The organism is Flindersiella endophytica (assembly GCF_054779015.1).
Genome location: NZ_BAAGYY010000041.1, coordinates 436 through 58,106, shown reverse-complemented (window position 1 = coordinate 58,106; position 57,671 = coordinate 436). Strand labels below are relative to the sequence as shown.

Sequence of the window (57,671 nt, the reverse complement as noted above, 5' to 3'; positions counted from 1 at the left end):
GTGCGGTGCGAGCCTGGTTCGCAGCCGGCTGGTCTGGACCTGGTCGGCGTCGTGCTGCTGGTCCAGTTCGTCGAGCATCGCGTGTGCCAGCTGCCAGGTTCTGTGGGCGGCTTCGTCGCGTCCCGCGGCTCGCTGGGTGGTGGCGAGGTGGTTGAGCGTTTCGGCTTCGTAGTAACGATGTCCGAGCTCGTGCAGCAGGTCGATCGTCTTCTCGTAGCACGCGATCGCGAGTGTGTAGCTCCCCAGGTCGTGCTGGACGCGGGCGAGACTGTTCAGGGTCGCGGCCCCGCCCGTACGGTCGCCGAGCGTTCGGAACAGATCGAGCGCTTCCAGGCAGCACTCGATTCCTTCTCGATGATTTCCCAGCTGGACGTGGAACCAGCCGAGCCCGTTGAGGGCCTGGGCCTGCCTGGCTTGCCGGCCGGCGGACTTGAAGAGGTCGAGCGCTTGCCGGCAATGTCCGAGTGCGGCTTCGTGGTCGTCTCGGGCGCCGAGGGCCCACGCGACGACGAAGTGAACATAGGCGCTTCCTGTGCTGTCACCAAGGTCGTCGAAAAGCTCCAGCGCACGGCCGAGGTGACGATCGGCGTCATCTGGCCGGCCTTGGTGCGTGTACGAAACCGCCAAGCCGGCGTGGGCATGTGCTTGCCCGGCCGAGCTGCCGATTCGCCGGGCGGCCGCGAGAGCGACCTGATGGACGGCGCCCGCGTCGAGGCAACGCCAGTACCCACGGATATCCACGAGGTTCGACAAAGTCCAGGCAAGCTGCCAGGCGTGGGTGTCGAAGCCGTGTCGTGCGGCAAGACCCACGCACTCGCCGAGCATGCGATATTCGGCGACGAACCACCCCAGCGCCTGCTGGCGAGTGGTGAGTTCTTCTCGGGTAACGCCGGACAGCGGTGGCGGAAGGACAATCGGGTCACGGTACGGATCGAGCAGTAGGGCGGCCGCACAGGCCGTCTGGAGGTAGTGGTCGAGCAGCCGACGTGTCGCTGTGATCCGTACACGGTCGTTGTCGCGGGCACGAACGAGCTCGCCCGCATAGCCGTGCAGCAGATCGTGGAACGCGTACCTGCCAGGGACGCGCTCGGCGAGCAGATGGGTGTCGGCGAGCGCCGCGAGCAGTGGTCGTAGCCGGCGAACGGAAAGGCCCGCCAGGCTGGCGGCGGCGGACAGAGAGATGTCGAGCCCGGGGTGCAGGCCCAGCATCCGGAACACCCGCCGAGTCCGTTCCGACTGTGCGCGGTAGGACAGTGCGAAGGTCGCGCGGATGCTCGTAGCAGGATCGCCGGTCTCCAAGGTATCCAGTCGTTCCGGGTCACCGGCCAGCCCAGCGGTGAGGTCGGCCAACAGCGACTTCGGCCGAACGGTCGCCTGCGCGGCCGCGATCGCCAACGCCAGCGGCAGTCGACCACAGCGTCCGATCAGGATCGAAGCCGCCCCGGGCTCGGCCAGCACCCGCTCCCGACCGAGATAGCCGCCGAGCAGTTGAAGTGCTTCGGCATGAGTGAGAACGTCAAGCGTCAGCGGTTCAGCGCCGTGGCCGGCGACCAAGCCGGTGAGCTGGTTCCTGCTGGTTACCACAACCACGCAGTCAGAGCCGCCCGGTAACAGCGGAAGCAGCTGGTCGACGCCCGCGGCGTTGTCCAAGATGACAAGCATCCTCCGGCCCGTGAGCATGGTGCGATACAACGCGGCCTGACCGTCGAGGGTGGCCGGTATCCGCTCCGGGCTCACCTGGAACGCGTCGAGGACGTACCGGAGGGCCTCCTCGGCCGACATCGACGCGGCCGGATGAAAACCACGCAGATCGACGTATAGCTGCCCATCGGGGAACTGGTCGATGTTCCGGTATGCCCAGTGCACGACCATCGCGGTCTTTCCGATCCCGGCCGCGCCAGTGACAGCGACCATCTTGCTCCCGCTGTCCCGCGAGCGGAGCAGTTCGTCGAGCCGATTCAGTTCCGGCTCTCGCCCGACGAAATGCCGTACGGGGGTTGGCAACTGCCGTAGCACCACGTGACTTTCCAGTCGAGGCGGCTCGTCGGTTCGCCCGCCGTGGGCCTCGGCGGTGAGCGCCCGCACCTTCTGCCACGAATGCGCCCAATCGGCTACTTCGTCGTCGGTACATCCACACGCGCGGACGAACCGCAACACCCGATCAAGAGGAGGCAGGCGAGTCCGCCGCGGGCTGAGCGCGGCCGAAAGCGTGCTGCGCGAAAGCCCAGCCAGCTGACCCAGCCGCGCCAGCGAAGGATCCCCGGCCGACGCCTTGAGCGATCGAAGCTGCTGGACGAACCCCTCGACCGTCTCGGCCGCCGACGGATCCGGCGAGCCATCTCCACGTGCGTTTGATCGGGCAGTCATCTCGACCGCTCCCCTATCGGTGCGAGTAGTCTGGGACGGCGCGCGAGGATACGGCCACTCTAGCTGGCATCGTCCTTCGCGGACTGAGAAGAACGTGGCAGCCGTCGAGCGGCCCGATCCGACGGCTGCTGACACCTGGCAGAAGGCCAAGCCTATGACGACACGGGGGGCAGACCGGCAGATCGACCCGCCGGCGAACGTACCGCGCCAACTGCCTGCGGCGGTGCGGCTTTTCGTCGGCCGGGAGGCCGAGCTGAAGAATCTCGACGAGCTGGCCGGCTCCGGTGATGGCGCCGGGCCGGCGGCAATCATCACGATCGTCGGGACCGCCGGGATCGGCAAGACCGCGACGGCCGTGCAGTGGGCGACGCATGCGGCAGATCGCTTTCCGGACGGTCAGCTGTATGTCAATCTGCGCGGGTTCGATCCGAGTGCTGAGCCGATACCGGTTGGTGAGGCACTTCGCCACTTCCTGGATGCGCTCGAGGTTCCGCCCGAGCGGATACCAAGCGGCCTCGACGCTCAGGCCGCCTTGTATCGCAGCCTCATCGCGAATCGGCGGATGTTGGTGGTGCTGGACAACGCCGCGGACGCCTCTCAGGTACGCCCGTTGTTGCCCGGAAGCCCGAGCTGTCTGACACTCGTGACCAGCCGGAGCCAGCTGACCGGCCTGATCGCCCAGCACGGCGCATACTCGCTCGTCCTCGACCCGCTCAGTGACAGTGAGGCACACCATCTGCTGCGCCGCTATGCCGGCACACAGCCAACGACTGCCGAACCCGAAGCCACAGCCGAGCTGATCAGGCTTTGTGCTGGACTCCCCCTGGCACTGGTCGTCGCGGCCGCCCGTGCCACCGGTTCCCGAACCCTTCCGTTGGATGCCCTGGTCGCCGACCTCACGAAGGATCCGGGTCGTCTGAATGCCCTGGACGCCGGGCACCCGGCCACGAACGTTCGGGCGGTGTTCTCGTCGTCGTTCCGGGCACTGCCGGGCGAGGCTCAACGGATGCTCTGGCTGCTGGCCCTGCATCCCGGTCACGGCATTTCGACCCGGGCCGCCGCCAGTCTCGCCGCCGTCTCCGTACGACGAGCACGAGCGCAGCTCGCGGAGTTGGCCGATCTGCATCTCGTTGCTCAGGAGGAGGCCGGGCGATTCGCCTTCCACGACTTGCTCCACAGCTACGCCATCGAGCTGCTCCATGAGCACGTAGCAGACCCGGCGCGGAGCAAGGCGATGCATCGGTTGCTCGATTACTACCTGCACACGGCGCATGCCGCTGCCCTGGCCCTCGATCCCTATCGCGAACCGTTAGTCCTTCCGCCACCGGTGCACGGCGTCACCCGCGAACAGTTCGCCGATCGTGAGCAGGCGTTGGCGTGGTTCGTCACGGAGTATCGCGCGCTTCGTGCCGTCGTCGTCCACGCCGCCGACAACGGGTTCGGTTCACACGCCTGGCAACTGGCCTGGGCCCTCGAGAACTTCATCGATCTCCGCGGGCATTGGCGCGACCACGACGCACTCGACCTCAACGAAGTCGCGCTGGTGGGCGCGCAGCGGGCCGGCAGCGTGCGTGGACAGGCGCACGCCCACGTCGGCCTGGCAGTCGCCCATGCTCATCAACGCAGGCCGGAGGCGGCTGAGGGCCACCTCCATGCCGCTCTCACCCTGTTCGACGAGGTTGGTGACGACACCGCCAAGGCCTACGCTTTCATGATCCTGAGCTGGGTCGTGGAAATGCGAGAGGACTACGAAGCGGGCCTTGGCCACGCTCGGAAGGCGCTCGAACTGTTCGAGGCTACGGGCAAGCCCGCCATGCAGGCCCAGGTCCTCAACGGAATCGGTTGGGGCGAAGCGCAGCTCGGGAACTATCAGCGCGCCCTGAGCACCTGCCAGCACGCGCTCGAGCTGCTCCAAACGCTCGGTGACCGCAAGGGCGAGGCAGCAACCTGGGACAGTCTCGCCTACGTTCACCACCACCTCGGGAACGACCGGCAAGCCATTGTCTGCTACGAGCAGGCGCTCAGGCTGCTACACGACCTGGGAGATCGTCACCGCGAGGCCGAGACGCTCAGATGCCTCGCCGACACCCAGGAATCCGCTGGCGCCCACCGAACGGCCGGCTTCACCTTGCGGCAGGCGCTGGCCATTCTCGACGAGCTGGATCACCCCAACGCCGATCAGGTCCGAACGAAGCTCAACTCGACGCAGGACGGACCGTAGAGCCAGCAACGGGCGGCCGCCGGCCGGGCCAAATCCGTTGCCACGAAGCCGGCATGCGGTCATGCGATGCGAGCGACGGAGAAGCTCGGGTTGCCATCCTGCTGACGCAGGCGCGCACGCAGACCTGCCGACTCGGTTCGGTTGCCTCGCGCCGCCTCACGTTGCCCCAACACGTCACAGATGTCGGCGAGGGTCTCGATGCCGGTTGCCAGCCAGTACGGCGATCCGAGACGTCGCCAGATCGCGACCGCCTGCTCGGCGCGCCGAAGTGCGAGCTCTGCCCGTCCCGCGGCCAGTTGGGCCGTGGCAAGTGCCCAGAGCGCCGCTGCTTCGCCCCAGGCGTTGTCGAACTCGCGTTGCGTCCAAAGGCATCGTGCGAGCAGGCGACGCCCTTCGGCCGGCCGCCCCTGACGTACGCGCATCTCACCGAGCCAGCAGGCGGCGTGCGCCGCACCCAGCCGGTCGCCAATTCCTTCGCTGATCCGTTGCGCGGCGAGAAAGTGCTGGGCGGCTTGGTCATATCTCCCGTGTCGACGTTGGAGATGTCCGAGGCCGCGCTGGGCCGTTGCTTCTCCGGGCAGATATCCAGCCTGCCGACTGAGCCGCAGGCACGTCTCGAAGCAGTCGGCCGCCTCGGTGAGCTGCCCCCGCTCCAGCCGGATGACGCCGATCCCGCTGATGGCGTGCGCCAGTCCGTTGAGGTTGCCGGACCTGTTGGAGAGGTCCTTCGCCTGGGTGAAAGCGTGGAGAGCCGGGCCGTACTCGCCGCGCAGACGGTACAGGTTTCCCAGTCCGGACGCGATTGCCGCCGCATGGTTGGGATCGCCGTCGGTCTCGAACTCCTGCGCGGCCTCGAAGTGTCTGATCGCCTCGGGGTAGCGATCCTGGATCGTGTTCAGCTCGCCGAGACCACGGTGCAGCTTGGCCGCGGTGTGCCGGTCGTCTGTCAGCTTGGCCGCCACCAGTGCCCGACCTTGCACACTCCACCAGTCGGCGAGGTGGTTGCCGATCCTGAAGTACGCCGTCAGTGCCGCCGCCAGCGAGCCGGCCAGACCGGTGTTCCGGTGGTCCAGGCCGTCGTCGACGGCGGCGAGCAGAAAGGCGTACTCCTGCTGGAACCACAGTTTCGGATCGGCGGTGAGTTTCTCCATGGTCGCTCGAGGGAGACTCCAACGCCTCGGCGAGTGTTTGGCCGTACCCAGGAAGTCCGCGGACAGGTTGTGTTCAGCCTGTTCCGCCAGGCTCAGGCACGCGCCGAGCAGGCGGCGAGCAGCAGCGGATCGTACCCACGGCGGATCGGTCGCGGCCTGCTCCTGCGCGTACAGCCGGATGAGGTCATGCAGGTGATAGCGGAGCTCGCCCGCGCCTGAGGTCTCGACGAGATGCACCGCGAGCAGATCCTCCAAGAGCCGTTCAGTGTCGGCGGCCGGAAGGTCCAGCAACGGGGCCAGAGCCCACGACGGGAAGTCGGCCGAGCGCAGGAGACCGAGTCTGCGGAACGCCGTCCGGCTCGGCTCGGAAAGCCTTTGATAGGTGGGCTCGAGGCTGGAGCGGATGGCCAGATCGCCGACCACGAGCTCGTCGAGACGACGCGGCGCGGCGTCCAACCGGTCGGCCAGCGTCGCGATCGACCAGCCCGGCTGAGCGGCCAGCCGGGCGCCGGCGACATGCAGAGCCAGCGGCAGCTGACCGCACAGGGCGGCGAGCCGTTCGGCCGAACTGGGATCGGCGGCCACCCGTTCAGGACCGCAGAGTTGGCCGAGCACAGCTGTCGAGTCGGCCGGCGCGAGCAGACCAAGGGGTACGCGCACGGCGCCGCCGAGACCGGCCGGCAACTCGCGGCTGGTGAGGAGTACAGCGCAGTCCGGTCCGCCGGGCAACAACGGGCGTACCTGCCCGATCGAACCGGCATTGTCCAGCAGCACGAGGATCCGGCGGCGCGCCATGAGCGAACGGAACAGTGCGGCGGCTTCGGCTTCGTGGCCGGGCACGTCGCACGGGCGAACGCCAAGCGTGTGCAGCAGGCGCCCGAGGGCTTGAATCGGTTGCAGCGGTGCGACGTCGGCACTCGCCCCCTGCAAGTCGACATAGAGCTGCCCGTCCGGAAAGTGCGATGCGGACAGACGTGCGGCTTCGAGCGCCAGCGCGGATTTGCCCACTCCCGCAACGCCGTCGACAGCGACGACGACCGGTCCGCGCCTGCCATCCGTGAGCAGATCCCGCAGCCTGGCCAGTTCGCCGGCGCGACCGCAAAGTGTGCTCGTGCTCGCCGGCAGCTGGTGCGACTGCATGAGGACGTCGGGAAACGCCGGTGCGGGACCGGTCAGGTGAGCGTTCGTACGGGCCCTGGCGTCCTCGCCGGCTCTGCTGCTGTCCGCGCCGACGGCGGCTGGGTCGAGGGTGGCTGGGTCGAGGGTGAGCTGGCTGGTATCGCCTCGAAGGATGCGCTCGTGGAGGCGTTGCAGCTTCGGGCTGGGGTCGGTTCCCAGCTCCTCGACCAGGATCGTACGCAGCTTGGCGTACGCGGCCAGCGCCTCGCCTGGCTGGCCGGAGCAGCACTGGGCCAGCATGAGCTGGGCCCACAGCCGCTCGCGCATAGGATGTTCGCTCACCAGAGCGCGTAGCGGCCCGACAGTCTTCTCCGGCTCTCCCAACTCGAACCGGAGTCGTGCCCAGCGTTCGGTGGCTGCGATCCGTCGCTCTTCGATGAGCATGACTGTGGGCTCCAGCGCGGGGCCGAAGGACACGCCGTCGAGTACGTGACCGCGCCAGAGGTTCAGCGCCTGCTCGAGGCTGTCCGCCGCGGAGGCTCTGCGTCCCGCTCGCAGCGCGTCGTCACTCGCTTCGGTCAACGCGTCGAAGGTGTCCAGATCGAGCTCGCCGGGTTCGACTCGGAGCCGGTAGCCGGACGCGCGCACGGTTTGCAGGCGAGAGTCGGCTTCGCCGCGATGTCTCAGGATGCGACGGATGCCGGCGAGATACAACCGCAGATTGGCCGCGGCAGCCGTGGACGGTCGCCACCAGACCGACTCGATAAGACGTTCGGCGGACACGGTCTGGTTCGCGTTCAGCAGCAACGCGCCCATCGCGGCTCGCTGCTTGGGCGCACCCAAGTCGACGAAGTCCCTATCGTGGCAGAAAACCTCCAACTGTCCCAGGATCCGGAACTTCAAAGCCCACCACCCCCGGCATGTCTTTCCAGCACCATAACCAGTTGAGACGATACCCTCGAGTGACACCTGACGACCTGAGCGTGACCTGCCGATCTGGGCGGATGCACATCGCGCCGGCACCCGGAACCAAGCCGGAGTGTGCGCGAAATGTACACACGACTTGGCAGCCTGGGTTTAGGTGCGCGGTTGTTTCGCCCCCACTGTGAGCACCGCCGGAGGCAGGGGCGTCCATGCCGACCGCATGCACCATCCCGGCGCCCCTGCCTCCGTTCAAGATTGACCCGGGACGTGGTGAGATGCCGACGTTTGTGACCCAGGATGGGGTGTCGATCGCCTTCAGCGATGAGGGTGCGGGGGCTCCAGTCGTTCTGGTTCCAGGGATCTGTTGTAGCCGCAACTGGTGGAGCCGCCAGGCGGCGCTGACCGAGCGCTTCCGGGTGGTTTCGCCCGATCTCCGTGGAGTCGGCCGCTCCGAACGGGTGCGGCACGGCCACCGGATCTCCCGCTACGGCGCGGATCTGGCCGAGTTGCTCGAGCAGCTCGACTTGCGCGAGGTCGTCCTTGTTGGTTGGTCGATGGGATGCTCCGTCGCCCTCGCGATGGTCGAGCTCGTCGGCCAGGAACGGCTTGCCGGACTCGTGCTGGTGGAGGGCTCGCCTCGGCTGCTCAACGATCTGGTCTGGGCCTACGGTGTCGCCGACCTCGACGAGGGCTTACGCATGCGGGCCGCCCTGCGGGACGATTGGGACGCCGTGAGCGAGGCACTGATCCGCGACATGTTCAGCCTGCCCGGAAGGGATCCGAACGCGGATGACCTACTGGCCGACCTGCGCGACGTCGACCCGGACTCCGTGGCCCGGTTGTTCTGGGATCACCTGAACCAGGATTGGCGAGACGTGCTGCCGACGATCGCCGTGCCCACGCTGGTCCTCGCCGGCGGCGCCAGCAAGATCGGCGACAGCGTCGGCGCGGCGACCTACCTGAAAACCGCGATTCCCGACGCTCGGCTCAGCGTGTTCGAGATCGCCGGCCACGCCCTGTTCCGGGAACAACCCGATCGGTTCAACTCGATGCTCGCCGACTTCGCGCACGTGTGCGTGGGCCACCACCGTTGAACCGGGCCGCGAACCCATCGAACACGCAGTCCAAGCCGAACGCGAAGCTCTCCCGGCCGACCAACCCGAAGCGCGCCTCCATCTGCGCGGCGAGACCATCACCTTGCTCGTCCGCCGCGTCCAGGTAGCTACGCAAGCGGGCCGGCCGCTCCTTCTCGTCTCGTAGCTGGCCACGGCGATGACCAGCAGGCAAACCTTGGAGCGGCAGCTGCATCACCTCGCATGGCTGCGCCGGGTCCGCGACCGGATCGACCGGGAGTACGCGCAGCCCTTGGATGTGGAGTCGCCGTCGGCTGGTCCTCACTGGGCACGTTCAGCACTTGCTTCACCGAGGTCGTGGGAATGAGACCTGGGAACGCCAGCACCGAGGCCAGGACGTGTCCTAGGCAGGACCGGATGTGCGAGATCTGTGCGAAAGATCACTGAGAATCGCAGGCAACCCCTGTAATTGCGTTACAACACAGAGGAATCGGGTGGGCCATGGAGAGGATCGAGGTCTCCGGTTGCCGGCTGGGTATCCAAACCCATGGCGACGGCGATCCGCCGGTGGTGTTCGTACCAGCGCTCGGCCTCGACCACACCCAATGGGATCCGGTTCTCGCCGAGCTCACCACAAGCACGACAGTGGTTCTGTACGACCGTCCAACCCTTGGCGTCAGCGATCCTCTCCCACCAGAAGACGCCAGGCAACCGCGAACCGCCGGTTGGGCGGCCGATCAGCTGAACAGCCTCCTGAACAAGGCAGGTGTCCCCTCGCCGAGGGTCCTGGTCGGCCACTCGGTCGGCGGGATGATCGTCGAACGGTATGGCGTGTTGTTCCCAGCTGACACCGCCGGGCTCGTCATGCTCGACGCGAGCCAGCCGCACCTGCTCCAGCGCGACAGCGATCAGGCCAACGGCTGTCTGCTGGACGGCTACGACGAGCAGGCGATCAACTTCGATCCGGTGGGGAGCTCGGCCGAGTACGACGCCGAAGGCCCGGCGGCGCCGTTCCCCGTTTGCGTGGTCATCTCCCGCGCGTTGGGCAGCTGGAACGTCAACGATCCGGAACGCTACGCGCCGTTGTCCCCACGGGAGGTCGACGACAGCTGGCAGAACTTCCAACGCCAACTGGCCGCTCGGTACGACGGCCACCTGATCGTGACGCACTTCTCCGACCACATGCTGCCCGCCAACGTTCCGGGACTGGTCGCCCAGGTCATCGACGCCGTTGTCATCGCGGTGCGGCGGCAGGACCGGCGCGTCGCTCTCGACCGGGACGCCATCTACAACGCGGGCGGTCGAGTCATCCCGGCCGACGGGCAATAGCGGGCAGCACCACCCATCCGTCGGAGACACAACCGCGTGCGTCAGGGCGGGCGCGATCGAGTAGGTGGTGGGCGTCTTCGGCACCTGGGCGATGTCCGGTCTCGAGGTGGATCGTCAAGGCTGCCTTGGCATCGCGGGCGGCTTCGTCGTATCGCCGCTGGGCCAGCCGGGTCGCGGCGAGGGCGGCCAGTGCCTGGCCTTCGAGCCTGCGACAGCCGGCCCGGCGGGCGATGCCGAGCGCGGCGAGCGCAGCCTCGGCGACGCGTGCGGCTGCGAGGATACGAGTCGAAGCCGACGGCGAGAGGATCCGCGTCTCGCGGACCATCAGCAGACGGAGATCGCGGATGAGATGTTCGGCGAGCTCCTCGTCGGAGATGTCCGCGCCTTCGATGTCGAGGCGGAATCCCTGGCCCTGGATGCCGCCGCCGTTGGCGAAGTCGATTTCGAAGTCGAACCGCACGCGATGATCGCCCGTATCGGTCGTGGTCACACTCGCCGTCCTTTCTTTGAAGGCGTGCCGGACGTATCCATGAGTAGCGCGCGATGCGCCGCACCCGCGAATCGGCAACGCCGACAACCGCTGGGTGCCGGCTCGGTGTACGCCACCCCGGCCGGCACTCAGCGGCATGTCAGGTCTCCAACCGCTGATGCTCCGGCAGGCCTCCCAGCCGTGGGATCGGGGAGGCGAGGACGGGGATGATCGAGGTGGCGTAGCCAACTGCCGCGAGCCAGAGCGACGCGTGGAGTCCGATCGTCTCGCCGAGAATCCCGCCGGCGAGGCTTCCCAGCGGAAGCGCCCCGTACACCACGGTTCGGCAGCTGGCGTTCATCCGGCCACGGATGTGTGCGGGCGTGACCGCTTGACGAAGGCTGGAGACCAGGACGTTGGATGTCGACATTCCGCCGTGGACGATGAAGAAGCTCGCGATACATACGGCGACGACGAGGACGGTCGGACCCGCCGCGACGGGCAGCAGGACGGCGCCGACCGCGCAGGCGATCCGTGTGCTGACCATGACCGTGCCGAGTGGCCATCGCTTGGTGGCCGCGTGGGAAAGGCCGGCGCCGAGCAGCCCGCCGGCACCGGTAGCGGTGAGGATCAGGCCGATCAGGCCGGCGCTCAGCCGGAGGTCGCGTACCGCGTAAACAAGAAAGACCGTCTCGGCGACCAGGAGAAAGAAGTTCCCGATCGCCGCCATCAGGACGGTGGGACGAATGTAAGGCTGCCCGAAGGCGAACCGCAGGCCTTCGTAGAGCTCGCGCCACACGTGACGGCCGGTGCTCGCGACAGTGGGTTCGGGCTCGCGGTACCTGGTCCGAGCCAGGGAGGCGACACCGATCACGTACGACACCCCGTCCACCAGCAGTGCGACGGGGGCGGTGACGAGCTGGACGAGAACCCCACCGATGCCCGGGCCACTGACTTCGGCGGCGGACTGGCTCGTGGCGCACTTGGCCATGGCGTCCACCAGACGATCGTCGGGTACGAGTCCTGGAACGTAGGACAACCAGCACACTTCGAACAAGGCGGCGCCGGCACCGACGACGAACACGATCACGAGCAGGAGAGGCATCCGCAGCAGGCCGAGGGCGATGAGCGCGGGAATCGAGAAGACCAGGATCGCCCGGACGGCGTACGACCCCAGCATCAACGGACGGCGGCGACTCCGGTCGGCCCACACACCGAACAGGGGCGTGAGAATCAGGTACGGCAAATACTCCGCGAATCGCAGCATGCCGACCTGCCCGACAGACGCGTGCAACGTCAGCACCGCCAGCAACGGCAGCGCGACGAACGTCACCTGCGTACCGAACTCCGATGCGGTTTGCCCAACCCAGTAAGCCGCGAAGTCCCGGTTCCGCCACAACGAAGCTTGCCTCCGCGGAGGCGGTGGCTCGGCGTCAGACAACGGCACACACCTTTCACGCGATCGCTTCACACGCCTTGTGTCTCGGATCGCGCGCGGTGCGCCAAGGCGTCGGAGCACGGGCGTACGTCGGGTTCCCGACGTGGCAGCGTCAGGAACCCGACGTACTGAGCCAGCACTTACAGGTCCCGGTCACGCATGCTCATGTGACGACTCCTTCCGGCCTCTGGCTAGCGGAAAGCACTCTAAACATCGCATCTGGCGCCGCGCTGGCGCCGAACCGATGAGTGGCGCCAGCGAGGGCGGAGGCGAGTTGGCAGGCGTGTCGATCCACGCCGCGTGGACCATGTGGCGTCAATGCTTGCTTGCGCGGCAGCTCGCGCGGTTCCGCGGGTGCTTCTCAGGCCGTGACCGAACGCAGGAAGGGCACTTCGTCGAAGCCGACGACCTACCAGACGAGTCCATCTAGATAGTTGTGGCCGGAAAGCAGGCGAGCCATGCGGTCCTGCGCCGCTTCGCGTTCGTCAGGCTGGGGGTGGTGTACGTATAGCGCGAGCTCCCCGTACATGTCATAGAAGTTCAACCGCTCGCGCAGATGCTCGCGCTCGAACAGCTCCGGATACGCGCCGCGCAGCCATCCGGGGACCTCGGTGAGGGTGGTCTCGTCGAGCCCTCGTTCGTCGGGTACGGGTGGGAACTCTCGCGCCTTCGCGCACCAGCGCAGGATGGTATCGAGCTCGACATCCGCTGGCTGAGCCAACGCCTCCGCGAAGTCGACAATACCGGTGACGCGTCCTTGGTCGACGATCACGTTGGATCCATGTAAATCACCATGGACGAGGACGGGTTCGTCGGCGGCGAACAACGCGAGCCGCTCCTGGATCCAATCGGCGACGTCCGCGAGCAGGCGCGAGTCATGACCGTGCAGTCGCCGGGCCTCCTCGACCAGCTGGAGCGCCGCACTCACCACGGGTGGATGGAACGCAGCCCACGGCTTCTTCCCGGCGAGCGCGTCGGCCAGCCAAGGCGGCAGCAGGCCCGCCGGGACAGGAATCCGATGCAGGGCGCGCAACGCAGCGCCGAGACTTTCTATCATTGCTTGGCGCGTATGCGAGTCCGCCGCCGGCCATACGTCGTACAGGGTTCGGCCGGGCAGGCGTTCGGAGACGTACCACGGCCCGTCCGCGCTATCGCCGTGGGCGAGGTGCCGGGCGTGCGGGACCTCGCTGCCGGCGAGCAGGGCAACGACCGCAGCCTCGTGGCGATACGCGTCGCGGTGCCGCTCGTCGCGGTTCAGTCGGACGACGTAGTCGTCGCCGACCCACGCACGGCTCACCCAGCCGGCCTTTGGAAGAAAGCGCCCGGTTGCTGGCAGACCAGCGGCCGCCAGCGTCCTCAGCAGCGCCGGATCGGTAGCCGGCTCGTCGACGAACGGTGTTGATTGGGTGATCGCGGCGCTCCTCAGGACAGGCTGGCAAGGAATCAACGTAGCGACCTCAACCGCACAGAACAATCGATTTTCTTGGCCAACCAAAACTTGCCTGGCGTGGCAGCAAGCTACCCGTAGGAGGTTCGACAACCGGACGTCGTCGGCGACGTGCAGCGTCCAACCGTGGATGGTGAGCGATCCGGCCGCTGCGGTCAGGTGGGTGATCTGCGACCAGTCCGCGACGCGGACGGAGCGGTCGCCGTAGGTGTCGATCGGGTTGGCTGCAATGCCGTTGCTCATGATGGCCACGCGTCTACTGTGGACAGAGCGACCTGGAGGTTGTTCCACTCGTGGCGGGTATCCGCGTTGTCGGCATGCGGAGACCGGAAGAGTGCCGTGTCTGCGCAGATGGCCCAAAGAAGTCCGATGTGCCGGTAGAGCTCAATGGCCACGGGGTCCACGCAATCCCAATCGACCAGGAGCAGTGTGTCGTCTCTTGTGTCAACGATGTTGGCCGCGTGCATCTGGCCGTGCGTGATCACCCACGGCTTGCCGGCTGCTCGAACTGAGTCGGCGAGCTGGTCGCGGCGACGGAACAGGTGCCAGTTAGCCGGCACCCGTCAACGTCACAACGCGCTCGACCTACCATGCCATCAGGCCGACGTACTCACCCTCCATCTACCGAGAGCGGGCCAGGAGCCTCCGACGTTGGTGGATGTGTCGTCGACATGTCCGGGCCCCACATGATCTACCCGCTTGTGGTGGCGATGTGTTCCACGCCGAGGAATCTGGGTGTGGAGCCCCTACTCCAGTTGGACACGCTGCAGCACCCGCTCGACGACCCGCTCGGCCGACTCGCGGTGGCGAGCCGGGCGGGAGGCCAGCACTCGTTCTCGGCGCCCCGTGGCCCCGTGATCTCACGGGCCAGGGTCGGCGGGATGGCGAGTCTCGCCGGTCACCGGGCGCAGTCCGTCAAGCATGAACGCCAGCAGACGGTCGCCCTGCTCGGCGGGGACCTGCTCGCGGACCCAGGCAGCCGCGTTGATGAGCGCGAACATGTCCGCGGCGTCGACCTCGGCCCGCACGAGACCCGTCGTGCGCGCTCGTTCGAGCAGCCGCTCGCCAGCGGCGGTCATCTGCTGGCACGCCCGGTACAGCGCAGAATTCTCGTCCTTCAGGCCACTCAGTAGCGAGGTGGCCAGGCCTCGATAGGGGGACATGTGCGCCACGATCGCGCGGGCCCACCGGGCAAGGGCCTCGCCGGGCGAGGGGTGCGTGAGCAACTCCTCCGCGGTGGCGACGAGCCGGTCGATGCGCTCGTGGAGCATCGCTTCGAGCAGCGCCTGCCGGGTCGGAAAATGCCCGTACAGTGTGCCGATCGACACCCCGGCACGGCGCGCGATCTCCTCCAGCGACGCCTCCGTGCCCCGCTCCCGGAAGGCGACCTCCGCCTCCGCGAGCAGCCGTTCGTAGTTGCGGCGGGCGTCGGCACGCATCCGGCGTTGGGGCGTGTTCGCAGCGTTCACGGTAACCCTCTTGATAAGTCGAGGTGGCCTCGATATAGTTCCGAGGCAGCCTCAGCTTAGCCGACCACGAGGGGCCTCTCTGTCGACCAGGGCGGCCGCGCCTATCAGTACGGCACCCGCGCTGGCGTCCCGCCGGGGTGGTGGTGCAGCGGCGCGCACGACCGAAGCCCGGGACCAGCGCTGTCCGGTCCGAAATTGAGCGGAGGGGCCTCGACAGTGCGGTTGGATCACCACCTGCGGCCACCGCACAGTCCGCGGACATGAATGAGAAGGAGTCGACGATGCCGATCGCCACGTTGCGAGGCGTGACTATGGACTGCGCCGATCCTCGGGCTCTGGCCGGGTTCTATGAAGAGCTGACAGGCATGGAGTTCGGGTACAACGCTGACGGGTTCGTCGCCCTGACCGCTGGTTCGGGCTGCGACCTGGGCTTCCAGCGAGTCAACGGATACCGGCCTCCGCAGTGGCCCGGTCAGGAGGTACCGCAGCAGTTCCACCTGGACCTCCAGGTGGAGGACCTTGACGCCGCAGAGAAGCTGGCGCTGGGGCTCGGCGCGGTCAGGCCGGATCACCAGCCGGGTGGCGACGGGTGGCGGGTGCTGCTGGACCCGGCCGGTCACCCGTTCTGCCTGAGCGCCGGCTGACCGCCGGACCGCGACCACCACAGGCCGGGGTGATCGCAGCGTGGGCATGCGCGACGGTGTGCGGCGTTGACGAGCTTCAGCCGGCCGCCATGGTCACCGGACGGAGCGTAAGGTGGTAGTCGAATGTTTGTGGGTCATTATGCCGCTGGTCTGGCAATAAAATCAGCATATCCTAAGTTCAATCTTGGTTGGGTGCTCCTCAGTGTGCAGGCGCTCGATTTCCTGAACGCTGGTTTGAGTATTGCTGGAATTGAAAGTGCAGAGGTCGTTGAAGGTGCTCCGGCGACCGACCCCTACGTTCTACATTATCCCATCAGTCACAGCCTGGCGGGGGCCGCGGTGTTTTCCGCGGTTTCCGCCGGCCTATATTGGGCACTGACCAAACGCCGCGTGCCGGATGCAAAGACGGGAGCGCTGATCGTCGGTGTCGCCGTCTTTTCCCATTTTTTTCTGGACGTATTCACCCACCATGCTCTGCCGTTGACTCCCGGCTCCTCGGTGACGCTGGGCTTGGGCATTGGCCAATACGTGTTGCCCACGATCGCACTCGAACTGAGCCTTCTCCTCGCTGCGGCCATTCTTTATTGGCGCCGCGTGAGGAGCACGCTGCTGGGTGATTTGACCCTGTTGGCGTTCATCGCGATCATCGCCGCTCCGTTTCTCTCGTTGCTCAGCAATCCGCCTCCGGCTGAGCCGTCAATTGGTGCTTCGATGACCGTGCTCTCAATCCTCACGGTGTTTGCGGCGTTGGGTGCGCTGATGGACTGGTTTCGAAACCGACAGCGGGCGCAGACGAAGGCGTAACCCGGCATCGTTTCGGTGGCCCGGATTGCGACACGACCAACGGTCTGCGACACCCGTCAACGTCGCCTGAGGCGCTCTCTCGACAGCACAGCCGGATACGTCCTAGCCGAGCGATGCACCGTATCCACGGCGCCGCGCGGCTCGGAGTTCGCCCTGGAGATGAGCAATCTGATCTCGGAGGACGCCGACCTCGTCGGCGAGCTCGCGGTTTCGTTGGAGGGCGACCTCGAGACGACGCAGCAGGCTTGCGTCGCCGGCGCGCTGATTCGCGGGCACTGATGTGGCGTTGCCGGACCGTAGCGTGCCGTCTCGGAGTTGTTCGATGGCAGTTCGGATGTCGGGTTCGGCGTAGAGCCAGGCCCGGGAGACGCGGGCTTCGCGGGTGACGGTGTTGAAGGTGACCGGTTCGCCGGTCTTGGCGAGGCGGCGGATCGCGGCGCAGGCTCTGGTGAGGGTGTCGTGGCGGCGTTGTTCGGCGGCCCGGCGGAGTGCGCCGGTGTTGTCAGCCCGCATCGGCGACTCCGGTGCTGTCGCTGTCGTCGGTCTCGCTCAAGCGGCTCGACGAGATCACGCGTATCGGCTGGCCGACCGCTCACGCCTGGCTCGCCACGATCGCCGAGAGCGGTGATCAGGATGCGTGAACCGACCACCCACCAACTCACCGTCGACGGCCTCGGCGACCTGCTCCCGGACTGGCAAATCCACCTCCGCGCCAAAGGGACTCTCCAAGAACACCATCAAGTCCTACCTCGGCCTCGGCGAAGCACTCGTCACCTACCTCCGCGAGAAAGGCATGCCAACCTCAGCGAGCGCGGTCAAGCGCGAGCACATCGAGAACTACCTCGCCGACATGCGAGACCGCACCATCCCGCGGTTCGGTGACAAGCCCATGTCACCAGCCAACGTCGCCAAGCACTACCGCTCGACGAACCGCTCGTTGAGCGGCTGCATCAGCGCGGAGATCTCGTCCGGCCATAAGGTGCTGCCCGACTTCGCCGCGAACCGCCAAGCCGGATCACCCATGGCGTATTTTGACGAACTGCACCATATCCAACGATGCCGCTTCGATCGAGCGTTTGGCCATCGTCGCGACGATCGGCACCTTGACTCACCCGCCGAGATCGCGAGGACGTCGAACAGCGCCGACGGAACCAGAACGCCCGGCAGACGCCGCGATCATGCACACGTTCATCGAGTCTTCGGATCCGGGGTGCTTGGTGAAGGTCCCGTTTCGAAGAGCTCCGGAACCTTGAGCGCCAGCATCATGTCGCCCTCGACCTTCAGCTTGCCGGTCATGAAGGCCCTCATCGCGTCCTGGCGGCCCTCGGCGATCGCGATCCAGATTTCGCTGCTCACCGTGAAGGTCGTGTCCGGCTCGGCGACACCGCCGGGAATGAGGCGTCCTTGGCCGTCGTCGATCTCGAAGGCCCACACGCCTGGATCCTCGTCGGTGATGCACCACTGGAGGGTTCGCTTGAGGCCGGCCGCGGCCTTGGTGTTGAGGCGGTCCGGCAGCGCGTCGAAGAGCTCGCCTACGGTCATGGTCATCGCGCTCACCCTCTGCTCTCGCACGGCGATGCCGCGGGAAGTCACCCGGCCTGTCCGCCATGACCGTAGGAAACCCGACTTCCCTGCCCGTTACGACCTGTGTAAGTAGCGACCGTGCGCACGGGACCGCGACATGGGAGATGCTTGCCGAGCAGCTGCCGCCGCAGCTCGACGAACTCGTGCGGTGGCGGCAGGCCGAGATCCCGCTGGACGGCATCACAGAACGCCTGCAGCCGGTGCTCGGCCCGGCGCCGGTTGCCGCTACGCAGTGAGGTCTCGATGATCACCCGTGTGGCCAGCTGGTTACATCGGTCCACGTGCAACATCTGGTACGCCGACTCCAGTAGCTCCTCGTCGAGGCCCAGGGCGAGGTCGATCTGTATCAGGCGCGTGAGCGCCTGCGAGAACAACAGAGCGTGCCTGTGCCGGTACGGCTCGAGCCACGAGCCGGCCTCGCAGTCGACCAGCCGACCCTGCGACACGTAAGCCGAAACGCGCCGGTAGTAGTAGCGTGCCCGGTCGATGTCGCCGGCGAGGTCGCACTCGTTCCCGCGCTGGTAGAGCAGCTCGAGGTCGGCCACATCGGTCCACCACTGATCGGCCCGCTCGAACGTGTAGACCCGGTTGGTGTGACGCCGGACGAACGAGGACTCTTCCCTGGGTCCCAGTTCGGGCTCCAGCAGCCGCCGCAGCGCGTGCATGTTGACGTCGAAGCCGCTGACCGCCTTGTCCGGTTCGGCCTCCGGCCACAGTGTCTCGACGAACTGGTCGGCTGAACAGGGCTTGCCAGGGTTCAGCAGGAACCACAGCAGGATGTGCAGGCCCTTCTTACGGCTCTCCCCCAACGGCAACCGGTGGTCGCCCCGAAAAATCCGGAGGTACCCGAACAGATACGCGCGGAAGGTTGCGTCTCGTTCGAGCTCCCTTGGGTGGACGACGCTCTGACAGCCCCAGTCCTCGATCGCGCCCGCGTCCATTGCCCCTCCCCCTCAGGTCGATTTGAGGCGCATAACCAACAAGCACGAGGTGCGCCTCAGGGACCATTTTGCGGAGCTTATCTGACAGATCGGCAATGACCCAGTAATGCTTTGGTAAGAGATTGGCCTTTCTTACATCATGACATGGCGAATCACGTGTCGTGAGTACGTACAAGCAGGTAGTTGGACGCGTTCCGCCAGGTGGTTCCACGGTCGCGTTCTTACAATGACATCGGTCAACGGTCAGGTTCGAAGTACTCCTTGTTGATCGCTATCCAGGATTTCCATTTCTCGGGAACCTCGTCGTCACTGAAAATCGCTTCGACCGGACAGACCGCAACGCACGCTCCGCACTCGATGCAGTCGATCGGATCGATATAGAGCTGCTCGTGCGCTTCGAAATCAGAGCTGTCAGGAGTCGGATGGATCGCATCGACGGGACATACGTCATAGCAGGACGTGTCCTTGCTGCCGATGCATGGCTGGGTTATGACGTACGGCATACGTTCCTCCTTCGGGTCCGGAAGCGGCGGCTAGCCAGCACCGACGGGCCGATGACGCAACTCCTCCGCGGTGATCCGCTCGAGTTGCTTGTGCCTTGTCTCCGGCCCGAAGACGACAAGAGCGATGACGGCCAGCGCCATGGGGATGACACCGAGCGCGGCGGTCACGCGTACGGAAGGCACGGCGACGGCCGCAACCACCAGCGCGAGAATCAGCACGCCGCCGGCCTTGGTCGCTCCGGCCGACACACCGCTGCCTCGTGCCCGGACCGCTGTCGGAAACACCTCCGCCGTGTACGCCGCGAGGACCGAGTTGAGGATGCTGATTCCCCAGACCGGAACCACCAGGAGGACGTAGAGCAAGGCATGGTTGTCGGCAGCCTGATCTCCGAGGACGGCGAACGCCGCCAGCGCCCCGCCCATGAGCGTGACGATGAGCAGGACCGTCCTTTTGCTGCTCCAGAAGCCATACAGCAAGGCCACCGGGAGGCTCAAAGGAAACCCGATGATGGCGGCGTTGCGGAGGATCTCGCTGGCCTTCTTCTCAGAGAAACCGAGCTGCTGCAGGTTCGAGGGCATCCACTGCTGAAAGCCGTACTGCGTCATGCCGATGCTCAACGCCAGCAGGATGATCGCGGCGGACAGGCCGAGAAACGGTCCCGACAGCAGTTGCCGGAAACCATGGCTCAGGTCCTGCTCGACGGCGAGCTCCGACTCCGGCTTCACCACGATCGTGGCGCCGTAGCGGCGCAGGACCGCACGCGCTTCCTCGTCCCTGCCCTGCTTGAGCAGGAACCGTGGCGACTCCGGGATCCAGTGGTTCAGCAGCAGGAGGAACAGGCCGGTCGGCAACCCGACCAGCCAGAGCATCCGCCAGCCGAAGTGGTCGGGCGACGCCCACGTCGATGCCAGCCAGCTCACCAGGATGTAGGCGCCGGCGATGTCGCTTCCGATCAACACCATCAGCCAACCGCGGTGCCGTTTCGGCACGGTCTCCGACAGCAGCGCGAACGCGATCGGCAGCATGCCGCCGGCTCCGAGCCCCATGATGAAACAGGTGATCAGGTTCATCCAGTACTCCGGCATCGTCCCGCAGGTCGACGTGGCGATGAAGATGATCGCGGCCAGCAGGATGGCCGCCCGCCGGCCGATCCGGTCGCCGAACCAGCCCCAGATGAACGAGCCGAGCATCGTACCGGTGATACCTGACAGTGGATAGAGTCCAATCGGGAGCGCGTCCGCGTCGGGGTTCAGTGGCCCGCTCAGCCCGTACTCCGCCGCGGCACCCGGTGCGATGAACGCCAGTGAGACCGGCTTCATCACATCGATCGTGATCGCCGCCGCCATCACCAGGAGCAGGCCGACATGAGCCGGCCGGATCCTGGCGTCGTCGAGCGGAGTCACGCTGACTCGACTCAGGCGAGGCGCCTCGGTCCGTGCTGGGAACAGGCTGTAGGTGGTGACACCGATACCGATCAGCATGAGCATCATGCCGATCGACATCTCCGGCGTGACCGGCATCCCGGCCAGCATGTAGTCCGTGTCGCGCGCCATCACGAAGCCGGGCAACTGGAGCAGCACCCCGACCGTCGTGACGACGACGCCGACCCAGAACGCCAGCGGGTGCTCGTACGACACGCCGTTGAGGCGCTTGCCTCGCATCCTCCACCCCCCGCCGCCGCCGATGTCTGGGACCGTGGTCTCGGCCTTCAATTCCGGATTCCTTTCAGACTGGCGACAACGTCCTGGGAGTTGCCGGCCCACATGTCATGCGTGGCCTTACGCAGCACTTCCGCCTCACTGTGCGCGACCCTGCGCATCGCCGAGCGCAGCAGCGGTGGAGCCATCACCGACGTGACGACGGCCACCAGCACGATCACCGTGTACGTAGCGGTGTTCAGCACGCCCAGCCGCAGCCCGGTCATGGCCACGATCACTTCGATGACGCCGCGGGAGTTCATCCCCGCACCGAGTGCGACTCCTTCCCAGTGGCCGAGCCGGGCGATGCGCGCGCCCAGATAGACGCCGGCGAACTTGCCGGCGATGGCGATCGCGAGTACGGCAACGGCCGCCAGCGCCACCGTCAGCTGGGTCAGAGCGCTCAAGTCCATTCGGAGGCCGGCCGTGGCCAGGAAGATCGGAGCGAGGACCGACAGCACGATCGTCCGAAGCGGTGCGAGCTTCACCTGATCCGTGGCGCCGGGGCTGCCGAGCAGGATGCCGGCGACGAGCGCACCGAAGACCGGTTCCATGCCCAGCGCATGCGAGGTCGTGGCGCCGAGCAGGACGATGACGACGGCGGCCGCGATCGTGGCACCAGGGTCGGCGGCACGGGCGGCGAGCCGCATGATCCGGCGAACCAGCGGTCGCGCCACGACAACCGCCAGGAGAACGAAGCCGATCAGGTATGCCACGGAGAGCCAGATCCGCACGGTCACGCCGACCGTCGCCGCGGCCGCGGCGACCGACAGCAGAAACCAGCCGACCATGTCGTCCACCGTGCCGGCGGCGAGCGTCAACTGGCCGACGTCCCGGTGCAGAAGCCCCATGTCGGAAAGGGTTTTGGCGATCACGGGGATCGCCGTCACGCACATCGCCACACCGAGAAACAGCGCGAAGACCCACCGCTCGGTGTCACCGGCCATCAGCGACTCCGGCATGGCCAGGCCGGCCAGCACACCGAGCATGAGCGTTGTCACCAGGCCGGAAAGGCTTACCGGCAACGCGGTCGCGCCTCGCCTGCGCAGCATCGCCTGGTCGAGATGGGTACCGGTGACAGCGACCAGGAGCAACACGGCAAGCTGGCCCACCGCGTCGAGCAGGTGCATCTGCTCTCCGTCGGGTGGGAACAGCCAGGCCGCGATGCCGGGCGCCAGGTTGCCCAGGAGGGACGGCCCGACGATGACTCCGGTGAGCAGCTCGCCGACGATCGCCGGCATCTTCATCCTCTCGGCGAGCCGGCCAAGGCCACGGGCGAGCAGGAGGAGAAGAGCCAGCTGTAGCAGGAAGATCAGCAGCTCGTGGCCCGGCAGCGGCGGAGGCGGCGCCGACACGTTCACGTTCCGTCCCGCTTCCGCGCCTCTGTCGTGCCGGCGGACGAACCGCCTTCGATCTCTCGCAGCAGTGACTCGAGCTCATCGGGCGCGACGGTCGCGAGCAGTTCCTCCAACTCGTCGGGCTGGCCGCCGGCCTCGGCAGCCTCGGCGGACCCTGAGCCGTTCGCCTCGGCAGGCGCTTCGAACTGGCCGAGATCGATCTGGGACAGCAGTCGTTCGGCGAGCCCGGTGATGGTGGCACCCTGCAGCAGGTCCAGGACGGAGACGTCCACGCGCAGCACGGCCTCGATCCGGTGCTTCACCTCGATCGCCATCATCGAGTCCATTCCGAGGCTGCTGAGCGTTTCCTCCGCTGTGACCTCGGCACTGTCCAGACCGAGAACCCGGGCTCCCACGTCACGCAGGTGCGTGACCAGGACATCCGTACGCTCGGCCCCCGTTACCCGGCTGAGTGCCGCGAGCAGCGACTCACCGTCGACGCCGCCTGCTTCGGCCTCGTCGTCGCGGACGTCGAGCCGGCTGAACATCGGCGGCAGCTGGCCCGCCAGCGACGTCTCCCTGGCGGTTGCCCAGTCGGCCGTGATGGCGACCAGGTGTGCGGGACGTTGGGAAAGGACCCGGCCCAGGATCTGCGCACCGGCCTCAGGGGTGATCAGCTCAATCCCGCGGCGCGTGTACATCTGCTCCAGCTCCAGCTGTTCCACCATGCCGACGGACCAGGGACCCCACCCGATGCTCAGGCCGGGCAGCCCAAGTTGCCGGCGGTGGTGGGCCAGGGCGTCCAGGAACGCGTTCGCGGCCGCGTAGTTCCCTTGTCCCGGTGACGCGATCACCGAGCCGGTGGACGAGAACAACACGAAGAAGTCCAGATCCGCGTCGCGGAAGAGGCGATGGAGCAGCCATCCACCGATCAGCTTGGGCCGTAGGACCCGCCGGAAGCCCTCCGGGCTCATCCGCAGCAGGAGCTCGTCCTCGACGACACCCGCCGTGTGGATGACGCCACAGATCGGCGGCAGGCCGCGCTCCTGATGCGTGCTCAGCCACTTCTCGAGCTGCTCCGAGCTGGTCACGTCGACCGCGGCGAAGTGGATCCTCGCGCCCATCGACTCGAGTTCGCGAAGCTTGTCGACGAGGCCCCGCTTGGGGTCGTCACCGGCCAGCTCGTCCCACGTCTCCCTGGCGGGCACCGGCGTGCGACCCATCAGGACCAGGTCGCGTGCGCCCCGGTCGACCAGGAACCTGGCGACCAGCAGTCCCAGCGCGCCCAGGCCGCCGGTCACCAGGTAGCTGCCGGAGTTGCGCATCCGGGCGGGGAACGGCGGCGTGAGACCACCGCTCTGCACGAGGCGGGCGACGTAGCGTCGCGCGCCCCGGAACGCGACCTGGTCCTCGGCCTCGCCGGCGGTGAGCTCGTCGACCAGGAGCCGGGCCTGCTCGTTCTCACTCCCCTCCGGATCGAGGTCGCAGAGCCCGCCCCAGAGATTGACGAACTCCTGGTGGCCGATGACGCGTCCGAGTCCCCATAGCGGAGCCTGTTCGACGTTCGCGGTCCTTCGTGCGGCCTCGACGGCCTGCGCCCCGCGGGTGACGAACCAGACGCTGGGCAGCTGCGACAGTTCGGCGGAGACCGCCTGCATCAGCCGCATGGCCGAGAGCGTTCCGGTCTCCTGGCTGGTCTCGAGCTCCTCGGCCGGGGAGGACTCGCCGAACCCGCCGTCCAGGCTCCACAGGTGAACGACCTTGGCGATCTCCTTGCCGCCCAGGGCTCGCATCAAACTCCGGTACTGATCCGGGTCGGCCGGATCGATCGTGTAGTCGTCGCCGTTCTCGGCCAGGTCGTCGACGTCGCCGTGGCGTACGGAGAAGACGTGCCGGCCGGCCGCGCTGAGGATCCGCGCGGCTTCTGATCCGACGCCGGCCGAGTCGGCGAAGACCAGCCACGCCGCGTCGTCGCCGTCCGCCGTGTCCGGTCGCGGAACATCGGGCTCCTCCGGAGCAGGGCGCGGAGCCTCCTGCCACTCCAGCTCGTAGAGCCCGCGGTCGATACGTTCCGGGGTCAGACTCGCCACCGCGGCAAGCGACTGCGCCCTGAACCCGTTGATCTCCACCAGGACACGCCCGTCGGCGTCGCACATGGCGATGTCGCTGACGATCCGCGTCCGGTCGGCCTCCAGCACCTCCGCCACGATCACGATGTGATCCACCGGGGGCGCCAGGACTCGGACACGGTCGATGCCGACCGGCAGATACGGGGTCGAACGTGCGCTGTCCGATCCGAGTAGCGCGCTGGCGGTCAGCAGGACCTGGAAGGCCGCGTCGAGCAAGGACGGATGGAACAGGTAGCAGCCGACCTCGGAAGCGATCGCTTCGGGGACCTCGACGCGGCCGACAGCCACGCGGTCTCCGGTGACGATCTCCTGCACGGCCTGGAACGCAGGACCGTACTGGAATCCCATGCCACGCGTCTGTTCGTAGAACTCGGCCCGCGATATCCGCACATCGCACCGGGAGCGTACGCCCGCCACGTCGAGGGGCGCGGCTCCCGTACGCATGCCGAGCTGAGCCGTCGCGTGCATCGTCCACTGCCGTTCCCCGCTGGGCAGCGCCGTGTAGCTGGCGATCTCCACCCGGGCGTCCTCCTGGTAGAGCGTCGTCCGCAGGCGTGGGTCGGACACCGGTGTGATCGCCAGCGCCTTGTCCAGGCGCAGGTTGTCGACGCAGTAGTCCCCTGGGCCGTAGACGTGACGAGCGGCGGCCAACGCCATCTCGATCATCGCCGCAGCCGGCAGCAAGGTGTTGTCCTGAATGCGATGGTCGGCCAGGTAGGCCAGCTGGCCGGTGTTGACCTCCAGCTCCCAGGTGGGGTGCGTGGCGTTCATCCGCTGGCCCAGCAACGGGTGGACCTCTGTGTAGTGACGGTCCTCGCTCGCCTCTGCCGACTCGTTCCAATACGTCTTGAGCTGCCATGGATAGGTCGGCAGCTTGACGAACGTCGAGTCCGCCGGATAGAGGGCCTCCCAGTTCACCGGACGGCCGTTGCAGTACAGCGATCCCAGCGACGTCAGCAGGACCTCGGCATCGTGCTCGTTCCGCCGCAGGGACGGTACGACCACCCCGTCCAGCTCCTGCTCGGCGAGCAGCTCCCGCATCGAGCTGGCCAGCACCGGGTGCGGTCCGAGCTCGACGAAGTGGGTGTAGCCGTCGCTGACCAGATGGCTGAACGCGGCTGCGAAGAGAACGGTGGCACGAACGTTCTGCCACCAGTAGCTGGCGTCTGCTCCCCTTCCGTCGATCCGGGTCCCGGTGACGGTCGAGTACAGCGGCAGCGTGGCAGTCCTCGGCTCGATGCCGGCCAGCCCCGCCTCCAGATCGGCGCGCAGCGGATCCATGTAGTGGCTGTGGTACGGGACCTTGACCTGAAGGAACCGATGGAAGACACCGAAGGTCTCCATCTGAGCGGCCATGCTCTCGAGGATCTTGGCGTCGCCGGAGAGCGTAACCGCGCTCGGGCTGTTGACGGCTGCCACGGAGACGAACGGACCGGCGTCCTCGACTGCCTGGTTCAGGGTCTCGGGCGTCATTCCCACGGCCAGCATGCGACCTTCGCCCGACGCGCGTTGCTGGAGGCTGCTTCGGTAGTAAACGACCCGTACCGCGTCCTCGAAGGTCAGGACACCGGCGAGGTACTGTGCGGCGACTTCTCCTGTGCTGTGCCCGACGACGGCATCGGGCTCGACACCCCAGGAACGCCACAGCTCGGCGAGCCCCACCTGGACGGCGAAGTTGGCCGGCTGGGCGACCTCGGTCTCCGCCATCCGCGATTGTTCCTCAGGCGCCAGCATCTCCGAAAGGAGCGACCAGCCGGTGTGCTTGCGCAGTTCGGCGTCGCAGCGTTCGACGGCCGTACGGAACACGGGCTCGGTCTCGAGCAGCTCGCGGCCCATCGCCCACCACTGCGGACCCATACCGGAGCAGACGAAGGCGAGCTTGGGCTTCTTCCCCGTCTGGGCCCGGCCCGACACCACGCCAGGAGCTCGCTCGTCGCCGAGGAACGCACCTAGTCGTTCGCGTGCCTCGGCCGGATCCCGGGCCACCACGGCCAGGCGATGGTCGTGATGAGTGCGGCGAAGAGCGCAGGAGTACCCGACGTCGGCGAGGCTGTGGCCGCTGCGTTCGAGGAACTCGTGCATCGACGCGGCCAGGTCGTGCGTCGCCTCCGCGCTGCGAGCCGACAGCGGAACCAGCCGCCGCAGGCCGGTGTCGCGCGCCGGCTCGCGAGCCGGTTCGGCAGGCGGTCCCTGCAGCACGGCGTGGGCGTTCGTTCCGCCGAAGCCGAACGAGTTCACGCCGGCGTATCGCGGGCCGTCCGACGCCGGCCACTCGGTGAGCTGAACCGGAACTCGCAACCCGAACGCGTCGAACGGAACGGCGGGGTTGGGTTCCTCGAGATGCAGGTGAGCAGGGATGCGGCCGTGCTTGAGCGCGAGCGCGGTCTTGATGACCCCTGCCACACCGGCGGCCGCCTCCAGATGCCCGATGTTGGTCTTGACCGAACCAACGAGAATGGGCTTGTTCCTGGGCCGGTCCACCGACAGGACGCGGCCGATCGCGGTGGCCTCGATCGGGTCGCCAACGGGGGTGCCGGTGCCATGCGCCTCCACATACTGCACCTCGCGCGGCGACACGCCGGCGCGCTCGTAGGCGGCTCGCATGGCGGCCTCCTGGGAAGCACCGTTGGGAACGGTGATGCCGTTGGTGTGGCCGTCCTGGGAGACAGCGGTACCTCGGACGAGCGCGTAGATGGTGTCGCGGTCGGCCTGCGCCCGGCTGAGCGGCTTGAGCAGCACGACGCCCGCCCCTTCGCCTCTGGCGTAACCATCCGCCGATACGTCGAACGTCTTGCATCGGCCGTCAGGGCTGAGGAAGCCACCCTTGGACTCGGCGATCGTCATGTTCGGCGCCAACATCACGTTGACGCCGCCGACCAGGGCCAGCGAGCACTCCCCGTTCCAGACGGCCTGCGTGGCAAGGTGGAGGGCGACCAGCGATCCGGAGCAGGCCGTGTCGATCGCGAGGCTCGGACCCCGGAAGTCGAAAGCATACGACAGCCGGTTGGCCAGCATTGTCATCATCATGCCGGTGGCCGAGTTGGCCTGCAGCTCGTAACGACTGTGAACCCCATAGTTCTGAAGCAACTTGTAGTCCAGCGTGAAACCGCCCATGAACACGCCGGTGTCGCTGCCGGCAAGCCGGTCGACGACCTGGCCGGCGTCCTCGAAGGCCTCCCAGGCCGCTCTGAGCAGCAGGCGTTGCTGGGGGTCCAGCCAGATCGCCTCCCTGGGAGAGATCCCGAAGAAGTGAGCGTCGAACTGGTCAACCCTGTCGAGGAACCCGCCCCGGACGGTGGTCATCTTCCCGAGTTTGGAGACGTCCGGGTCGTAGAACTTCCGGGCCTCCCAGCGGTCTGGTGGCAGCTCCCTGGTGGCGTCCACTCCGTCGCGGAGAAGGTTCCAGAAAGCCTCCGGACCGGTGGCTCCACCGGGAAACTGGCATCCGATTCCAACGATGGCGATGGGTTCGTGCGGTGGGTCAGTGTGCTGGCGGTCACTCATGCGAGAGCATCCCCTTGGACATCATCGTTGTCTCGAGCTCCGTCGAGAGCTGCGCGAGCAGCAGGTCTTGGGCACTGTGAACGAAGAAGTGCGAACCGGGCAGCATCGTGAGGTTGAACCCCGCACCCGCCTGGTCCTCCCACCGCTCGAGGTCGGCCCGGCCGACTCGGACGTCCTGGTGGCCGCCGAAGATCGACATCGGCACCTCCAACGGGGACTCGGGAGCGAACTCATAGGTGTCGCACAGCTCGAGGTCGGCGCGAAGCGTCGGTAGGAGAGCTCGCATGAGCTCCTCGTTCTCGAGTACCTCCTTTGGCGTTCCTTCCTTGCGAAGGACCGTCTTCAACACTTCGTCGGGCAGGTGGTGGATCCGGATGTTCGGACTGGGCAGCTGGGGCGCCCGGAACGCGGCCAGGAAGAGCCTTTCGGGCTGCGGCGCACTCGCGCGCCGCAGTTGTCGGGTGAGCTCGAACGCGACGAGCGCTCCCATGCTGTGCCCGAACATCGCGAACGGCTTGTCGAGTAGCGGCTCGACAGCCAGGGTGAGGTCGTCGACGAGCGGCTTCAGCCGCCGGTACGGAGGTTCCGCGGTCCGGGACTCGCGGCCCGGCAACTGGACGGCACACACCTCGACCCGCGCCAGCAGGCGGTCGGTCCAGGAACGGAAGAGCGCGCTGCCGCCGCCGGCGTAGCTGAAGCAGAACAGGCGCAACACCGGCTCGTTGCTCCCGTACCGAACGAACCACTCGGGCCCACCATGGGCACGTGGCCGGCCTCGGCGCAACCGCTCGACGAGCTCGGCACGCATCTCCGGCGCGAGGTGCGAGATCCGTGCCTGCAGGCTGGCTTCGGAAACCGTGGGACCGGTCATCGGCTCACTCCCATCCGTGCCCCTGTCCGTGTCTTCATCTGGGCCTTCATCCGTGCCTTCATCCGGGCTGGAGCGCGGCGTTCTGGTAGCCCAGCGTCACCCAGGAACTGTCGATCGGATTGGCCTGGTTCAGCTCCTGATACCTGGACCTCAACTCGGTCAGCAGCGGGTCGGCGAGCCACCTCTCGATCTGCTCCTCAGCCGATCTGTCCGGCGCGGCCTTCAGTTGCTCGATGACCGTTGCGACGAGCTGACCGGCCACCTGCTCCAGCAGGGCGACGTTCTTCACGAACTGCTCCTCGAGCTCGTCGTCCGGCAGCCCGGCGGCCATGCCGGTGTGCAGATCGACGATGAAGTCGAGGAGCGAGTACGGATCCGCGAACACGTCCTCCGCGGGACGGTCGTCGACCGAGTGCCACTCCCGAAGGAACTGCTGGACGCGGCCGTGGATCATCCACGCGCGGTACAGGTTCTGGAGCGCCTGCGGACTGTCGCCGAGCCGCCTGAGCTTGTCGTGGAAGAAGAGCAGGCCGGGAACGGCCCAGTAGATGATGGTGTCCCAGATGACCTTGGCCACCATCACCTGCGCGTTGCCCATCAGGCGGTACTGCTCGTTGTACGCGACGAGCCAGATCTCGCTGAAGATCAGGTACACCTGGTTGTGTGCGACGACCTTTTCCCGGATGTCCTCGCCGGCCAGGTCTCGTTCGATCAGGTCCAGGATCAGCCCGTTGCTGATGGCCATCAGATCGCCCCCGGACGAGTAGAGCGGGTCGATCGAGACGCCGGCTTCGCCGGTCAGGCACCACCGGTCCTCGGAGTACACCTGCTTGCAGCTGTAGGCGTAGTTCCGCATGACCCGGAAGTCCTGGATCTCGTCGAGGTGCTCTTCGACGGCGGCCGCACACTGCGGCTCGTGAGCCTTGAGCCATCCGAGGGCGCGCTCGAACGTGTTGAACCCCTCGTGCGGATGGATGTCGGCGTCGGCGACGATCCCGATGCTGATCGATTCCGAGGCGAGCGGAATCAGCCACACCCAGTAGCCGTGGCCCATCAGGTGGTTGGTGGACAGCCGGCGTTGACCGCCGGGAACCCGAGCCAGCCAGTCGTCGTCGGTCGACCACGCTTCGATGTCGATGGGGTGCCCTACGCGGAACCAGGACGCGTGCGCGTGATGGGAGACCGGCTTCGCCAACCCGAGTTGGCGTTTCAGCATGCCCGCCCGACCGGTCGCGTCCACGACCCACCGAGCCTGGATCGACTGGTGGCCGGTTCCGTCGCGTACCTCCACCAGATGCCGCTCGTCTCCACCGCCCAACGTCACTCGGTCGACCCGCCGGCCGTCGAGGAACCGCACGCCCTTGGAGGCGATCAGCTTGCCCAGCATGTTCTCCAGGCGGCCGCGGTCGAGCTGATAGGCGGGCAGCGGCGCATCCGAGATCTGCCCGTACTCGACGCGACGGGAGATGTCGTCGTTTCCTCCGTGCGAGAAGAACATCCGGAGCCCGAACTTGCGCAACTGTTCGGTGTTCAGATGGTCCTCCAACCCCAGGACGTCGCGCAGGTAGTGCGCCTGCACCTCGACACTGGACTCGCCCACCTTGTGAGCGGCCTCGACCACCGGGTGCTCCTGCCGCTCGATGACGACGACGTCGAGGTCGGGCAGGCGACGTTTCAGCTGGAGGGCGAGGGTGAGGCCGGCGATGCCGCCGCCAAGAATGGCCACGTCAACGTTGTCAGGTGAAGTTTTCAACACGATGCCCTCCCAAGGCGTCGGACGGTCAAAGGTCTGGCTAACTGGCCCCCGCGTTCGCGGAGACGGCCGTGCGGCTGGCGTCGGGCTGGCCGATCGTCATCCACCCGGTGCTCGTCGGGTTCCGGTGCCGTTCACGCCGGTACGTCGACACGAGGTCGGTGATGACTGGGTCGCGCTGCCAGGCTTGGATGCGAGCCACGACCTCGTCGTCGTGCGTGCGGTCGGCGTACGCCTCGATGACGGTGCTGACCAGCTGACCGGCGAGCTGGGCGAACAGTCGGGTGTTGTCGGCGAACCGAACCTCGAACTCGGCGGCGGTCAGGTCGTCGGCCATGCCAGCGTGCAGCTTCACCATGAAGTTCAGCGGCGAGTAGAGGTCGACGAACCGCGGGCCGAGGTCGGAGTCGTCGATCGACTCCCACTCACGGAAGAACCGCTGGACACGATTGCTGATCTGGGTCAGGCGGCCCAGGTTCGCCGCGACGGATGGGCTGGTGGAGGCACTGCGGAACTTGTCCTGGAAGAAGAGCAGGCCGAAAACTCCCCAGTAGAACGCTGTGTCCCAGATGACCTTCGACGACATGACCTGGGCGTTGCCCATGAGCTTGTACTGCTGTTCGTAGATGGCCAGCCAGATCTCGGTCACGCCGCGGAAGAGTCTGTCGTGGATGGTCGCAAGGGCGGTGACGTCCTCGCCCGCAAGTGACCGGCCGACCAAATCGGCCACCAGTCCGTTGCTGATCGCGATCAGGTCGAGTCCGGGTGAGTACAGCGGATCGAGGAAGATGCCCGACTCGCCGGTAAGGCACCACCGCTGCTCGCCGGAGTAGACCTGCTCGCAGCTGTAGGAGTAGTCGCGCATGACGCGAAAGTCCTGGACACGCTCCAGGTGCTCGTCCACGGTGGCCGCACACTGTGGTTCGTGCAGACGCAACCAGTCGAGCGCCTTGTCCAGTGTGTTGAACGACGAGAAGGGATACGCCTCGGCTTCTGCGACGATCCCCACGCTCGTGGAGCCCGACGCGAGCCTGATGAGCCACACCCAGTATCCGGGCCCCATCAGGTGGTTGGTCGACAGGGAGCGGTCGCCTTCGGTGATCCGCTGCGACCACTCGGCGCCTTCTCCCCACTGGCCGATGTCGATCGGGTGCGCGACCCGGAACCACGAAGCGTTCGCGTGATGGCCGACCTGCCTACGACGCCTGCCGTTCTGGCGTTGGAGGAGGTGACTGCGACCGGTCGCGTCGACGACCCAACGCGCGCGGAGGTCACGCTCGCCGTCCGGGACGACCACCCGCACCTCGTGGAGCGGTTCATCCGGCCGAAGCTCGATGTTCACGACCTTGCAACCGTCCAGGAACTCCACGCCCGCCTGCGCGCATCGAACACCGATCTCGTTCTCCAAGCGGCCGCGGTCCAACTGATAGGTACGCAGGGGCGGAGACAGTGAGCTGCCCAACTCGACACGGCGGGTGATGTCAGTATTGTCGTCGTTGCTGAAGAACATGCGCAGTCCGAATTTGCGGATCTGCTGAGTTTCCAAATGATCGTCGAGTTCGAGAATGTCACGCAGATAGTGGGCGGCGATCTCGACGGTGGACTCACCAACCTTGTGAACGACCTCCGGGACCGGATGAGCTTGCCGTTCGACGACAACCACCCGGATCCCTGGCTGGGCCCTGCGCAGGTGGAGGGCGAGGGTGAGCCCGGCGATCCCGCCTCCCAGGATCGCCACGTCGTAGTCCCCTGGCTCGGCCGGACGCGTGGCCAGCCGCGCGCGCAGCTTCCCTGCGAGCGCGGCCCTCTGCTCGTCCGACAGACCGGACAGCCGGTGCTGTGCTGTAGTCATAGTTCCTCCCGACCGATGCACAATCAGGGTTGGCAATTTCGGCACGCTTACGCGACGCGAAAGGAAAAAGGAAAGGCGTCAGTACCTTGACGAGCCAGGTACTATCGGTCCTTGAACGGGCTCGTCACGGGGAGGCGAAAACGAGATGCTGAAACCACGTTTTGGCGCGTTGGATGAAGATCAACAACAACGCCCATCGACTACCGAAACAACAAACGGGAGATACGAAGCGCATTTGTTCGGGCCGTTCCAAATTCTGCGTGACGGCCACCGGCTTACCGATCCGGCGTTGGGGCGTGCGAGCGTGCGGATCCTGCTGACCTGGTTCCTGCTCAACCCGGGCGCCCACGTCGAGTCAGCGGAGTTGTGCGATGTCTTGTGGCCTGGCCGCAGACTGGCCAATCGTTCCAACCGGCTGGCCGTGACCCTTCACTACCTGCGTCATCTTCTCGAGCCTGACCTGGCTCGCCGGCAGCCTTCGACGTTCATCCGCTCCGACGGCAACGGTCGATACTGGTTCGACTACGCAGAATGCTGGTGGACCGATGTGCTCGACGCCGAACGACTCTTCGCCGCCGCGAAGACGGCCGACACGAGCGGCGATGTCTCGGCCGCCATCACGTCGTACGAACGACTGCTCGACTACTACCGCCAGACTTTCCTGCCGGAGAACCTCTTCGACGAGGTCTTCGACTCCGTTCGCGCCGCGCACGATGTCGTTCATCACACGGCGCAGAGCCGGCTGCTTCGCCTGTACCTGGTGAGAGGCCTTCCCCACAAGGCGCTTGCGTGTGCGCTCTCCGTACAGGATCGCGACCCCTACGCCGAGGAAGCCGCGACCGCCATCGCGGAAGTGAACCTCCTCCAGGGAAACACGCTCGCCGCGCGTACCCAGCTCGCCGGCTACGTACGAACGGTCCACCGCGAGCTGGGCGTCGATCCGAGCCCTACCGTCATGGGCCTGTGGGAGCGGGTCCGTAGGGCGGGATAGCCGCCAACCGAAACGACGAGCGTCAGCGCGCGCCCTCGCCGACGACAACGGCGTCGGTCGAGGCGCGCGGACGAGCGGGCAGGAGCACACCTGCCATCAGGGCACCTGCCAGCGCCACGCCCGCGGCGAGCAAGGAGCCGCCCTCCATGCTGTGCAGGAAGGCCGCGGTGGCCGTATCGGACAGGTGCTGGGCACCGTCGACGAGCCCCTGCTGGGCGAGTGCTTCCGAAGCCGCGAGCGCGCCGCCGAGCGATCCCTCGGCGGCGGATACGACGGGGGCCGGCAGCTCGGTCGACAGCGTCGAGTCCAGCCTGTTCTGGTACAGGGAAGAAGCCACGCTTCCGATCACCGCGACGCCGAGGGTAGCCCCGAACAGGCGCGTCGCGTCGTTCACCGCGGCGCCGACCCCTGCCTTCGCCTTGGAGACCGCACCCATGATGGCCTCGGTGGCCGGTGCGCTGGTCAGGCCGAACCCGAGCCCGAGCAGGACCATCTCGCCGGCGATGGCGGCGTACGTCGTCGCTTCCGTGTTCGTCGCGGTCCAGGCCAGCCCGGCTGCGAACAGCACCAGACCCGCCGCCACGGCCACCTTGTTGCCGATCCATACCGCGAGCTTCGCTCCCACGATCGAGGAGACGCCCACCGCGGCGGCCATCGGCAGCAGGCGCACGCCCATGGAGAACGCGCTGTAGGGCTTCACCAGCTGCAAGTACTGCGTGATGACGAAGATGAAGCCGTTGAGAGCAAAGAACGAGATGGCGACTGAACCGCTCGCCGCGGTGAAGCGCGGGTTGGAGAACAGCGAGACGTCCAGCATCGGATGGCTGGCCCGCCGCTCCACGCCGACGAAGACCAGCAGGAGCAGGACACCGAGCGCGATGCTCGCGATCGTCCAGGCCGATCTCCATCCCCACTCGGGCGCCTGGATGATGCCGAAGACCAGCACCCCGACGCCCGCGCAGGACAGCCCCAGACCCCGCCAGTCGATCGGCGGCGTCCTCGGATCGCGCGAGGTCGGCACCACCACGGCGACGAGGACCCCGACGACCACTGCGATCATGGCCATGAACAGGAAGATGCTCCCCCACCAGTAGCGCGCCAGCAGCCAGCCGCCCACGATCGGGCCGGTGGCGATGCCGAAGCCCGTGGACGCTCCCCACAGCCCGATGGCCCGGGCACGTTCACCCCGCTCGGTGAACACGTTGGCGAGGATCGACAGCGTCGTAGGGAACATCAGGGCGGCCCCGAGTCCCATCACCGCCCGTGCGGCGATGAGCCCACCGCTCGTGTCGACCCATCCCGCGCCCAGGCAGGCGACGGTGAAGATCCCCATGCCTACGAGCAGGGCACCCTTTCGGCCCTGCCGATCGCTCAGGCTTCCGGCCGCGAGGACGAAGGCGGCGAAGAGCAGGTTGTAGGCGTCCACCACCCACTGCAGTTCCGTCGTGGTCGCCGCGAGGTCCCGCATCAGTGAGGGCAGAGCCACGTTCACGATCGTGATCTCCACGCTGATGATGAACGCGCTGCACGTCAGGGCGAGCAGGATCAAGGGCTTTCGCATGGTTGAACTTCTCAAGTCCTAATAGTAATTGTCAAGTAGATTCGGTCGGAACGCGCCCCGCGAGTATCGCCGTGCACGTGCTTCGCCAGGTCTGGTACGACGTCGAGGGCGAGGTGCAGGCCAGGTCGTGCCGGGCCTGTTCGAGGACGCGGGCCGCGGCTGTGCTCGGGATTCCGCACAGCACCTCACATGCCAGGTCGGTGTGCGGGGCCTGGTTTCCGGCCAGGTCCCGGGTCCACGCGGCCGTCGCGGCGGCCCAGGCGAGCCGGTGCCGGTGTCCCTCGGCGGCGTCGCGTACCTTCTCGACACCGCGCCGATCGGTGCCGCCGGCGTAGCCACAAGCCATCCCGGCGCCCGTCCACAGGTCGGCGTGGCGGTCGGGCTCGAAGGTCGCGATGGTCTCCGCCGCGCGTGCGACGACCGCTCCGCTGGAGAACCAGATCGCCCGGCCCAGGCCCTGGTCGAACATACGCCGGCCATGCGCGGACAGATGGGCGGGTCGCAGCTGCTTCACGATGGAACGCCGACGGGCGAAGAAGCCTTCGTGGAAGCCGTAGCCATCCACGACGGCCCAGCCGAGCAGGGGATCCAGGCGATCGAGGTACCGCTCGGGCCGGCGCCGAAGGCGGGCGAGCGCGAGGCCGAGGCCGACGTAGACGGTAGCGATGTGCCGTCCCCCGGGACCGTCGACGAACGCGGCGATCCGCTGCTTCCACGGCGTCATGAGGTCGAGTGCGCCGAGGCCCATCCCCGCACCCTCATAGGCGAAGCCGTGAAGCCGCGGTTCGACGGCGTCCAGGCGGGGAACCAGCATCGGCAGGGAGCTGTCTTCCAGGCTCGCGTTGTAGCCCAGGGCGAGAGCCTCGATCACCGGGGCGAATCGCTCCCATCCCTCCGGTGCGAACCCCGGCAGGCTGAACACCTTCCGCGGCTCCGGGATGCCGAACAGCCGACGGCGAGTACTACCCAATGCGGTCATAGATCGGCCCTCTCGGCAGGGATGGTGAACTGGCGGCGTTCCGTCCACACGGCCCGCATCCGTCCGCGCCACTCGTCGTACCGCGGTCCGGCCGGATCCGGTTGCGCGCCGGAGGACTCGGCGGCCGCCAGGCGCGCCACCTCGCGACTGTCCGCGCCCCACACCGCTGCGCAGGCCGCGTCGCAATGCTCCGCGGGATGGTCGGTCTGCTGGCGGAACCCCGCGGCGACCGCGACGCCGACGGCGAACTCCCCGGCATAGGAACCGGAAGCGCTGAGCAGCCGGCCGATCCCGTCGTGGTCGAGTACGCCACCGGTGTAGCCGCAGGCCAGGCCGACGCCGCCCCAGATGTCGGCGCGCCGGGATCGGGGGAATCCGTCAATGCTGGCGGTGATCCGATCGGCGTTCGCTCCGCTGGTGAAGAACAGGCTGCGCCCGAGTCCACTGTCGAAGTTCCGTGCGGCCTCGCCGGTGAGCCGGGTCGGTCTCGAGTGCCGGTCGAGGCTGGCACTGGCGGCGAAGAAACCACGAGAGAAGCCGTAGCCGTCGAGGATGAGCCATCGGTCCGCGTCGTCGTACCTGGCGATGACCCGCAACGGGTCCACCGGCAGGCGTGGAAGCATCATCCCCGCCCCGACGTACACCATCGGCCGGTAGGCCCGCCCGGCACTGGTGTCGAGGAACTTGGTGAGCCGCTTCTTGTAAGGCAGCAGGAAGTCCAGGAACATCAGGCCCATGGCGGCGCCTTCATAGGCAACGCCGCGTACCTTCTCCGGGTTGGCTTCGAGCTTCGGGACCAGGGCGTCGAACCGGGGATCGTCGACGGTCGTCCAGAAGTTGTCCACGATGGCGTGCGCCGCGGGCTCGAAGTGCGGCCACGCGCGATCCATGTCCGGGTGGGCGCCGAACTGCCGCTTCGCGAACATGGGGAAGTCGTCCACCGACAACCTCAGCACGGGCTTGAGGACTCTGCTCAACGCGATCATTCGAACCGCCGGAGAATGCGCTGCCGCCACAGGGCATGGGCGGGTACGTACGGCTCGGCCGGAAGGCCTTGCCAAGCGGTTTCCACGACGGTGGCCGCCTCCTTGGACGTCATCTCGCACAACACCTCGCACGCCAGCTCGTTGTGAGCCGCCAGGTTGCCGGCCTGGTGCCGGACGCTGGATGTGATCGCCGCACCGAGCGCGAGCTGTGCACGGTGCGGGCCCGCGACCGCGGGCAGTGGTTCGAGGGCGTCGCGGTCGATCCCACCGGAGTAGCCACAGGCGAATCCCGCCCCGCTCCACAGGTCGGGCCGCCGCTGCTCGGGGAAGGTTTCGATCGTCGCCGCGACCCGGTCGATGTCGGCACCGGACCAGAACCAGATGCCGCGGCCCATCCCCTGGTCGAAGACCCGCCGCGCGTACCCCCGAAGACGCGCCGGAACTCGTCGCTGTGCGACGTGTCGCCGCTGCCTGAAGAAACCTTCGTGGAAGCCGTAGCCGTCCACCACGACCCAGCTGAGCACCGGGTCACCCAGGCGTACCCGGAAGGGCTCGGGATTCCGGTGGATTCTGGCCAGGCACATTCCAGCACCGAGATAGATGCCGTAGACGTGCCGCGCTCCAGGACCGGTCGCGAACGCCAGGGTGCGCCTCTTCCAGGGCGACAGGCAGTCGAGGGCGGCAAGGCCGACGCCGGCGCCCTCGTAGGCGAACCCGTGCAGCTCCTCGTCATAGGCATCCAGCTTCGAGACCAGGACGTCGAGCCGGGGATCGAGGACCGTCGTACGGCAGCACTCGGTGACTGTCGACACCACCTGCTTCAACCGCGCGGTCGACGCGCCGTCGCCGGATTCGACGGGGGACGGCATGGCCCCCGACGCGGCGAAGACGCGCCACAACAGGCCCCCGGCCATCCCGCGAAGACCGCCGTCACCGGCGGGAGGTGCTAGGTCCATCGTGCGCTCCCTGAGTCGGCGGGCTTGCTCGAAGCGGAGAACGCCTCGACCATGCGGTCCTGCACCAGCTCGCAGCCCGGCTGCTCGTAGCGTTCCGGAAGGCTCGCCAGCGCCTCGTCGACCATCTCCGTGGCTCCAAGGCTGCTGGTGTCGCAGAGGAGTTGGCAGGCGAGCTCGGTGTTGGGAGCCGGATTGCCGGCGCGATTTCGGCCCTTGGCCGCGAAAGCCGCCCCTGTCGCGAGCCATGCCTGATGCCGGCCGCTGGCCTCCCTGAGGCGCTCGAGCTCCCGGCGGTCGACTCCGCCCGCGTAACTGGAGCCGGTGCCGATGCCCAACCAGAGGTCGCGGTGCCGGTCCGGCGCGAAGGCGGCGATATCGGCGGCGACGCGGTCCACGTCCGCACCTGAGGTGAACCAGATGCTGCGGCCCACGCCCTGATCGAAGACGCGGCGGGCGTACGACGACAGCTGCCGGGGCACGGCTTGCCGATCCACGTATCGGGCACGGTGGAAGAACCCGAGGTGGAATCCGTAGCCGTCCATGACGAGCCAACGCTCCACCGGATCGTCGAGTCGGGCCAGAAACGGCTCGGGCCGGCGCCGCATCAGCGCCAGCGCCTCACCGGCACCGATATGAGCCATGTAGATGTGGGCGTCGCCTGGACCTGCCAGGAACTCGCGGAAGCGCGACTTTCCCGGCAGCCAGCAGTCCATTCCGGTGAGGCCCATCGCGACGCCTTCGTGGGCATAACCGTTTGTCTCCAGCGGAAACCGCTCCAGCCGGGTCACGATCTCGTCGATCCCGCCACCATCGAGCACGGCGTGGTATCCGCCGACAGCGGCCCGCAGGGCCTCCTCCAGATGCCGCCACTTCGCGGAGTCGCCCTGTTTGAACGCGACGATCTGCTTCTCGGAGACGCCCAGCAGCGCCCTTCGCGCCCGCGCCAGCGTGTTGGTCATTGTGTCCGGTCCCCTTCCCAGGAAGCCGTTACGCTCGAGTACGCGACCCGACGGTGAACCAGGTGGCGTCTTCGCTGCCGAGTCCCTGGCTGTCGTGGTAGACCTCGACCAGACGCTGCAGAGCGGCATCGGCGCGCCAGTAGCCGGCTTGGCGCCTACCTGCCTCGTCCGCCGCGCCGTCGGTGTACTCCGCGATGACCGAGGCCACCATCTGGCCCGCGAGTCGCTCCAGCAGGTCGAGGTTGGCGGCGAGCTGGTCGTCCAGGTCGTCATCCGACAGCGGACCGGCCATCCCCTTGTGCAGGCGCGACATGAAGCCGGAGTCGTAATAGGTCAGGAAGTCGTCGGCCGGCGAGCTCGCTTCGACGCCGTACCACTCCCTGAAGAACCTCTGGACACTCTCGGTGAGCGCGGACATCCGCGCCAACTGCTTCACCACGCGCGGCCGGTCGGCCAGTCGTACGAACTGGTCGTGGTAATAGAGCAGTGCTGGCACCGCCCAATAGACTCCGGTGTCCCAGATGATCTTCGCGGACATCACCCGGGCATTGCCCATGATCGGATACTGACCCTCGTAGATCGGCAGCCAACCGTCGGTGACCAGGAAGAAGACATTGTTGTGAATTGCCACCCGTTCGCCGATGTCTTCTCCGTCCAGCGAACGAGTGACAAGGTCAGTGATAAGTCCGTTGCTCATCGATATGACGTCGAAGCCCGGCGAATAGAGCGGGTCGAGGAAGATTCCGGCTTCTCCGGTGAGGCACCAGCCTTGCTCGGAGTACACCTGCGCACAGCCATACGAGTAGTTCCGTAGCACACGGAAGTCCATCAGCTTGTCACGGTGTCGTTCCACCGCCTCGGCGCACTGCGGTTCGTGTTCTTCCAGCCAAGCCATCGCCCGTTCGAAACGGTTCAGGCTGTCGAACCTGTGAAGGTGGGCGTCGGCCACGATGCCCACGCTGATGGAGTTCGAGGCCAGTGGGATCAGCCACACCCAGTACCCCTCCCCCATCAGATGGTTCGTCGAGAGGTACCTGCGACCGTTGAGAATGCGGTCGTGCCACGCGGAGTCGTCCGACCACTCGTCGATGTCGATCGGGTGGTCGATCCGAAACCAGACGGCGTTCACGTTATGGCCGTTCGGGCGGACCAGGCCGAGCTGGCGCTTCAGGATCGAGGAGCGGCCGGTGGCGTCGACCACCCACTGTGCCTGGATCTGCCGCTCTTCCCCCGCCGGAGACGTCACGTGGAGGCTGCTGGGTTCGCCGATCCCGCCGAGGTCGACCTGGCGTACCTTGTGGCCGGTCCACACGTCGACCCCGACGCCTGCCAGCTCGTCGGTCAGGAAGTTCTCGAACCGGCCGCGGTCGATCTGGTAGGTGGCTCCGACGTCCGGCGGACGCTCCGCGTGGCCGACCTCGAACCGGCGAGTGATGTCGCGGTTGTCCCCGTGGCTGAAGAAGAACCGGAGACCGAACTTGTCCAGCTGCCGGCCGGTCATGTGCGGCTCGATACCAAGTACGTCGCGCATGTAGTGAGCGCCGATGTCCACCGTCGACTCGCCCACCTTGTGCGCGGCCTCGGGTGCGCGGGTGTTCCGCTCGACGACCACGATCGATGTGCCGGGGCGCGCCTTGCTCAACTGCAATGCCAGCGTCAGCCCTGCCGCACCTCCGCCCATGATCGCTACGTCAAAGGCTTCCATGCTCACCAGCCCCGAGGCTCGCCGGTCATGGTGAACTCGCCGACGAATACCGCCTTCGTCGCGTACAGGCGACTGTCGAACTCGGTCAACACTCCCTCAGCCAGGTCGATGTAGATGTAGCAGGGAAAGGTCTTGCTGCCGGCCGCGTCGGTTATCGTGCAGGTCTTCACCACCATCATCGACAGGTTCGTCGCCACTCGGTGGAACGGCCCGGTCAGATTCGCGCAGCTGACACTCGTTCCGGAGGCGTTCCCCGAAATCGTGATCGTCGATGTGCCCTCACCGTGGAGGAACGTGTCGCATCCACTTGCCGTCCCGGCGACGTCGAGAGGGCCGTAGAACGCCTTTCCGTCACCGCTGATCGACCCCAGGGCATCGATGTCGAGAGCGTAGGTGTTGGCCACGCACGGACCGAGATAGGTCACCGGCGGCACACCAGGTGAGATGGAGGCATTGATTGTCGTAACGCCCCCTCCGGTGTAGGAGTCCGTACTTGTGTCGTCCGAGGGCTGCACCACACTGGACGCGGCCGGCTCCGCGGCTGCCGCACTCGACCAGAACGACCCGGCCAACACCATGGGCAACAGCGCCGCCACGCCGAACAGCGATACCACCTTGAATTTACGAAGAGTCATACAGCGATGATGAGAATCGTCGTTACGTCGGACTTACCGAACATGGAAGACTGAGGACTCTTCGCCTGGCACGGCAACACGCCGCTTCTCCCATGAACCTCGCCGTACGACGGCTGAGAAACGTAAGGAGAAACGGCGTGTCAGGTGCGACTGTGCCGAAGCGGTTGTACCGCTACGAGGCCGTGCCGCCTTCACGGGACGGTTCGTCCCACCAGGTCGTGATGGCTTCGCTGAACTCCGCCGGCGCATCCGACTGCAGGAAGTGGCCGACTCCATGGAGCACTGTCGTGGTGTGGTTCGGGAAGATCGTTTCGAAGCGCTCGCGGTACTTCTGGTTGAAGATCGAGTCCCCGTCGGCCCACACGATCAGCGTGGGCAGCTTCTCGAGTGGGCCGAGTTGGCTCGCGAGGTCGGTGAAGAACTCGCGAGCGCCGACGATCTCCCCCGGAAGGGCGGCGCAGGGTACGCGACTCTCCGGCGTGGGCATCGCTTCGTAGTAATGCGCCATTTCGGCGTCGGTCAGCTTCCGTCGCTTGTGTGCTGAGGGGATGAAGTACTTGACGAACAGGTTGAACTGCCTGTTCAGCGCGCGCCCGACCGGGTTGCCCATGCCGCGGGAGAACACTTCGCTGGTCAGGTCGCCGTTCAACGGCCATGCCCAGGTGTTGGTCAGGACGAGGCGTTCGAACCGGTCCGGTCGTTGCACGGCGGCGTACAGGCCGAACGGGCCGCCCCAATTGTGGCCGACCAGAGTCAGTTGCGAGAGGTCCAGGTGGTCGATGAAGGACACGAGCAGCTCGGCGTGGTCCTTGGCGAGGTACTGGTTGCCAGGAGCGCCAGTGGACAGGCCGAACCCCGGGAAGTCCAGGGCGATACACCGGAACCGGTCCCGTAGAGCGGTGATGACCTCGCGGTACACGAAGGACCAGACCGGATTGCCGTGCAGCATCAGCAGGATCGGCCCCGAGCCCTCGTCGACATAGTGCACCACGTTGCCGTCCAGCTCCACGAACCGGCTCTCGAAGGGGAACAGATCGTCGTCCACCCAGGACGGGCGTACACCAGCGGAATGCCCGGTCGTCATCTCTGGACCTCCTCGGATCTTGATCTATAATCAAGTTTGCAAGTGAAAGTAAAGTACCACAAGTCGGGTATCCTGCTACGGTCTGCGTAAGTTGGCGGTCCTGCGTTTGGTGTCTCCGTGTCGCTGGCGCTTGCCATGCAGCTGGCGGCGAAGTTCGACGAACTCGGCTGGTGGCGGAACTCCGAGGTCGCGCTGGACTGCATCGCAGAACGCCTGCAGCCGGCGTTTGGCCCGGCACTGGTTGCCGTTGCGCAGCGAGGTCTCGACGATCACCCGGGTCGCCAGCTGGTTGCACCGGTCCACGTGCAGCATCTGGTACGCCGACTCCAGCAGCTCCTCGTCGTCACCGCTGTCCGCGTCGAGCCGCATCAGACGCGCCAGGGCCTGCGAACACAACAGCGCGTACCTGTGCCGGTAAGGCTCGAGCCAAGGACTCGACTCCCCGTCCACCAACGGCCCTTGCGAGACGTACCCCGAAACGCGTCTGTAGTAGAAGCGCGCTCGGTCGACGTCGCCGGCCATCTCGCACTCGTGACCGCGCTGGTACAGCAACTCGAGATCGGCTACGTCCGTCCACCACTGGTCGACCGGCTCGAAGGTGTACACCCGGTTGGCGTGGCGCCTGATGAACGAGGACTCTTCCCTCGGACCAAGCTCGGGCTCGAGCAGCCGTTTGAGTGCGTGCATGTTGACGTCGAAACGGCTGATCGCCTTGTCGGGATCGGCTTCCGGCCACAGCGTGTCGACGAACTGGTCGGCCGAACAGGGCTTGCCGGGGTTCAGCAGGAACCACAGCAGGATGTGAAGGCCTTTCCTGCGACTCGCCTCGAGTTGCACCCGTTGGTCGCCCCGGTACATCCGCAGATGTCCGAAGAGATAGACCCGACAGGTTGCTTCCCGCTCGAGCTCCCTCGGGTGGTCGACGGTACTGTCACCCACTGCTCCCCCTCCCCCTGAGGCGGAACAGTTCGTCGTCCACCCAAAACGGGCGCACACCGGCGGATTGCCCGACCAGGATGCCTGGACCACCTCTAATTCTGCTCTATACTCAAGTTAGCAGGTGAAAGTAAAGTGCTGCAACTCGGAAGCCAAGGAGAACGATGGGCAGGCGGTCCTACAGTCAGTACTGCGGTCTGGCTCGAGCGCTCGACGTCATGGGCGGACGGTGGAGCCTCCTCATCGTCCGCGAGCTCCTCGTGGGTCCCGCCCGTTACGGTGAGCTTCTGGCCGGCCTGCCCGGGATCGCCACCAACCTGTTGGCCGAACGCTTACGCGAACTGGAAGAGGCCGGCGTGATCCAGCGCCAGCTCGACGCCGACAGCAACGGCGTCGCATACGCGCTCACCCCCTGGGGAAGGGAGCTCCGTGGCACCATCGATTCGCTGGTCAACTGGAGCACCCCACTCATGGTCTCCGGTCCGCGCGACGACGACAGCTTCCGTACCCATTGGCTTGCGGTGGCGCTCGAGTCGCTTATGCGCGGCAAGCGCGCCAAGACCCCGGCAACCGTCGGCCTCGAAGTCGACGACACCCTCGTCACGGTGAGCGTCGACGAAACAGGCTTGTCCATCACCCTTGCCACCGATGCCCGGCCCAAGACCGTCCTCCGCGCCGCCCCGGCGATCGTACTGGGCCTGGCGGCAGGCATGCTGACGGTCGACCAAGTGGTCGCGGCCGGCGAACTCCGCGGCACCAAGAAAGCCCTCGCTGCCGTCTTCGCCGCCAGCTGACGTCGGGAGCCCCTGACCGTCCCGTGTTGGAGGCAGCGGCGGCGTGCTTCGTGCAAGATCTGCACTCCGGCGCTTGCGAGCAGCGTGACGCCGGACATGTCGACCGTCCGTGACGTCGTGCCGCCGAGCGTGGCAACCCGCAGTTCGTGGTCCAGTCGGTGGGCGTTCGTGCTGTCGATCGCGCCTCGCAGGGACTCTGATCAAGGTGGACCGCGGGCAGGCACAGGCCTGGACCGGTCTTGGCATGGCGGTACGCCTGCTGAACCGGCTCGGCCCGCGTGCGACCGTAGGCCTGCTGCAAGAGTTCGGTGAGCAGAAGCGTCGCAGCAAGGATCCGATCGCATCCGGAAATGGACTTGGCCGCAAGGACTTCCTGAGACTCGGGACCGGAGCGGCAGTGGCAGTCGCACTCGTGGCCATGGGCAAAACGCCGGCGTTCGCCGACCCAGAGAAGAGACTTCAGGACGCTCAAGCCTGGGTGAAGGCCAACCCCAGCAAGGTTCCGCGACATTACGGTGACCTGGCGCCCTTCAACTCGCTTTGTCGGAAGGTGATTCTCCAGGAGCTGCCACCGGCTGATCGTGGGCGGTTGATGGCAGAGCACGTTCTAGGACCAGATCCGATCGACACCCTCGCAGGAGACTGCGCCTGCAGCACCGAGAGCGACTGGTGCTCGTCAATCTGCCTCTACGACGGCTACATCCGCCAAAGTGCCACCACACACCCGCTTGGTGTGGATTCCTCTTCAATTACCCGTGCAACGGATGCTGCGAGTTCGGCTGCGGGGGCTGCTGCGCCTAACTTCGGGGTTTCATCGAGTTGGGCCGATACGGCCTTGGAAGTACGGAGATGCCTGTCCTGCTTGGAAGGATTGGGCGTGCTGATGGTCCAAGCCTTCCAGGCGGGATGGCATTTCGTAGGTGAAGGACAACCGAGAGTCCCTGGTCTGGATCCTTGATCCCGCCGCTCACAAGTCGCAAAATTCCGCGAAACCTTTCGCCCATCCCACCCCGTCATCTGGAGTGACAACGGGACCGGAGGGGTGAAGATGGCCGACGATCGGCGACGCAGTGGCGGGGACGAGACGTTCAGCGCCTATGTCGCCGCCAGGTACGCCGCGCTGACGCGGATCGCGTTCCTGCTCACCGGCGATCACCACGCCGCCGAGGACCTCGTCCAGGCCGCGCTCGCGCGTGCCTACCTGGCCTGGAACCGCATTCGCGACGAACACGCCACCGACGCGTATGTCCGGCGGATCCTGGTCAACGAGCACACCAATGTCTGGCGCCGGGCCTGGCGTCACCTCGAAACCAGTACTGCCGCACCACCCGAGCCGGTCGCGCTCAATCTCAGCGAACGCGACCGGGAGCTGTGGGATCTCGTACGCCGACTGCCTACCAAGCAACGCGCCGCGCTTGTCCTGCGCTACTACGAGGACCTGACCGAAGCCGAGACCGCAGAGGTTCTCGGCTGTTCGGTCAGCGCCGTCAAGAGCCGGACCAACCGCGCCATCGTCAACCTGCGTTCGGCTTTCGCCCCACCGGATGACTCGGCACTCGAACAGTTCCCTGACATCGCCGAGAGGAACGTCCGATGAACCATGCAACGGACAGGAACAACCCGGAGGGGCTCAGCGCCGCGATGCGGCGCATCGCCGACCAGACCACTCCAGCCGCACCCGACCCCGCCGGGACGATCAAGCATCGGGCGGGCCGGCTGCGCAGGCGCCGGATCGCCGCCGCGGCCGTCGTCGGCGCCGCGGCCGTTGGGCTCGTCGTGCCCGTCGGCGTCGCGCTGTACCCGTCGCACCAACCAGACGGCAACGTCGCCACGAGAACCACGACGCAACCCACGACAGAGCCGAAGCCAACCCAGACCGAGGACACGCGAGCCACTCCGACGTCCACGGCTAAGCGTGGTGCCGACGGCGTTGCCGAGACCGCTGTCGACTTCGGCAAACTGCCGCGCGGGAAGGCACCTGACGTGCCGTGGTACTTCGACGGCGTGATCCACGACGGCGCCCGCGAGATCCCGTTCAGAACCGGCTACCCCTGGGTCCGCAGCCTTCAGAAGGTCACCGGAGGATACGTCGTCGTCGCCACGTCGGAAGGCACCGAGGAGCCAGGGTACGAGCTCTTCCTGGTTGGCCAGAACGGTCAGCGGAACTCCCTCGACCGGGAGACGGGTGGAGGGCTGATCTTCGACCCGCTGGTTTCCGACGGCGGCAGCCAGGTCGCGTGGAGCAGGTTCAGCGGTGGCGCGACGATCCGGACCACCCTCAACACCTACGACGTCGCGGCCGGCAAGGTCACCTCCACCAAGCAGATCGTGGGCGGCGAGGAGTCCCTGCTGGAGGTACGCGCGTTCCTGGGCTCCAGCATCCTGGTCAACCGGGCCACCAACGCGCTGAGCACGCCAGTGAAGATCTGGGATCCGCGAACCGGTTCGCTGACCGACTGGCACGACTCGCTCGCCGTCGCGGGAACCTCCGCGGACAGCTCCCTGGTCGCTGTCGCCATACCGGGCTCCCACGGCCAGAGCTGCTTCGCCGTACTGGAACTTCCTGGCAAGCGGCAGCTGTGGCAAAGCTGCCAGTTCAACTCCAACGACGTGTTCTTCGCGGCCAACAACCGCTACGTCGCGAGCACGAACCACGACGTCGACAACAGCGCGACCGAGGAGCCAGGAGACGAACCGCCGCAGCCCAAGGTCACCTCCAGCGTGAACGTATTCGCATCCCGAACCGGCGAACCTGTTCTCCGGATCAAGGATCAGGCGCCTTACCAGGTGGCGTGGGAGTCGGGCGACACTTTCCTGTTCGAAGCCACCGATGCGGCGAAGAAACACGTGGCGCTCGTACGGTGCACGGTAACCGGCACGTGTGAACTGGCCACCGCACCGGAGCCGCTGGGCGCACTCTCGCCGTTCGCCTTCGCCGTCCGGCGCTGACGCCAGGCACCAATCTGGCCTTGTCCGCGACCGATGGTCCCGGACAAGGCCAGTTCCTCGCGGGCCGCCAAGCCCACGACCCTTTGCTCTCTTTCATCACGTCGTCTGTTGGTGAGCGATCGGAGTCGATCGATCCGAGGGAGGGATTCACGTGCGAGTACGACCATTGGCCGCCCTCGTCGCCGTGCTGGCGACGGTCGCAGCGGTCGGAACAGCGGCCGCGGCACCACCGCCGGCAAGGGCCACACCCGCGGCACGACAGGCGGAAAGCCATGCGGTGACGCTGATCACCGGCGACGTGGTCACCGTGTCGGCGGCACCAGGACGGCTCCCGAACGTGTCTGTTCGGCCCGGCCCTGGCCGGGAGCGGATCGGGTTCCAGGAACGGCGGACCAGCACGTCGGTACGGATCGTGCCGTCGGACGCCGGGCCACTGCTCGCGGCCGGCCGGCTGGACGAGCGGCTGTTCGACGTCACCGGCCTGATCGAGCAACGATACGACGACGCGCACCGCAAGGACCTGCCACTGATCATCGGATACACGGGTAGGTCCGGTGCAAACACGACGAAGACGAAGCAACGGCTCACCGACGCCGGCGCACAAGTCACCCGCGACCTGGGCAGCGTACGCGGCAGCGTCACGCGTACGCCCAAGGCCAGATCGGCGACGTTCTGGCGCAGCCTGCGTGACGACCCCAACGGAGTCGGCAAGATCTGGCTGGACGGCCGGGTCGAGGCCAGCCTCGACCAGAGTGTGCCGCAGATCGGCGCGCCCGATGCCTGGCGGGCCGGCTACACCGGCAAGGGCGTCAAGGTCGCGGTCCTGGACACCGGCATCGACGCAACGCACCCAGACCTGGCCGACGCCGTCCTCGAGGCCAAGGACTTCACCGGCAGCCCATCCGGGACGCAGGACAAGGTCGGGCACGGCACCCACGTGTCATCCATCGTCACGGGCAGCGGAGCCGCGTCCGGAGGCAGGTACCAGGGCGTCGCGCCCGACGCGCAGATCTTGGCCGGCAAGGTGCTCGGCGACGACGGCTACGGCTACGACTCGCAGATCATCTCCGGCATGGAATGGGCGGCGTCGGAGGGTGCCAGAGTGGTCAACCTCAGCCTCGGCGGCCCTGACCAGGCCGGCATCAATCCGATGGAGGAGGCGGTGAACCGGCTCACCGAACGAACCGGCGCGTTGTTCGTGATCGCCTCCGGCAACGATGGGCCGCACAGTGTCAGCTCACCGGGCAGCGCCGACGCCGCGCTGACCGTTGGCGCGGTGGACAAGTCCGATCAGCTCGCGGAGTTCTCCAGTACGGGACCCAGGTTCGGCGACCATGCCATCAAGCCCGACGTCACGGCGCCGGGTGTCGACATCGCGGCCGCCCGCGCGAGCGGCACGAGCATGGGCGAGGTCATGGACGACCACTACACCCGGGCCTCCGGAACGTCGATGGCCACGCCGCACGTCGCGGGGGCTGCCGCTGTCCTGCTGGAACAGCACCCGGACTGGACCGCGGCGCAGCTGAAGCCGTTCCTGATGAGCACAGCGACCCCGAACCCCGAGCTGGGCCCGTTTCAGCAGGGCACCGGTCGAGTGGACCTGGGTCAGGCGATCGCCACGACCGTGTACCCGGACCAGGGCAGCATTTCGCTGTTCAACCGCTGGCCGCACGAGGCGGAGCTCAGCCGGACAGTGTCCTACCGCAACGACGGAGAACAGCCCGTGACGCTCGAACTGTCCGTCACACTCGAGGGTGCGAGCGTTGAGCCGGAGCAGCTCACCGTGCCCGCGCACGCGACCGGGGCGGCGACGCTGCACGTGGATGGGGCACATGCGGGGATCGGCGACATCACGGGAGCGCTGACCGCCACGTTCGCCGGTGGTGACATCGCCGCGCGGATTCCGGTCAACGTCTACTCCGAGCCGGAGTCGTACGACGTCACCGCCACCGTTCTCGACCGGAACGGCAAGGACATCAGCGACGGCACGCTCCCCGTGCAACTGATGAACCTCGAGACGCTCGCCACCGTCAACACCAGCCTGACAGATGGCAAGTTGGTCGCTCGAGTGCCGAAGGGAACGTACGAGCTGCTCACCGTCGTCGAGACGGCCGGAGCCGGTGAGGTGCCGGTGAGCGCCAGCCTGATGACCATCCCCGACCTGGCCGTCGACCGGGACCAGCGACTGACCCTGGACGCCCGCACCGCTCGCCGGGTGACGGCCAAGACCGACTCGCGGTCGGCAGTACCCGCCGGAGCGGGACTGAGCATCATCGAGACGTTCGGCGACGAGGTGCTGCTGCAGGGTTGGTCGAGCCAGTACGGCGTGGGGCGGAACGCCGAGCTCTACGCGACCCCGACCGAACCGGTGACCTCGCGGGCGTACGAGTTCGGCTATCACGCCACACTGACCGAAACCCGTCCGGTGGCCAAGGGCTCGCGGCTACCCGCGTCCTACCACCTGTTGTTCCGTGAGCCTGGCCGGATACCTGAGCGGCTTACGTTCCGAGCCGACCCGGGCAATCTCGCGGTCGTCGACACACACCTGCACGCGCAGGGGGTGCCCGCCGACGCGTATCGCCTCGACACGCCCTGGCTGGTGCGCGGCGAATCTTTCGTCCCGCTGATCGACGTGGCACAGGCGACCCGGGTGCCAGAGCATCGCACTGAGTACTACTCGACGGCCGGCGACCTCGCATGGAATCTTCGGTTCGACCACGCGGTCGACGGGTCGGACACGACGTATGAGGAAGTCGACCTCCCCGCGGACGGTCGCTTCGCGCCGGGCAGACGTTATCGAGTGGACGCGAACCAGGCGGCCGTCTCCACCTGGGTCCTGTGGACCTACCGCGACGGTGAGAGAGTCCATTTCAGCGCGCTACCGGGCGCGCCGTCCAGCACGGGGTTCGCGTACGGGCTCTGGGACGAAGCCGGCCACACCGGCCGGGCGACGCTGAGCCGTGACGGCGTGGTCATTGGTAGCAGCGATGACCCGCTCCACACTGAGTTCCCGATCCCGTCAGGTGCGGCGACTTATGCGCTGCGCCAGACCGTTGACCGCGACGTCGTCTGGTCGAACCTTGCTACGCGGTCGGACACCACCTGGACGTTCCGCTGGAACGGCGACTCCTCCGAGTGGATTCAGTTCTTCACCACGATGTCACCGCGAATCTCCGGCGGGTTCGACGATCTCAACCGAGCGCCGGCTGGACAGACGTTTCCGCTGGAGGTGACGGCCCAATGGTACGGCGCGGATTCTACGCAGGACGCGCCACGGATCGAGCATGTGACCCTGGCGACGTCCTACGACGACGGCGCGACCTGGCACGAGATCCCGTTCCAGCACGACGGTAACACCTGGCGGGGTATCGCCACGCACCCGCCGAAAGGAGTGGGCACGGGCTTCGTCTCCTTGCGTACGAGCCTGGTCGACTCCGGTGGCAACCGGATAGACCAGACCGTGATCCGCGCCTATCAACTGCGATAGGCGAAACGCTCGCGCCGGTACCTGTCCGGGCCCGCCCGTCTCGGGGGCCGGACAGGAATCGGGCGGCCGGACAGGAACTTGCTGGGCTTGGCCGGCCGGCCAGCTGCAGCGGACTGGCGGACGGGATGCCGCGGAACAAGCCCTCCAGCACGAGCCGCCGGTCGGATAACGGGCGGTTGCGCTGGGCAGGCTCAGCTGAGCGTTCGCGCCTCGATGAGGAACGTGTCGAGGACGCCATCGCCCACACGCACTCTGCCCTGCGGCCGGGTCTCGCCCGGAATGGTACGGATGGCCTGGGCCTGTGCCATCAGGTCCGCGGCCTCGGCGAACAGCTGCGCGGCTCGGTCCTCGTCGCCGTTCACCCTTGCCTGCAAGGCGTCCAGCGTGTCGACGAACGCCGGTCCCCACAGGGCCAGCGCGTCCAGCCACGGCTGGCAGTCGGCGACGAAGCCCGGATCGGCAACCCTGGAACGGATCCGCTCGCTCGCACCGGCCAGCAGCCGTGCGTACGGCCGCAGCTCCCGCAGCGCGGCCGTACGGGCGGTCGTACCGCCTCCGGCCCAGGCCGTACGGAACTCCGCGAGCCGCCGGGCGAGCTCCGGCGCCTGCGGCTGCCATGGCTGCGAGCCGAACGTCGGCGCGAGGTGCTCCAGGTCGAAGAACGCCAGCAACGCCCGAACGGTGGCGGCGTCTCCGGCCGCGAGGTACTCCGCCGCCGCCAGCGACGTGGGTTCCGGCTGGTAGCCGGTGTCGTGCCAGGTGAAGTCGGCACCGCCGAACAGTGCGACCTTGCTGGCCGCCGCCTGGTTCATCGGGTTGAGCACGATCCCGGACAGCTGGGTGTGCAGGCCCGGTTCCCGTTCCGCATAAGGGGCGAGCAGGAGCCGGCCCGTCGTGTTGCCGTAGTCGTTGACCGGATAGTTGTCCCAAACGAACACCTTGCGGCCCCACACCTGCGCCGCCTGTTGCGCGTCGGCGACGCTGATGCTGGGCGGCACGACGTCGGTGCCGGTCCACATCACCTCGACCCGGGTGTCCAGTTGCTCGCGCAGGATGCGCTTGTACGCCGTTTCGTTCACGTCGCCGTACTCCGTCGGCACCATCTGCAGTGGATTGGTGCCGGCCAGGGTGTCGAGGAACTCCCGCTGGATCCTGTTGAGCAGGTCGACCTGTGCCTGTGCCGCCGCCTGCGCCGACGGATCGCCGTACGCCGTCTGGTCGGACGCGCAGTTCCAACGGGTGTAGGTGATGTCGTCGAGCGGGATGGAGAAGCTGCGCACGCCGAGGTCGTACATCGCCCGCAGTTTCGCCTCGAGCGCTTGGGTGTCGGCGGCGTCGCTGTAGCAGATCGACACGCCTGGAGACAGCGCGAACGTGAACCGTACATGGTGCGCGGTCGCCTGCCGGACGAGCTCGCCGAGCTGGGCCAGCTTCTCGGCGGGATAGGGCTCCCGCCACTGCTCGCGGTGGTACGGATCGTCTTTGGGAGCGTAGATGTAGGTGTTGAGCTTGACGCTGCCGTAGAACGCCAACTGGTCCAGGCGTTCCGCGTGCGTCCACGGGCTGCCGTAGAAGCCCTCGATCGCGCCGCGCAACGGCATCAGCGGGTAGTCGGCGATCGTGACCGCCGCGATGACGGGCTTTCGTACCAACTGCCGCAGCGTCTGCGCTGCGTAGTAGATGCCGTCGGAGTCCACGCCGGCCAGGACGACCAGGCCGCCACCGGTCCGGTTCGCCTTGCTGGCCAGGGCGTATCCCTCGGCGGGACTACCTTGCGGTGCCTGCCCGCCCGCCGCCCGGAGTGCCGTGGCGACCCGTTCGTCCGCGACCGAACCGACCACGACCGAGACCGCCGAGCTGCTCCCTTGTGGTGCGCTGGGACCGGCCACCTCGACGGTGTCGGCGCCGGCAGCGCGTAGGACCGCGACCACCAGGTCCCTCGTCGGCGCGTCCACCTCGGCGCCCACCTGCAGGCGCACGGCCCCGCGTACGACCACGCCGGGTCCGTTGCGGGTCAGCGCCTGCGGCCGCGGCATGACCGTGGGCAACGCGGCCGTCGCGTCCGAACCGCTGGGCGCCGGCGTCGCCAGCGCCGGTTGGACGACACCGGCCAGTGCGAGCACGACGAGAGCCACCAGCCCGAGCCGACGTGACCTGCGCATGGAACGCCTCCCCTGATCCGATCCTCTGACTCCTCCCGTCACCTTGGGCGCGCCCGCGACTCCGGTCAACCGTCTGCGGTGACCGTTCCTGCCTACAATGCGAAGCTCGATCGCTGATCCGACAGGCGGGAGGCCAGACGGTGGAGCTGACCGGCCGGCTGGCGGAGACCGACTGGGATGCGCATCGCCCCGCGGTCTTCGGGGCCGCCTACCGGATCCTGGGGTCCGTCGCCGAGGCCGAGGACGTCACGCAGGACGTCTGGTTGCGCGCCGCCGCCGCTGACCTGGCCGACGTACGCGACCTGCGGGCCTGGCTGGTGACCCTCGCCGCGCGGACGTCGTACAACGTGCTGCAGTCGGCACGCGTACGGCGCGAGTCGTATGTCGGGCCGTGGTTGCCCGAACCGCTGCTGACCGGGCCCGACGCCGCGACCCAGGTGCTCGTGGACGAGTCGGTGAGTACCGCGATGCTGGTGGTGATGGAGGCGCTGACGCCCGCCGAACGTGTCGCGCTGGTGCTGCACGACGTCTTCGAGTTCCCGTTCGGCCAGATCGCCGAGGTGCTCGGCAGTACGCCCGCCGCCAGCCGCAAGCTCGCCTCCCGCGCGCGGGCGCGGGTCGCGGAGGTCGAGGAGCGGCCGCGGGCGTCCAGAGCCGAGACCGACCGCGTGCTGAGGGCGTTCAAAGCGGCCGCGGACGCCGGCGACCTGGCCGCCCTGGTCAGGGTGCTGCATCCCGAGGCGGTCTACATCGCCGACGGCGGCGGCAAGACGGTCGCCGCGCGCCGGCTGGTCCGCGGTGTCGAGGCGATTGCCCGGCTGGCGATCAGGCAGGTCCGGATCCGGCAGCCCGACGCCTTCCGGATCCTCGAGGTCAACGGGCAACCCGCGCTGGCGACCTATCAGGGCGGCAAGCTGGTCTGGCTCGACACTGTGGAGATCGCCGACGGGCGGATCACGGAGTTCAGGCGACTGGTCAATCCGGAGAAGCTCGGTCACCTTTGAGGCCGCTGTCTTGTCTACCTGCCGAACCCCGATTTTCGATTTCGGGGCCAGGCTGAGAGGACTTGACGATGGCACACGTTGTGATCATTGGCGGCGGTTTCGCGGGTGTGTGGAGCGCTGCGGGGGCGGCGCTGGCCCGCAGTCGTGCCGACGGCGACGCGGCCTTGCGCATAACGCTGATCGCGCCGAACGAGCACCTCGTACTGCGGCCGCGCCTGTACGAGCCGGAGCCCGAGCTCGCCACGGTGGAGCTCAGCCGGATCCTGGGCCCGATCGGCGTTGAGCACCTGCGGGCAACCGTGAGCACGATCGACACCGACCGCCGCGTTGTGATTGCCGACGGCCAGGAGGTCGGTTACGACCGTCTCGTCCTGGCGGCCGGCAGCAAGCTCGTTCCGCCGCGGAACGTGCACGGCGCCGAACGGCTCTTCGACATCGACACGCTGGACGGTGCCCGGCGCCTTACCGACCGCTTGCGCGACCGGGAGGACTACTTCGTCGTGGTGGTGGGCGCCGGCTTCGTCGGACTGGAGGCCGTGACCGCCCTGGCAGCCCGGGGGCGCGTGCTGCTGGTGGACCGTTCGGACGTGGTCGGGCACCAGCTCGGCCCAGGCCCGCGCCCGGAGATCGAAGCCGCACTCGACCAGCTCGGCATCGAGCGCCGCCTCGCCACGACGGTGACGGAGGCCGGCGACGGATACGCCGTCCTCTCCGACGGCAGCAAGGTCGCGGCGGACGCGGTGGTCTGGTCGGTGGGCATGCGAGCCAGCGAGCTCACCCGGCAGCTCGTCAGCGATCCGGACGTACTCGACCACCTCGGCCGCGTGCCCGTGGACGAACGACTGCGAGCCCTCCCCGAGGTCTTCGCCGCCGGCGACACGGCCGCTGCCGCGTTCGACGCCACGCACACGGTCATGCAGGCATGCCAGCACGCGACTCCGCTCGGCAAGGTCGCCGGCTACAACGCCGCGGCCGACCTGGTCGGCATACCGCCGCGCGACTTCACGCCCGGCCCGTACGTCACCTGCCTCGACCTCGGCGAAGCCGGCGGCATCTTCACCCGCGGCTGGGACCGCCGCGTGATGGCGTCGGGCGTCGACGGCGGTGCCATCAAGAAACGGATCAACCAGGCCATCCACCCACCGGTCGACGACGCCGCCAAGATCCTCGCCGCGGCCGATCGGGTCTACATCGAGCTCCCCTTCTTCCCCCGCGACGAATGACCGCCTTGGCTGGGCCGGAAGGTGAACGTCCGGGCTCCGGGATCCGTCGAAGGCCGTCGGCCACCTATCTGGACCTCTCTCCCGGGACATCGAGCGGCTGCTTCCGTTCGCGATCGACACCGCGTCGTACCGGATCGATCCGTGGATCACGGGCTTCGCACGGAGCCGGCTGCGGCGCATGCAGGACGAGCCGCCACTGCTCGGAGCGTACGGCTGGGTCGACGGCCCTCGGCCGGGAGGGCAGGGGCCGACCGCGGGCCGGTTGCTGCACGCTCCCTCGATCTCGCAGGCGCTCACCGCGGCGCTGATCAGGGACCGGGCGATCAACGACCCCGAGCCGGAACGCTGGCACCTGGACGTCACGTCGACAAGCGCGCGGCGGGCCGAGCGGCTGGCTGGCCAGGCAGGGCAGCGTCACCGGCCCGCTCGAGGGCCGCTCCCAGGCGTTCACGACCTGTCCGCCGACGACCACCCGCTGTGGTTCCTCGGCCGGCAGTGGCAGCTCGGCGAGCACCAGGGCGAGGACGCCGGTTCGCCCGTACGAGTGGAGTACCGCGCCAACCAGGTGCCCATCCAACCGTTCGACGGCGACTCCGCGCTCGATCCACCGACTTCTGGACGGTCGGTCGGCGGATCTCGATCGGCCGCGCGGTGGAGGCGGCTGCCTCGGAGGCTGGCCAACCGCTACCGGCCGATGATTCTGGGCTGCGGCTGGCTCGTTGCCCGTCCCGTACGACGTGCTCAACGACCTCGGCTTCGACGGTCGCGTGCTGTTCAACCGGAGGGAGACGCTCGGCCTGCTCGACGAGTGGTTCCCCCGCGCGCGCCCCGGTCTCCGGCAGCCAGATCTCGCCTTCGTACCCTGGAACGGCCTTGAGTGCACGCTCTCGGCCGGCAGCCCGGACGCGGTTGCTGTGAACGTCGCGCCACCATCGCTGCTCACATAGAACCGTCCACCGGAGAATCCGTAGAACACAAGGGGATTCACCCGGTCGGACTCGACGATCGCGTCGGCCGGAAGGTCCCGCGACGGCGTCCAGGTCGCGCCGAGATCGGTCGTGTAGTGCACCGGCTGACCTCGCGGCGCCCAGACGAACCGGCTGCCGTCCGCGCCGGCGGCGCTCGTTCCGCCTTCGTTGACGCCCGCCGGCTCCGAGCCCTGTGTCCACGTTGCGCCTCCGTCGGTCGAGAACGCGGCATGGCTGTCGGCGGGGCGTTCGGCGTCGTTGAAGTTCCCGGCTCGTACGACGATGTTCGGTGCCCGTTCGGCGTAGTCGATGCTGGTCGCGGTGTTGAAGTTGGGGCAGCTGAAAGAGCCTACTGCTCAGGACGTCGCTCGGAGCCCTGTCGCGCGCGCAGTACAGCGAGCACAAGCCCAATGCCAGCGAAAACAATTCCCCCACCGAAGGCCATCCAACGCCAGGGCCCGGACAGGACCGCAGCCGATGCGAACAGCGCAGCCGAGATCAGCAGCACATAAACGGTTGCGTCGACTCCACGTCCCGACCTCATCTGGTTCCTCCGATGGCTAAGCTGACCCAAGAACCAATTGACGACACCTGCACCGAACCGAACACGGCCACCCGCCAGGCAGGTACCCCTGCCCCAGGCGGATATACCTTTCGTTCGCGCCGCCAACATCGCTGACAATGCACTCCCCGCCAGTCGAATCGGCACGAGACGCGTCGAGCAACCACATGCCACACCCCGAGATGGGCATCCGGAACAGAACGACCGCAACTGTGGGCCACCGCCGTCGGGTCACAGGATAAGTGTCGGCTGGCGACTGCACATTTCCCGCATGAGGATCCAACTCTTGGGAGGTGGCGCCTGTACCAGCCACAGGGCTGCCGTCCGGCGGCATTCACCTGGCGTGATCCGACGCCAGGAGCCAGCGCGAACGGCGCGGTGTCGACATCGACGACTCGTGGACCGGGCCGGTCACTGCCCGCCTCGGTCGGACCGAATGTGCTGCGGTCAGACCGATTCCTTTCGCGGGTGTGGGTGGTCTGCATTGCAGAGGTGTTCTCGGTGCTGGGGATCTGGGTGGTGTTCGGACCGGGGGGTCCAGCGATTGATCGAGTCGCCTGGGCTTTTGTGGGAAGCGATGATGTCGAGTGAACAGGTCGGGGTGGTCAGTAGATGCGGGTGAGGACATGGTGAGGACGCAGCGGTCAGAGGAGTTCGTACAGCAGACCGAGCCGTTTCGGCGGGAGCTGCTGGCGCACTGCTACCGCATGATCGGCTCGGTGGATGAGGCCGCGGACTTGGTGCAGGAGACCTACCTGCGGGCATGGCGGTCCTACGACAGTTTCGAGGGTCGCTCCTCGCTGCGTACCTGGCTCCACCGCATCGCCACCAACGCCTGCCTGTCCGCCCTGCAACAACGCGGCAGGCGGGTGCTGCCCTGTGGCCTGGGCGGTCCGGCCGAGGATCCCGATGCCCCGCCGGGCCCGGCAGAACCCTCGGTGGCCTGGCTGGGCCCGGTTCCAGACGCCTTGGTGACCCCCGAAACCCACGACCCTGCCACGCTTCTGGCCGAACGTGACAGCGTGCGGCTGGCACTCGTGGCGGCCCTGCAGTACCTGCCCGCCCGGCAACGAGCCGTACTCCTGCTGCGGGAGGTGCTGGGC

General features: G+C 67.2%; 41 protein-coding genes and 1 pseudogene (1 of these 42 running past the window's edge). 15 read left to right on the top strand and 27 right to left on the bottom strand.

Translation table 11 applies throughout. From position 1 onward, the window contains the following. Nucleotides 1-2,367 carry the 5' portion of a tetratricopeptide repeat protein gene (locus tag ACYVF6_RS41185; protein WP_460530684.1) on the bottom strand. Its footprint begins 6 nt before the window's first position, so 2,367 of the gene's 2,373 nt are visible here — the first part of the coding sequence; the start codon lies at nt 2,365-2,367; its stop codon lies beyond the left edge, outside the window. 94 nt (nt 2,368-2,461) lie between these two features. On the opposite strand from ACYVF6_RS41185, the gene ACYVF6_RS41180 reads away from it, so the two are divergent. Continuing rightward, nucleotides 2,462-4,588, top strand: coding sequence for an ATP-binding protein (locus ACYVF6_RS41180; RefSeq protein ID WP_460530681.1), 2,127 nt, complete (start codon nt 2,462-2,464; stop codon nt 4,586-4,588). A 59-nt stretch (nt 4,589-4,647) separates the two neighbouring features. Here ACYVF6_RS41180 and ACYVF6_RS41175 read toward each other — a convergent pair whose 3' ends face one another. Continuing rightward, on the bottom strand, nt 4,648-7,761 hold the full coding sequence (locus tag ACYVF6_RS41175) for an AfsR/SARP family transcriptional regulator (protein WP_460530678.1): 3,114 nt from the start codon (nt 7,759-7,761) through the stop codon (nt 4,648-4,650). Nucleotides 7,762-8,057: 296 nt separating this feature from the next. On the opposite strand from ACYVF6_RS41175, the gene ACYVF6_RS41170 reads away from it, so the two are divergent. Both ACYVF6_RS41170 and ACYVF6_RS41165 read left to right on the top strand, forming a co-directional pair. Continuing rightward, nucleotides 8,058-8,876 carry an alpha/beta fold hydrolase gene (locus ACYVF6_RS41170; RefSeq protein ID WP_460530675.1) on the top strand — a complete coding sequence of 273 codons (819 nt, stop codon included), beginning with the start codon at nt 8,058-8,060 and terminating at the stop codon, nt 8,874-8,876. A gap of 480 nt (nt 8,877-9,356) precedes the next feature. Beyond that, nucleotides 9,357-10,184 carry an alpha/beta fold hydrolase gene (locus ACYVF6_RS41165; protein ID WP_460530672.1) on the top strand — a complete coding sequence of 276 codons (828 nt, stop codon included), beginning with the start codon at nt 9,357-9,359 and terminating at the stop codon, nt 10,182-10,184. Here ACYVF6_RS41165 and ACYVF6_RS41160 read toward each other — a convergent pair. The 4 genes from ACYVF6_RS41160 to ACYVF6_RS41145 all read right to left on the bottom strand — a co-directional run bounded on the left by ACYVF6_RS41160 (nt 10,162) and on the right by ACYVF6_RS41145 (nt 15,007). Continuing rightward, a complete protein-coding gene (locus tag ACYVF6_RS41160; protein WP_460530669.1) occupies nt 10,162-10,674 on the bottom strand; it encodes a hypothetical protein in 513 nt (170 codons plus the stop codon). The genes ACYVF6_RS41165 and ACYVF6_RS41160 overlap by 23 nt on opposite strands. Before the next feature lie 139 nt (nt 10,675-10,813). Then, nucleotides 10,814-12,094 carry an MFS transporter gene (locus tag ACYVF6_RS41155; protein ID WP_460530666.1) on the bottom strand — a complete coding sequence of 427 codons (1,281 nt, stop codon included), beginning with the start codon at nt 12,092-12,094 and terminating at the stop codon, nt 10,814-10,816. A 406-nt stretch (nt 12,095-12,500) separates the two neighbouring features. After that, nucleotides 12,501-13,781 carry a phosphotransferase family protein gene (locus ACYVF6_RS41150; protein WP_460531334.1) on the bottom strand — a complete coding sequence of 427 codons (1,281 nt, stop codon included), beginning with the start codon at nt 13,779-13,781 and terminating at the stop codon, nt 12,501-12,503. Nucleotides 13,782-14,398: 617 nt separating this feature from the next. Further along, nucleotides 14,399-15,007, bottom strand: a complete 609-nt coding sequence (locus ACYVF6_RS41145) for a TetR/AcrR family transcriptional regulator (RefSeq protein WP_460530663.1) — start codon at nt 15,005-15,007, stop codon at nt 14,399-14,401. A 260-nt stretch (nt 15,008-15,267) separates the two neighbouring features. On the opposite strand from ACYVF6_RS41145, the gene ACYVF6_RS41140 reads away from it, so the two are divergent. Both ACYVF6_RS41140 and ACYVF6_RS41135 read left to right on the top strand, forming a co-directional pair. Then, complete coding sequence (locus tag ACYVF6_RS41140; protein ID WP_460530660.1) at nt 15,268-15,651, top strand: VOC family protein; 384 nt, start codon at nt 15,268-15,270, stop codon at nt 15,649-15,651. A 123-nt stretch (nt 15,652-15,774) separates the two neighbouring features. Next, nucleotides 15,775-16,455 carry a hypothetical protein gene (locus ACYVF6_RS41135; protein ID WP_460530657.1) on the top strand — a complete coding sequence of 227 codons (681 nt, stop codon included), beginning with the start codon at nt 15,775-15,777 and terminating at the stop codon, nt 16,453-16,455. A 102-nt stretch (nt 16,456-16,557) separates the two neighbouring features. On the opposite strand, the gene ACYVF6_RS41130 is transcribed toward ACYVF6_RS41135, so the two are convergent. The 10 genes from ACYVF6_RS41130 to ACYVF6_RS41085 all read right to left on the bottom strand — a co-directional run bounded on the left by ACYVF6_RS41130 (nt 16,558) and on the right by ACYVF6_RS41085 (nt 32,627). Beyond that, nucleotides 16,558-16,968, bottom strand: coding sequence for a DUF6262 family protein (locus ACYVF6_RS41130; RefSeq protein WP_460530654.1), 411 nt, complete (start codon nt 16,966-16,968; stop codon nt 16,558-16,560). A 675-nt stretch (nt 16,969-17,643) separates the two neighbouring features. Then, nucleotides 17,644-18,003: an SCP2 sterol-binding domain-containing protein gene (locus ACYVF6_RS41125; RefSeq protein ID WP_460531331.1), complete on the bottom strand. Its 360-nt coding sequence runs from the start codon at nt 18,001-18,003 to the stop codon at nt 17,644-17,646. Nucleotides 18,004-18,044: 41 nt separating this feature from the next. Next, nucleotides 18,045-18,980, bottom strand: a complete 936-nt coding sequence (locus tag ACYVF6_RS41120; protein ID WP_460530651.1) for an AfsR/SARP family transcriptional regulator — start codon at nt 18,978-18,980, stop codon at nt 18,045-18,047. 236 nt (nt 18,981-19,216) lie between these two features. Further along, entirely contained in the window at nt 19,217-19,483 is a 267-nt protein-coding gene (locus tag ACYVF6_RS41115) for a 4Fe-4S dicluster domain-containing protein (protein ID WP_460530648.1), read from the bottom strand. A gap of 30 nt (nt 19,484-19,513) precedes the next feature. Continuing rightward, nucleotides 19,514-21,145: an MFS transporter gene (locus ACYVF6_RS41110; protein WP_460530645.1), complete on the bottom strand. Its 1,632-nt coding sequence runs from the start codon at nt 21,143-21,145 to the stop codon at nt 19,514-19,516. Nucleotides 21,146-21,192: 47 nt separating this feature from the next. Then, nucleotides 21,193-22,536: a cation:proton antiporter gene (locus ACYVF6_RS41105; protein WP_460530642.1), complete on the bottom strand. Its 1,344-nt coding sequence runs from the start codon at nt 22,534-22,536 to the stop codon at nt 21,193-21,195. A gap of 2 nt (nt 22,537-22,538) precedes the next feature. After that, the gene (locus ACYVF6_RS41100; protein WP_460530639.1) at nt 22,539-28,151 is read right to left on the bottom strand and encodes a type I polyketide synthase; all 5,613 of its coding nucleotides are present in this window, start codon (nt 28,149-28,151) and stop codon (nt 22,539-22,541) included. Beyond that, entirely contained in the window at nt 28,144-29,022 is an 879-nt protein-coding gene (locus tag ACYVF6_RS41095) for a thioesterase II family protein (protein ID WP_460530636.1), read from the bottom strand. Before ACYVF6_RS41095 ends, ACYVF6_RS41100 begins: the two co-directional genes overlap by 8 nt. Before the next feature lie 58 nt (nt 29,023-29,080). Beyond that, a complete protein-coding gene (locus ACYVF6_RS41090) occupies nt 29,081-30,778 on the bottom strand; it encodes an NAD(P)/FAD-dependent oxidoreductase (RefSeq protein WP_460530633.1) in 1,698 nt (565 codons plus the stop codon). A gap of 37 nt (nt 30,779-30,815) precedes the next feature. After that, complete coding sequence (locus ACYVF6_RS41085; RefSeq protein ID WP_460530630.1) at nt 30,816-32,627, bottom strand: NAD(P)/FAD-dependent oxidoreductase; 1,812 nt, start codon at nt 32,625-32,627, stop codon at nt 30,816-30,818. A 304-nt stretch (nt 32,628-32,931) separates the two neighbouring features. Between ACYVF6_RS41085 and ACYVF6_RS41080 the strand changes: the two genes are divergently transcribed. Then, nucleotides 32,932-33,618: an AfsR/SARP family transcriptional regulator gene (locus tag ACYVF6_RS41080; protein WP_460530627.1), complete on the top strand. Its 687-nt coding sequence runs from the start codon at nt 32,932-32,934 to the stop codon at nt 33,616-33,618. Between the two features lie 22 nt (nt 33,619-33,640). Here ACYVF6_RS41080 and ACYVF6_RS41075 read toward each other — a convergent pair whose 3' ends face one another. The 9 genes from ACYVF6_RS41075 to ACYVF6_RS41035 form a co-directional block, all read right to left on the bottom strand. Continuing rightward, complete coding sequence (locus ACYVF6_RS41075; RefSeq protein ID WP_460530624.1) at nt 33,641-35,179, bottom strand: MFS transporter; 1,539 nt, start codon at nt 35,177-35,179, stop codon at nt 33,641-33,643. Between the two features lie 31 nt (nt 35,180-35,210). Next, a complete protein-coding gene (locus tag ACYVF6_RS41070; RefSeq protein ID WP_460530621.1) occupies nt 35,211-36,158 on the bottom strand; it encodes a DUF1702 family protein in 948 nt (315 codons plus the stop codon). After that, a complete protein-coding gene (locus ACYVF6_RS41065; RefSeq protein ID WP_460530618.1) occupies nt 36,155-37,135 on the bottom strand; it encodes a DUF1702 family protein in 981 nt (326 codons plus the stop codon). Before ACYVF6_RS41065 ends, ACYVF6_RS41070 begins: the two co-directional genes overlap by 4 nt. A 5-nt stretch (nt 37,136-37,140) precedes the next feature. Beyond that, nucleotides 37,141-38,100, bottom strand: coding sequence for a DUF1702 family protein (locus tag ACYVF6_RS41060; RefSeq protein WP_460530615.1), 960 nt, complete (start codon nt 38,098-38,100; stop codon nt 37,141-37,143). After that, the gene (locus tag ACYVF6_RS41055) at nt 38,091-39,059 is read right to left on the bottom strand and encodes a DUF1702 family protein (RefSeq protein ID WP_460530612.1); all 969 of its coding nucleotides are present in this window, start codon (nt 39,057-39,059) and stop codon (nt 38,091-38,093) included. Before ACYVF6_RS41055 ends, ACYVF6_RS41060 begins: the two co-directional genes overlap by 10 nt. A 28-nt stretch (nt 39,060-39,087) precedes the next feature. Continuing rightward, nucleotides 39,088-40,764, bottom strand: a complete 1,677-nt coding sequence (locus ACYVF6_RS41050) for an NAD(P)/FAD-dependent oxidoreductase (protein WP_460531328.1) — start codon at nt 40,762-40,764, stop codon at nt 39,088-39,090. Nucleotides 40,765-40,766: 2 nt separating this feature from the next. After that, nucleotides 40,767-41,399 (bottom strand): hypothetical protein, encoded by a 633-nt coding sequence (locus ACYVF6_RS41045; RefSeq protein WP_460530609.1) that lies wholly within the window; start codon nt 41,397-41,399, stop codon nt 40,767-40,769. A 172-nt stretch (nt 41,400-41,571) separates the two neighbouring features. Further along, on the bottom strand, nt 41,572-42,483 hold the full coding sequence (locus tag ACYVF6_RS41040) for an alpha/beta fold hydrolase (protein WP_460530606.1): 912 nt from the start codon (nt 42,481-42,483) through the stop codon (nt 41,572-41,574). A 75-nt stretch (nt 42,484-42,558) separates the two neighbouring features. Continuing rightward, nucleotides 42,559-43,422: an AfsR/SARP family transcriptional regulator gene (locus ACYVF6_RS41035; RefSeq protein WP_460530603.1), complete on the bottom strand. Its 864-nt coding sequence runs from the start codon at nt 43,420-43,422 to the stop codon at nt 42,559-42,561. A gap of 161 nt (nt 43,423-43,583) precedes the next feature. On the opposite strand from ACYVF6_RS41035, the gene ACYVF6_RS41030 reads away from it, so the two are divergent. After that, on the top strand, nt 43,584-44,213 hold the full coding sequence (locus tag ACYVF6_RS41030) for a winged helix-turn-helix transcriptional regulator (RefSeq protein ID WP_460530600.1): 630 nt from the start codon (nt 43,584-43,586) through the stop codon (nt 44,211-44,213). A 29-nt stretch (nt 44,214-44,242) separates the two neighbouring features. On the opposite strand, the pseudogene ACYVF6_RS41025 reads toward ACYVF6_RS41030, so the two are convergent. After that, nucleotides 44,243-44,404, bottom strand: a pseudogene (locus tag ACYVF6_RS41025) (STAS domain-containing protein); the annotation flags it as partial. 14 nt (nt 44,405-44,418) lie between these two features. Here ACYVF6_RS41025 and ACYVF6_RS41020 point away from each other — a divergent pair. The 4 genes from ACYVF6_RS41020 to ACYVF6_RS41005 all read left to right on the top strand — a co-directional run bounded on the left by ACYVF6_RS41020 (nt 44,419) and on the right by ACYVF6_RS41005 (nt 50,649). Next, a complete protein-coding gene (locus ACYVF6_RS41020) occupies nt 44,419-45,171 on the top strand; it encodes a hypothetical protein (RefSeq protein WP_460530597.1) in 753 nt (250 codons plus the stop codon). 90 nt (nt 45,172-45,261) lie between these two features. Further along, a complete protein-coding gene (locus tag ACYVF6_RS41015) occupies nt 45,262-45,810 on the top strand; it encodes a SigE family RNA polymerase sigma factor (RefSeq protein WP_460530594.1) in 549 nt (182 codons plus the stop codon). After that, on the top strand, nt 45,807-47,162 hold the full coding sequence (locus ACYVF6_RS41010; protein ID WP_460530591.1) for a hypothetical protein: 1,356 nt from the start codon (nt 45,807-45,809) through the stop codon (nt 47,160-47,162). Before ACYVF6_RS41015 ends, ACYVF6_RS41010 begins: the two co-directional genes overlap by 4 nt. 151 nt (nt 47,163-47,313) lie before the next feature. Next, a complete protein-coding gene (locus tag ACYVF6_RS41005; RefSeq protein ID WP_460530589.1) occupies nt 47,314-50,649 on the top strand; it encodes a S8/S53 family peptidase in 3,336 nt (1,111 codons plus the stop codon). 191 nt (nt 50,650-50,840) lie between these two features. On the opposite strand, the gene ACYVF6_RS41000 is transcribed toward ACYVF6_RS41005, so the two are convergent. After that, the gene (locus ACYVF6_RS41000; protein ID WP_460530586.1) at nt 50,841-52,811 is read right to left on the bottom strand and encodes a beta-N-acetylhexosaminidase family protein; all 1,971 of its coding nucleotides are present in this window, start codon (nt 52,809-52,811) and stop codon (nt 50,841-50,843) included. A 140-nt stretch (nt 52,812-52,951) separates the two neighbouring features. Between ACYVF6_RS41000 and sigJ the strand changes: the two genes are divergently transcribed. From sigJ to ACYVF6_RS40980, 4 genes are all read left to right on the top strand, one after another. After that, the gene (sigJ, locus tag ACYVF6_RS40995; protein ID WP_460530583.1) at nt 52,952-53,815 is read left to right on the top strand and encodes a sigma-70 family RNA polymerase sigma factor family protein; all 864 of its coding nucleotides are present in this window, start codon (nt 52,952-52,954) and stop codon (nt 53,813-53,815) included. A 68-nt stretch (nt 53,816-53,883) separates the two neighbouring features. Next, nucleotides 53,884-55,038: an NAD(P)/FAD-dependent oxidoreductase gene (locus tag ACYVF6_RS40990; RefSeq protein WP_460530580.1), complete on the top strand. Its 1,155-nt coding sequence runs from the start codon at nt 53,884-53,886 to the stop codon at nt 55,036-55,038. A 719-nt stretch (nt 55,039-55,757) separates the two neighbouring features. Continuing rightward, nucleotides 55,758-55,985: a hypothetical protein gene (locus tag ACYVF6_RS40985; protein WP_460530577.1), complete on the top strand. Its 228-nt coding sequence runs from the start codon at nt 55,758-55,760 to the stop codon at nt 55,983-55,985. Between the two features lie 1,209 nt (nt 55,986-57,194). Continuing rightward, the coding region (locus ACYVF6_RS40980; RefSeq protein ID WP_460530574.1) for a sigma-70 family RNA polymerase sigma factor at nt 57,195-57,671 on the top strand (477 nt) is incomplete at its 3' end.

Excerpts from the sequence above, each read along its gene's own strand:
- ACYVF6_RS41170 (WP_460530675.1), top strand. The coding sequence starts at position 8,058 with ATGCCGACGTTTGTGACCCAGGATGGGGTGTCGATCGCCTTCAGCGAT.
- ACYVF6_RS41165 (WP_460530672.1), top strand. The coding sequence starts at position 9,357 with ATGGAGAGGATCGAGGTCTCCGGTTGCCGGCTGGGTATCCAAACCCAT.
- ACYVF6_RS41150 (WP_460531334.1), bottom strand. The coding sequence starts at position 13,781 with ATGAGCAACGGCATTGCAGCCAACCCGATCGACACCTACGGCGACCGC.
- ACYVF6_RS41140 (WP_460530660.1), top strand. The coding sequence starts at position 15,268 with ATGAATGAGAAGGAGTCGACGATGCCGATCGCCACGTTGCGAGGCGTG.
- ACYVF6_RS41135 (WP_460530657.1), top strand. The coding sequence starts at position 15,775 with ATGTTTGTGGGTCATTATGCCGCTGGTCTGGCAATAAAATCAGCATAT.
- ACYVF6_RS41130 (WP_460530654.1), bottom strand. The coding sequence starts at position 16,968 with ATGCGGGCTGACAACACCGGCGCACTCCGCCGGGCCGCCGAACAACGC.
- ACYVF6_RS41125 (WP_460531331.1), bottom strand. The coding sequence starts at position 18,003 with ATGACCATGACCGTAGGCGAGCTCTTCGACGCGCTGCCGGACCGCCTC.
- ACYVF6_RS41120 (WP_460530651.1), bottom strand. The coding sequence starts at position 18,980 with ATGGACGCGGGCGCGATCGAGGACTGGGGCTGTCAGAGCGTCGTCCAC.
- ACYVF6_RS41115 (WP_460530648.1), bottom strand. The coding sequence starts at position 19,483 with ATGCCGTACGTCATAACCCAGCCATGCATCGGCAGCAAGGACACGTCC.
- ACYVF6_RS41110 (WP_460530645.1), bottom strand. The coding sequence starts at position 21,145 with ATGCGAGGCAAGCGCCTCAACGGCGTGTCGTACGAGCACCCGCTGGCG.
- ACYVF6_RS41100 (WP_460530639.1), bottom strand. The coding sequence starts at position 28,151 with ATGAGTGACCGCCAGCACACTGACCCACCGCACGAACCCATCGCCATC.
- ACYVF6_RS41095 (WP_460530636.1), bottom strand. The coding sequence starts at position 29,022 with ATGACCGGTCCCACGGTTTCCGAAGCCAGCCTGCAGGCACGGATCTCG.
- ACYVF6_RS41085 (WP_460530630.1), bottom strand. The coding sequence starts at position 32,627 with ATGACTACAGCACAGCACCGGCTGTCCGGTCTGTCGGACGAGCAGAGG.
- ACYVF6_RS41075 (WP_460530624.1), bottom strand. The coding sequence starts at position 35,179 with ATGCGAAAGCCCTTGATCCTGCTCGCCCTGACGTGCAGCGCGTTCATC.
- ACYVF6_RS41070 (WP_460530621.1), bottom strand. The coding sequence starts at position 36,158 with ATGACCGCATTGGGTAGTACTCGCCGTCGGCTGTTCGGCATCCCGGAG.
- ACYVF6_RS41060 (WP_460530615.1), bottom strand. The coding sequence starts at position 38,100 with ATGGACCTAGCACCTCCCGCCGGTGACGGCGGTCTTCGCGGGATGGCC.
- ACYVF6_RS41055 (WP_460530612.1), bottom strand. The coding sequence starts at position 39,059 with ATGACCAACACGCTGGCGCGGGCGCGAAGGGCGCTGCTGGGCGTCTCC.
- ACYVF6_RS41050 (WP_460531328.1), bottom strand. The coding sequence starts at position 40,764 with ATGGAAGCCTTTGACGTAGCGATCATGGGCGGAGGTGCGGCAGGGCTG.
- ACYVF6_RS41045 (WP_460530609.1), bottom strand. The coding sequence starts at position 41,399 with ATGACTCTTCGTAAATTCAAGGTGGTATCGCTGTTCGGCGTGGCGGCG.
- ACYVF6_RS41040 (WP_460530606.1), bottom strand. The coding sequence starts at position 42,483 with ATGACGACCGGGCATTCCGCTGGTGTACGCCCGTCCTGGGTGGACGAC.
- ACYVF6_RS41030 (WP_460530600.1), top strand. The coding sequence starts at position 43,584 with ATGGGCAGGCGGTCCTACAGTCAGTACTGCGGTCTGGCTCGAGCGCTC.
- ACYVF6_RS41015 (WP_460530594.1), top strand. The coding sequence starts at position 45,262 with ATGGCCGACGATCGGCGACGCAGTGGCGGGGACGAGACGTTCAGCGCC.
- ACYVF6_RS41010 (WP_460530591.1), top strand. The coding sequence starts at position 45,807 with ATGAACCATGCAACGGACAGGAACAACCCGGAGGGGCTCAGCGCCGCG.
- ACYVF6_RS41000 (WP_460530586.1), bottom strand. The coding sequence starts at position 52,811 with ATGCGCAGGTCACGTCGGCTCGGGCTGGTGGCTCTCGTCGTGCTCGCA.
- ACYVF6_RS40990 (WP_460530580.1), top strand. The coding sequence starts at position 53,884 with ATGGCACACGTTGTGATCATTGGCGGCGGTTTCGCGGGTGTGTGGAGC.